This is a genomic window from Pontibacillus salipaludis, from assembly GCF_014642405.1.
Taxonomy (GTDB): Bacteria; Bacillota; Bacilli; order Bacillales; family BH030062; genus Pontibacillus; species Pontibacillus salipaludis.
Genome location: NZ_BMIN01000004.1, coordinates 173,015 through 230,685 on the forward strand (window position 1 = coordinate 173,015; position 57,671 = coordinate 230,685).

58 protein-coding genes and 1 other RNA gene (2 of these 59 running past the window's edge) are annotated in these 57,671 nt (G+C 40.7%); 27 read left to right on the top strand and 32 right to left on the bottom strand.

Annotated elements, in window-relative coordinates; all coding sequences use genetic code 11:
* The 6 genes in view from IEW76_RS06525 to crcB (IEW76_RS06550) are tightly spaced (at most 60 nt apart) and all read left to right on the top strand, a layout consistent with a single transcriptional unit that may run on beyond the window.
* Window positions 1–442: the final stretch of a metal ABC transporter solute-binding protein, Zn/Mn family gene (locus IEW76_RS06525; RefSeq protein WP_229721144.1), read on the top strand. 509 nt of this gene lie to the left of the window's left edge; only the last 442 of its 951 coding nucleotides appear in the window; the start codon falls outside the window, past its left edge; its stop codon occupies window positions 440–442.
* 16 nt (window positions 443–458) lie between these two features.
* Complete coding sequence (locus IEW76_RS06530) at window positions 459–1,214, top strand: metal ABC transporter ATP-binding protein (RefSeq protein WP_188652049.1); 756 nt, start codon at window positions 459–461, stop codon at window positions 1,212–1,214.
* Between the two features lie 13 nt (window positions 1,215–1,227).
* The gene (locus IEW76_RS06535) at window positions 1,228–2,079 is read left to right on the top strand and encodes a metal ABC transporter permease (protein ID WP_188652051.1); all 852 of its coding nucleotides are present in this window, start codon (window positions 1,228–1,230) and stop codon (window positions 2,077–2,079) included.
* Window positions 2,076–2,483: a Fur family transcriptional regulator gene (locus IEW76_RS06540; protein WP_188652053.1), complete on the top strand. Its 408-nt coding sequence runs from the start codon at window positions 2,076–2,078 to the stop codon at window positions 2,481–2,483. Before IEW76_RS06535 ends, IEW76_RS06540 begins: the two co-directional genes overlap by 4 nt.
* A gap of 60 nt (window positions 2,484–2,543) precedes the next feature.
* On the top strand, window positions 2,544–2,927 hold the full coding sequence (gene crcB / locus IEW76_RS06545) for a fluoride efflux transporter CrcB (protein ID WP_188652055.1): 384 nt from the start codon (window positions 2,544–2,546) through the stop codon (window positions 2,925–2,927).
* On the top strand, window positions 2,924–3,280 hold the full coding sequence (gene crcB / locus IEW76_RS06550) for a fluoride efflux transporter CrcB (protein WP_229721145.1): 357 nt from the start codon (window positions 2,924–2,926) through the stop codon (window positions 3,278–3,280). Before crcB (IEW76_RS06545) ends, crcB (IEW76_RS06550) begins: the two co-directional genes overlap by 4 nt.
* 50 nt (window positions 3,281–3,330) lie before the next feature.
* On the opposite strand, the gene IEW76_RS06555 is transcribed toward crcB (IEW76_RS06550), so the two are convergent.
* From IEW76_RS06555 to IEW76_RS06580, 6 genes are all read right to left on the bottom strand, one after another.
* On the bottom strand, window positions 3,331–3,600 hold the full coding sequence (locus IEW76_RS06555) for a glutaredoxin family protein (RefSeq protein WP_188652057.1): 270 nt from the start codon (window positions 3,598–3,600) through the stop codon (window positions 3,331–3,333).
* A 230-nt stretch (window positions 3,601–3,830) separates the two neighbouring features.
* The gene (locus tag IEW76_RS06560; protein WP_188652059.1) at window positions 3,831–4,601 is read right to left on the bottom strand and encodes an STAS domain-containing protein; all 771 of its coding nucleotides are present in this window, start codon (window positions 4,599–4,601) and stop codon (window positions 3,831–3,833) included.
* On the bottom strand, window positions 4,573–5,220 hold the full coding sequence (locus IEW76_RS06565; protein ID WP_188652061.1) for a cobalamin B12-binding domain-containing protein: 648 nt from the start codon (window positions 5,218–5,220) through the stop codon (window positions 4,573–4,575). Before IEW76_RS06565 ends, IEW76_RS06560 begins: the two co-directional genes overlap by 29 nt.
* 11 nt (window positions 5,221–5,231) lie before the next feature.
* Window positions 5,232–5,591 carry a hypothetical protein gene (locus tag IEW76_RS06570; protein WP_188652063.1) on the bottom strand — a complete coding sequence of 120 codons (360 nt, stop codon included), beginning with the start codon at window positions 5,589–5,591 and terminating at the stop codon, window positions 5,232–5,234.
* The gene (locus IEW76_RS06575) at window positions 5,588–5,893 is read right to left on the bottom strand and encodes an antibiotic biosynthesis monooxygenase family protein (RefSeq protein WP_036782451.1); all 306 of its coding nucleotides are present in this window, start codon (window positions 5,891–5,893) and stop codon (window positions 5,588–5,590) included. The genes IEW76_RS06570 and IEW76_RS06575 overlap by 4 nt, the downstream gene beginning before the upstream one ends.
* Window positions 5,894–6,074: 181 nt before the next feature.
* Window positions 6,075–6,878, bottom strand: coding sequence for a VLRF1 family aeRF1-type release factor (locus IEW76_RS06580; protein ID WP_188652065.1), 804 nt, complete (start codon window positions 6,876–6,878; stop codon window positions 6,075–6,077).
* Between the two features lie 177 nt (window positions 6,879–7,055).
* Here IEW76_RS06580 and IEW76_RS06585 point away from each other — a divergent pair, with 177 nt between their 5' ends.
* A complete protein-coding gene (locus IEW76_RS06585) occupies window positions 7,056–7,241 on the top strand; it encodes a YqaE/Pmp3 family membrane protein (protein WP_188652067.1) in 186 nt (61 codons plus the stop codon).
* A 49-nt stretch (window positions 7,242–7,290) separates the two neighbouring features.
* On the opposite strand, the gene IEW76_RS06590 is transcribed toward IEW76_RS06585, so the two are convergent.
* The 3 genes from IEW76_RS06590 to IEW76_RS06600 all read right to left on the bottom strand — a co-directional run bounded on the left by IEW76_RS06590 (window position 7,291) and on the right by IEW76_RS06600 (window position 9,484).
* A complete protein-coding gene (locus tag IEW76_RS06590) occupies window positions 7,291–8,181 on the bottom strand; it encodes a glycine betaine ABC transporter substrate-binding protein (RefSeq protein WP_188652069.1) in 891 nt (296 codons plus the stop codon).
* A gap of 247 nt (window positions 8,182–8,428) precedes the next feature.
* Complete coding sequence (locus IEW76_RS06595; protein ID WP_188652071.1) at window positions 8,429–9,139, bottom strand: GntR family transcriptional regulator; 711 nt, start codon at window positions 9,137–9,139, stop codon at window positions 8,429–8,431.
* A 105-nt stretch (window positions 9,140–9,244) separates the two neighbouring features.
* Window positions 9,245–9,484: a hypothetical protein gene (locus IEW76_RS06600; protein ID WP_188652073.1), complete on the bottom strand. Its 240-nt coding sequence runs from the start codon at window positions 9,482–9,484 to the stop codon at window positions 9,245–9,247.
* A 147-nt stretch (window positions 9,485–9,631) separates the two neighbouring features.
* Between IEW76_RS06600 and IEW76_RS06605 the strand changes: the two genes are divergently transcribed.
* Window positions 9,632–10,177, top strand: coding sequence for a PadR family transcriptional regulator (locus tag IEW76_RS06605; protein ID WP_188652075.1), 546 nt, complete (start codon window positions 9,632–9,634; stop codon window positions 10,175–10,177).
* 92 nt (window positions 10,178–10,269) lie between these two features.
* On the opposite strand, the gene IEW76_RS06610 is transcribed toward IEW76_RS06605, so the two are convergent.
* Window positions 10,270–11,550, bottom strand: a complete 1,281-nt coding sequence (locus tag IEW76_RS06610) for a PucR family transcriptional regulator (protein WP_188652077.1) — start codon at window positions 11,548–11,550, stop codon at window positions 10,270–10,272.
* A 222-nt stretch (window positions 11,551–11,772) separates the two neighbouring features.
* On the opposite strand from IEW76_RS06610, the gene IEW76_RS06615 reads away from it, so the two are divergent.
* Window positions 11,773–12,189 (top strand): VOC family protein, encoded by a 417-nt coding sequence (locus IEW76_RS06615; RefSeq protein WP_188652079.1) that lies wholly within the window; start codon window positions 11,773–11,775, stop codon window positions 12,187–12,189.
* A 42-nt stretch (window positions 12,190–12,231) separates the two neighbouring features.
* Here IEW76_RS06615 and pruA read toward each other — a convergent pair whose 3' ends face one another.
* A complete protein-coding gene (pruA, locus tag IEW76_RS06620; protein ID WP_188652081.1) occupies window positions 12,232–13,779 on the bottom strand; it encodes an L-glutamate gamma-semialdehyde dehydrogenase in 1,548 nt (515 codons plus the stop codon).
* A 43-nt stretch (window positions 13,780–13,822) separates the two neighbouring features.
* A complete protein-coding gene (locus IEW76_RS06625) occupies window positions 13,823–14,740 on the bottom strand; it encodes a proline dehydrogenase family protein (protein WP_308422053.1) in 918 nt (305 codons plus the stop codon).
* A 1,181-nt stretch (window positions 14,741–15,921) separates the two neighbouring features.
* Here IEW76_RS06625 and spxA point away from each other — a divergent pair.
* Window positions 15,922–16,317, top strand: coding sequence for a transcriptional regulator SpxA (spxA, locus tag IEW76_RS06630; protein ID WP_188652083.1), 396 nt, complete (start codon window positions 15,922–15,924; stop codon window positions 16,315–16,317).
* Between the two features lie 79 nt (window positions 16,318–16,396).
* Here spxA and IEW76_RS06635 read toward each other — a convergent pair whose 3' ends face one another.
* From IEW76_RS06635 to IEW76_RS06645, 3 genes are read right to left on the bottom strand one after another with little or no spacing between them, the layout of a single operon-like run.
* Window positions 16,397–17,113 carry an amino acid ABC transporter ATP-binding protein gene (locus IEW76_RS06635; RefSeq protein WP_188652085.1) on the bottom strand — a complete coding sequence of 239 codons (717 nt, stop codon included), beginning with the start codon at window positions 17,111–17,113 and terminating at the stop codon, window positions 16,397–16,399.
* A complete protein-coding gene (locus IEW76_RS06640; protein ID WP_188652087.1) occupies window positions 17,106–17,753 on the bottom strand; it encodes an amino acid ABC transporter permease in 648 nt (215 codons plus the stop codon). The genes IEW76_RS06635 and IEW76_RS06640 overlap by 8 nt, the downstream gene beginning before the upstream one ends.
* A gap of 18 nt (window positions 17,754–17,771) precedes the next feature.
* Window positions 17,772–18,563, bottom strand: a complete 792-nt coding sequence (locus IEW76_RS06645; protein ID WP_188652089.1) for a transporter substrate-binding domain-containing protein — start codon at window positions 18,561–18,563, stop codon at window positions 17,772–17,774.
* A gap of 503 nt (window positions 18,564–19,066) precedes the next feature.
* On the opposite strand from IEW76_RS06645, the gene IEW76_RS06650 reads away from it, so the two are divergent.
* Window positions 19,067–20,770 carry a M3 family oligoendopeptidase gene (locus IEW76_RS06650; RefSeq protein WP_188652091.1) on the top strand — a complete coding sequence of 568 codons (1,704 nt, stop codon included), beginning with the start codon at window positions 19,067–19,069 and terminating at the stop codon, window positions 20,768–20,770.
* Between the two features lie 50 nt (window positions 20,771–20,820).
* On the opposite strand, the gene IEW76_RS06655 is transcribed toward IEW76_RS06650, so the two are convergent.
* Complete coding sequence (locus IEW76_RS06655; protein ID WP_188652093.1) at window positions 20,821–21,171, bottom strand: VOC family protein; 351 nt, start codon at window positions 21,169–21,171, stop codon at window positions 20,821–20,823.
* An 803-nt stretch (window positions 21,172–21,974) separates the two neighbouring features.
* Between IEW76_RS06655 and IEW76_RS06660 the strand changes: the two genes are divergently transcribed.
* Window positions 21,975–22,607 carry a LysE family translocator gene (locus IEW76_RS06660; protein WP_188652094.1) on the top strand — a complete coding sequence of 211 codons (633 nt, stop codon included), beginning with the start codon at window positions 21,975–21,977 and terminating at the stop codon, window positions 22,605–22,607.
* A gap of 70 nt (window positions 22,608–22,677) precedes the next feature.
* Entirely contained in the window at window positions 22,678–23,436 is a 759-nt protein-coding gene (locus IEW76_RS06665) for a YqcI/YcgG family protein (RefSeq protein WP_268235053.1), read from the top strand.
* A gap of 152 nt (window positions 23,437–23,588) precedes the next feature.
* On the opposite strand, the gene IEW76_RS06670 is transcribed toward IEW76_RS06665, so the two are convergent.
* The gene (locus IEW76_RS06670) at window positions 23,589–24,848 is read right to left on the bottom strand and encodes an amino acid permease (protein ID WP_188652299.1); all 1,260 of its coding nucleotides are present in this window, start codon (window positions 24,846–24,848) and stop codon (window positions 23,589–23,591) included.
* 174 nt (window positions 24,849–25,022) lie between these two features.
* Between IEW76_RS06670 and IEW76_RS06675 the strand changes: the two genes are divergently transcribed.
* Entirely contained in the window at window positions 25,023–25,967 is a 945-nt protein-coding gene (locus tag IEW76_RS06675) for an arginine deiminase family protein (RefSeq protein ID WP_188652096.1), read from the top strand.
* A gap of 42 nt (window positions 25,968–26,009) precedes the next feature.
* On the opposite strand, the gene IEW76_RS06680 is transcribed toward IEW76_RS06675, so the two are convergent.
* Together IEW76_RS06680 and IEW76_RS06685 are read right to left on the bottom strand one after the other, a co-directional pair.
* Complete coding sequence (locus tag IEW76_RS06680; RefSeq protein WP_188652098.1) at window positions 26,010–27,242, bottom strand: dicarboxylate/amino acid:cation symporter; 1,233 nt, start codon at window positions 27,240–27,242, stop codon at window positions 26,010–26,012.
* A 357-nt stretch (window positions 27,243–27,599) separates the two neighbouring features.
* Window positions 27,600–29,756 carry an MMPL family transporter gene (locus IEW76_RS06685; protein WP_188652100.1) on the bottom strand — a complete coding sequence of 719 codons (2,157 nt, stop codon included), beginning with the start codon at window positions 29,754–29,756 and terminating at the stop codon, window positions 27,600–27,602.
* Between the two features lie 813 nt (window positions 29,757–30,569).
* Here IEW76_RS06685 and IEW76_RS06690 point away from each other — a divergent pair.
* Window positions 30,570–32,195 carry an FAD-dependent monooxygenase gene (locus IEW76_RS06690; RefSeq protein WP_188652102.1) on the top strand — a complete coding sequence of 542 codons (1,626 nt, stop codon included), beginning with the start codon at window positions 30,570–30,572 and terminating at the stop codon, window positions 32,193–32,195.
* A 50-nt stretch (window positions 32,196–32,245) separates the two neighbouring features.
* Here IEW76_RS06690 and IEW76_RS06695 read toward each other — a convergent pair whose 3' ends face one another.
* The 4 genes from IEW76_RS06695 to smpB all read right to left on the bottom strand — a co-directional run bounded on the left by IEW76_RS06695 (window position 32,246) and on the right by smpB (window position 34,370).
* Window positions 32,246–32,809 (bottom strand): DUF4256 domain-containing protein, encoded by a 564-nt coding sequence (locus IEW76_RS06695; RefSeq protein ID WP_188652104.1) that lies wholly within the window; start codon window positions 32,807–32,809, stop codon window positions 32,246–32,248.
* Between the two features lie 22 nt (window positions 32,810–32,831).
* A complete protein-coding gene (locus IEW76_RS06700) occupies window positions 32,832–33,125 on the bottom strand; it encodes a DUF3817 domain-containing protein (RefSeq protein WP_188652302.1) in 294 nt (97 codons plus the stop codon).
* A 285-nt stretch (window positions 33,126–33,410) separates the two neighbouring features.
* Window positions 33,411–33,769: a transfer-messenger RNA gene (gene ssrA, locus IEW76_RS06705) on the bottom strand.
* 136 nt (window positions 33,770–33,905) lie between these two features.
* Window positions 33,906–34,370: an SsrA-binding protein SmpB gene (gene smpB / locus IEW76_RS06710; RefSeq protein ID WP_036782375.1), complete on the bottom strand. Its 465-nt coding sequence runs from the start codon at window positions 34,368–34,370 to the stop codon at window positions 33,906–33,908.
* 156 nt (window positions 34,371–34,526) lie between these two features.
* On the opposite strand from smpB, the gene IEW76_RS06715 reads away from it, so the two are divergent.
* Window positions 34,527–35,384: a GNAT family N-acetyltransferase gene (locus IEW76_RS06715; protein ID WP_188652106.1), complete on the top strand. Its 858-nt coding sequence runs from the start codon at window positions 34,527–34,529 to the stop codon at window positions 35,382–35,384.
* Window positions 35,385–35,428: 44 nt separating this feature from the next.
* On the opposite strand, the gene rnr is transcribed toward IEW76_RS06715, so the two are convergent.
* The 4 genes from rnr to secG form a co-directional block, all read right to left on the bottom strand.
* Window positions 35,429–37,780 (bottom strand): ribonuclease R, encoded by a 2,352-nt coding sequence (gene rnr / locus IEW76_RS06720; protein ID WP_188652108.1) that lies wholly within the window; start codon window positions 37,778–37,780, stop codon window positions 35,429–35,431.
* 47 nt (window positions 37,781–37,827) lie between these two features.
* A complete protein-coding gene (locus tag IEW76_RS06725; protein ID WP_188652110.1) occupies window positions 37,828–38,577 on the bottom strand; it encodes an alpha/beta hydrolase in 750 nt (249 codons plus the stop codon).
* Between the two features lie 260 nt (window positions 38,578–38,837).
* Window positions 38,838–39,113, bottom strand: coding sequence for a hypothetical protein (locus IEW76_RS06730; RefSeq protein WP_188652112.1), 276 nt, complete (start codon window positions 39,111–39,113; stop codon window positions 38,838–38,840).
* Between the two features lie 200 nt (window positions 39,114–39,313).
* Complete coding sequence (gene secG, locus IEW76_RS06735; protein WP_188652114.1) at window positions 39,314–39,550, bottom strand: preprotein translocase subunit SecG; 237 nt, start codon at window positions 39,548–39,550, stop codon at window positions 39,314–39,316.
* Between the two features lie 288 nt (window positions 39,551–39,838).
* Here secG and IEW76_RS06740 point away from each other — a divergent pair, with 288 nt between their 5' ends.
* The 7 genes from IEW76_RS06740 to IEW76_RS06770 all read left to right on the top strand — a co-directional run bounded on the left by IEW76_RS06740 (window position 39,839) and on the right by IEW76_RS06770 (window position 47,660).
* Complete coding sequence (locus IEW76_RS06740) at window positions 39,839–40,591, top strand: DeoR/GlpR family DNA-binding transcription regulator (RefSeq protein WP_188652116.1); 753 nt, start codon at window positions 39,839–39,841, stop codon at window positions 40,589–40,591.
* Window positions 40,588–41,502, top strand: coding sequence for a 1-phosphofructokinase (gene pfkB, locus IEW76_RS06745; protein WP_188652118.1), 915 nt, complete (start codon window positions 40,588–40,590; stop codon window positions 41,500–41,502). The genes IEW76_RS06740 and pfkB overlap by 4 nt, the downstream gene beginning before the upstream one ends.
* A gap of 15 nt (window positions 41,503–41,517) precedes the next feature.
* Window positions 41,518–43,467, top strand: a complete 1,950-nt coding sequence (locus IEW76_RS06750) for a PTS fructose transporter subunit IIABC (protein WP_188652120.1) — start codon at window positions 41,518–41,520, stop codon at window positions 43,465–43,467.
* A gap of 55 nt (window positions 43,468–43,522) precedes the next feature.
* Window positions 43,523–43,789: a phosphocarrier protein HPr gene (locus IEW76_RS06755; protein ID WP_188652122.1), complete on the top strand. Its 267-nt coding sequence runs from the start codon at window positions 43,523–43,525 to the stop codon at window positions 43,787–43,789.
* A 3-nt stretch (window positions 43,790–43,792) separates the two neighbouring features.
* Window positions 43,793–45,514: a phosphoenolpyruvate--protein phosphotransferase gene (gene ptsP, locus IEW76_RS06760; protein WP_188652124.1), complete on the top strand. Its 1,722-nt coding sequence runs from the start codon at window positions 43,793–43,795 to the stop codon at window positions 45,512–45,514.
* A 228-nt stretch (window positions 45,515–45,742) separates the two neighbouring features.
* Entirely contained in the window at window positions 45,743–46,525 is a 783-nt protein-coding gene (locus IEW76_RS06765) for a LysM peptidoglycan-binding and 3D domain-containing protein (RefSeq protein ID WP_188652126.1), read from the top strand.
* A gap of 361 nt (window positions 46,526–46,886) precedes the next feature.
* Entirely contained in the window at window positions 46,887–47,660 is a 774-nt protein-coding gene (locus IEW76_RS06770; protein WP_188652128.1) for a LysM peptidoglycan-binding and 3D domain-containing protein, read from the top strand.
* A gap of 350 nt (window positions 47,661–48,010) precedes the next feature.
* On the opposite strand, the gene coaA is transcribed toward IEW76_RS06770, so the two are convergent.
* Both coaA and IEW76_RS06780 read right to left on the bottom strand, forming a co-directional pair.
* Complete coding sequence (gene coaA / locus IEW76_RS06775; RefSeq protein WP_188652130.1) at window positions 48,011–48,946, bottom strand: type I pantothenate kinase; 936 nt, start codon at window positions 48,944–48,946, stop codon at window positions 48,011–48,013.
* 162 nt (window positions 48,947–49,108) lie between these two features.
* Complete coding sequence (locus tag IEW76_RS06780; protein WP_188652133.1) at window positions 49,109–50,014, bottom strand: TIGR01777 family oxidoreductase; 906 nt, start codon at window positions 50,012–50,014, stop codon at window positions 49,109–49,111.
* Between the two features lie 63 nt (window positions 50,015–50,077).
* On the opposite strand from IEW76_RS06780, the gene IEW76_RS06785 reads away from it, so the two are divergent.
* Window positions 50,078–51,013 carry a YndJ family protein gene (locus IEW76_RS06785; protein ID WP_188652135.1) on the top strand — a complete coding sequence of 312 codons (936 nt, stop codon included), beginning with the start codon at window positions 50,078–50,080 and terminating at the stop codon, window positions 51,011–51,013.
* A 78-nt stretch (window positions 51,014–51,091) separates the two neighbouring features.
* Here the strand turns inward: IEW76_RS06785 and IEW76_RS06790 are convergent, their stop codons facing one another.
* On the bottom strand, window positions 51,092–52,507 hold the full coding sequence (locus IEW76_RS06790; RefSeq protein WP_373285954.1) for an alanine/glycine:cation symporter family protein: 1,416 nt from the start codon (window positions 52,505–52,507) through the stop codon (window positions 51,092–51,094).
* A gap of 581 nt (window positions 52,508–53,088) precedes the next feature.
* On the opposite strand from IEW76_RS06790, the gene IEW76_RS06795 reads away from it, so the two are divergent.
* The 3 genes from IEW76_RS06795 to alr all read left to right on the top strand — a co-directional run bounded on the left by IEW76_RS06795 (window position 53,089) and on the right by alr (window position 56,878).
* Window positions 53,089–54,327, top strand: a complete 1,239-nt coding sequence (locus IEW76_RS06795) for a PucR family transcriptional regulator (RefSeq protein WP_188652139.1) — start codon at window positions 53,089–53,091, stop codon at window positions 54,325–54,327.
* Between the two features lie 122 nt (window positions 54,328–54,449).
* Window positions 54,450–55,580, top strand: a complete 1,131-nt coding sequence (gene ald, locus IEW76_RS06800; protein ID WP_188652142.1) for an alanine dehydrogenase — start codon at window positions 54,450–54,452, stop codon at window positions 55,578–55,580.
* A gap of 134 nt (window positions 55,581–55,714) precedes the next feature.
* Complete coding sequence (alr, locus tag IEW76_RS06805; RefSeq protein ID WP_308422054.1) at window positions 55,715–56,878, top strand: alanine racemase; 1,164 nt, start codon at window positions 55,715–55,717, stop codon at window positions 56,876–56,878.
* 102 nt (window positions 56,879–56,980) lie between these two features.
* On the opposite strand, the gene IEW76_RS06810 is transcribed toward alr, so the two are convergent.
* A complete protein-coding gene (locus tag IEW76_RS06810) occupies window positions 56,981–57,556 on the bottom strand; it encodes a thioredoxin family protein (protein WP_308422055.1) in 576 nt (191 codons plus the stop codon).
* 10 nt (window positions 57,557–57,566) lie between these two features.
* Window positions 57,567–57,671 carry the end of a (S)-benzoin forming benzil reductase gene (locus IEW76_RS06815; protein WP_188652146.1) on the bottom strand. Its footprint extends 645 nt past the window's final position, so 105 of the gene's 750 nt are visible here — the last part of the coding sequence; the start codon falls outside the window, past its right edge; the stop codon is at window positions 57,567–57,569.

A 57,671-nucleotide genomic window follows, 5' to 3' on the forward strand; every position in this document is an offset into this window, starting at 1 on the left:
CGAAGACAAAGAAGTATATAAAGAGAATTTCAACAAGCTGAACCAAGAGCTTACGACTTTGCATGAAGACTTCCTAAGCGTGGTAGAAAATGCTGATCAGAACAAATTTTTAGTTGCACACGGAGCATATGGGTATTGGGAAGAACGATATGGCGTTGAGCAAATCTCAGTAAATGGCATATCACCAAGTAGCGAGCCATCTCAGAAGGATATTGAACGTTTAATCGAAACTGGAAAGAAAGAAAACATAGACTACATGATTTTTGAAGAAAATGTTTCTAACGAGATCGCAACCATCGTTCAAGAAGAAATTGGCGCAGAAGCACTATCCATCCATAACCTTTCAGTCCGTACGAGAGAGGATATAGATGCGGATAAGGATTACTTTGATTTAATGCGTCAAAACCTAACTGTGCTTAAAAAGGTTTTAAATCATAACTAAAGGAGGTTTAACCACGTTGACTACACCTGTACTAAGTATCGAGAATGTAAGTTATTCCTATGAGCAAAAAGAGGTCCTTGAGCACATCGATTTCACCATTCAACCTGGAAGCTTTGTGGGACTTGTCGGACCAAATGGATCCGGGAAAACGACCCTAATTAAGCTCATACTTGGCTTGTTACACCAAAAAAGAGGAGATATTCGCTTATTCGGAAAGCCTATAGATAAATTCAAAGAGTGGGACAGAATTGGCTTCGTCTCCCAAAAGGCAAACAGCTTTAATAGCGGCTTTCCGGCCACAGTGTATGAGGTTGTCTCAATGGGCCTCACATCAAAAGTCGGCTACTTTCGTTTTTTTAAGAAAAAGCATGAAGAAAAGATTAAAGAAGCTGTTCACTTGGTCGGAATGTCTGATTACATTCACCAAAACATAGGAGACCTATCAGGTGGACAACAACAACGGATTTTTATTGCCAGAGCTCTTGTCAGTGAGCCAGAATTTCTAATTCTTGATGAGCCGACTGTTGGGGTGGACACAGAAAACGTACATCGCTTTTACAAGATGCTCCGAGACTTAAATAAAAATAAAGGCATTACGCTACTGCTTGTTACTCATGACATAGGAACCATGACAGCCTATGCTAGCGATATTGCTTGTTTAAATAAACAAATTCATTTTCACGGTGATCCTGAATCCTTTAATGATTTAAATGATCAAGATCTATCGAATATTTACGGTCACCCTGTTAATGCTGTGACCCACGACCATTAGTGGAGGAATCATTATGTTATCAAGCTTTTTACAATATGAATTTTTAAGAAATGCTCTTTACACTGGTTTACTAATCGGATTTATCGGCCCACTGCTTGGAACATTCGTTGTTGTAAGACGTCTATCTCTAATTGCAGACGCCCTTTCCCATGTCACATTATCTGGGATTGCATTTGGACTTATGCTTGATAAGAAGTTTGGGGTAGGCATTAGTCCTTTTTACGCTGGTATGAGTTTCTCTGTAATTGGATCAGTCTTTATCGAACAACTCCGCCGCGTTTATAAAGCTTACCAGGAATTAGCCATCCCCATTATTTTATCAGGTGGTGTCGGCCTTAGTGTAATCTTCATTTCTTTAGCAGACGGATTTAATACAGACTTATTTAATTATTTATTCGGTTCGGTAACAGCTGTTAGTCGACAGGATTTATGGACGATTCTAATCGTTGCGGTTCTTGTCACATCACTCATTGCCTTATTCTATAAAGAGCTTTTCATGCTCTCATTCGATGAAGAACATGCCGTTGTGTCTGGAATTCATGCTAGACGCATTCACTTCTTGTTTATTGTTTTGACCGCTCTTGTGATTGCTGCTTCTATCCGCATCGTAGGAGTATTGCTTGTATCAGCGCTTATGACTCTACCTGTTGCGGCTAGCATTCGAATTGCTCGCGGGTTCAAGCAAGCTATTCTTCTATCCATTGTCTTTGGTGAAGTTTCGGTGATTAGTGGTCTTATATTTGGCTATTATTTTGAAATCCCACCTGGAGGTACCATTGTAGTAACATCGATCTTGATCTTGTTAGTAACGATTTTTGTGAAGCAAGTTATTCAACGTACGCGCACTAAGAGGGTGAAAACGTGAATTTACATCGAGCACTTAAAGAATTAAAAGAAAAAGGTCATAAGTATACAGACAAGCGCGAAGATCTGTTACGCTTTTTCTATGAGCATAACGGCTATAGAACTGCACGTGATGTGAAAATTATGATGGAAGATAAGTACCCTGGTATTAGCTTCGATACCATTTACCGAAATTTACATTTATTTGTAGACCTGGGCTTGTTAGAAGTAACGGAATTAGAAGGTGAGAAGCACTTTCGTATGAAGTGTGAGTCAAAGCATCATCATCACTTTATCTGTCTTGATTGTGGAAAAACGAAAGAAATTCATACTTGTCCGATGCAGCAAGTCTCCGGAGAACTACAAGACTATTCTGTAGAAAACCATAAATTTGAAATCTACGGAAAATGTCCTGCATGTAAATAATGTACAGAAGGGGCCACTTCCTTCCCCTTCTCTTCCAATAAGGGAGTGACCAGCGAAATAATGTATGTGTACCTTGCTATATTTGTAGGTGGAGCGCTTGGAGCCTCAGGTCGATTTATGATTTCTTTATGGATTGAAGAAAATTCTGTATTTCCATATGAAACGCTCCTTGTCAATCTTATCGGCTGCTTTATACTCACCTATCTAAGTACTCATCCAACGTTAATGAAAGGTATTCCTTCTGCTATCAAAGTAGGAATTAGTACAGGAGTAATAGGAGCTTTCACCACCTTCTCAACGTTTTCAACGGAAACAGTTCAACTTTGGATCGATACCTCACAAACACTTGCACTCCTGTATGTGGTAGCTAGCCTTGCTGGAGGGTTGGTATTAAGCTGGCTCGGTTTTTTCACGGCTAATAACCGAAAGGGGCATGCGAAATGATGGTTGCCTTCGTAGCAATTGGCGGAGGACTTGGAGCTATTGCCCGATTCCTTGTGAGTGAAATAATGAATCCTAAAGGATCTATACCCTATGGAACTTGGATTGCAAATATCGTCGGTTCTTTACTATTAGGCGGATTAGTGGTACTCAGAACGAAGCATGTTCTTCCAGAATTCTTGTGGCAAATAGCAGGTGTGGGATTTTGCGGAGCTTTTACTACCTTTTCTACTTTTGGTAAAGAGACAATTATCCTTATTCAAAAGAACCAATTGAAAGAAGCGCTAATCTATGTAGCTTCTAGCCTTCTTATCAGTATTAGCCTTGTTTGGATCATATTTGCTCTATTCTTGTAATGCTAAAAAGCGCCCTTTCCTAATAAGCTCTGTTAGGAAAGGGCGTTTTTTTATTGAATGACTCGCTTTATATTGGACTTATTTGTTACATATCCTGAAAATACAGCCCGCTTCTTTTTACCAAATATACTTCTTTGGTCGACAACAATTGCTGGAGTAATCGTGGTCCCTGTGAGTCCAAGTAATTCACTCTCAAGATCATGAGAGCGACTTATATCAATCTCATGGTAAGGGATCTGATCTCTAGATAAGTACTTTTTTAAGGATTGGCTATCTTCACAACCTGACCGAGTATAAATGTAAATCGCTTTGTTCCCCATGGAATTCCCTCCTTTTTTGCCAGTATATGAACCTACCAAAAGCTACATGAAGCAAATCGTTTTGAGTATGAGGTATAGTGGAAACTCCATTATTGGGTGTCGGTCGCGTCGATCTAGATTGTTTACCATTCTATTTCCATTCCAATAGAATAGTAAAACCTATTTATTCCATTTTATTCTAGAAAACAATATAAATAAGCCTTTTTTCTTAGATAGAAAAAAGGCTTTGGTTATGCACCAAATCGATTAAGCGCTTCTTGTAATGAAGTAACAAAGGATAAATTAAACCGGATTTTTAAGTGATGCAACCGTTGAGCTTGTATAGGTTTTACACCTACAATCACGATTTCTTTTCCCATGTAAAGCAGACTAGTGAAGATGTCTTTTAAGACGTAGACACCTTCTTGGTGCATTTCACCTACTGCTGTAAAATCAAATAACAAACAATCCGACTCATGTGTATGAGCATTTAGGAGAATTTGATCTTTAATCGTTAAAAGTTTTTCTTCTGATATGTCACCAAATAAAGGGATTAAGGACGTTTCATCAGTGAGTTGGATAAACGGAGCGGATAGTTTATTATTCTGCTGAATGGCATCCTCAAGTTTTTCCTTTTCTTCCAACAATTCAAAATTCGTTTCATTTAATCGAGTTTGTAATCGATCTAACATTTTTGTTACGTGCTGATTCTGTCCTTCTTTAGGGAAAATCATTATTTCTGCTTGTAAATCATTATTCCATTTAACATAAAGGTCAACAAGTACAACTTGTTTAGAAGCTGTAATCATATTAATCTCTACTTTAGACTTAGGCTGAGAAGGAATAACCCACTCTTTTACTTTGGTATGACTGCCTTCCTCTATGATTTCCCATAAAGAAGGAGTCAGATGAAACATCTCACTCGCTTCTTGTGTATATTCAAGAATCGTGTATTTTTTGTTTATGGTTAGACAGGGAGCTGGAAATTGATTGTTAACTTGTCGCATTAATGTCTTCTTCATTCCCCTCTATCCATGCTTCTAACTGGTGTAAGTCCTTCACTATAAGAACTCGATCTGAAGCAAATGAGCGTAAATCGTACTCTTTCGCCATTCTCCCCCCTATTAACACAGTTGGGGACCACTCGAGTCGAGCCAGATGTTCAATAACATCTTTCAAGACAGGAAGGCGGTATGACAAAGCTGCAGATACTCCAATAACATCAGGTTTATATCGGTTCACCTGAGTAAGCGCGTGATCTAATGGCAAGTTAGGGCCAAGGTATCTTACATCCCATCCATATTCTCTGAATGTAGAAGCGACCATCTTTAAGCCTAGATAATGTTGCTCCTCTTCGATTCCGAATAATAGCGCTTTACTCGCGTTTTTTTCCACCTTACGTTTTTCCATACTATCCAATTGTGACAACACAAAATCACATACCGCTGTAGCTAAGTGCTCATCAGCAACTGAAATCTCGTTTCGTTCCCAAAGAGCACCTATATGGTACATAGTTGGAGTAAGGAATTGTTCATACAAATGAAGACGATTAGGAGTTGGCCCCATCTGAGACAAATAATGAATGGCATCATCTTCATTTCCTTCAAGAAACAACTTTGCTAGCTTAGAAAAATCGTCCATCTCCTCACCCTTTACTCATTCGTAGCTTTTAATAATTCAATACCACTTGTTAAATAAGACTGATATGCCTTACTTTCTTCTTGATCCTCAAGTTCATCCAAATGTCGGTACAAACGTTCGTAATTATCTACAATCAACTCTGTACCCACGTTACGGCTCGTTAACACCGTTTGTAGCCACTTGGTATAATCCATAAAAAACTGTGCATCTCCCATATTATATGTTGTGGAAAGATGGTCTAAATGGTGATAATTATCTTCTATTGTACGCTTTCGCCCATTTTCACCAAAGCGTTCCCACAAGAAGGGATACGCAGCATAAATTTCATGAACGATTTGGTCAACGATTTTCTCCTTCTCTGAAGCCTTCATTCTGCCACCACTTTAAATTTCTTAACTTTTGGAGGGATATTCGCAAGTGCTTTGTCAGGATAATTTTTCTCGAGCTCGTGTATCTTTTGAAATTCCTCACTTGTAGCCCACTTCATATAATGAGCCTTCGATTCCCATTCCATATGAACTGTTAATTCACCAGGCTTCTTGTCGTTTTGAAGTAGCTGAAAAGAGCGAAAACCTTCCCATTGATCAACGCTTCTTGAACGGTTTTGATAGATTTCAATTAATTCATCTGCTTTTTCCTCAGGGACAACTACAGTAGAGTCAACGATATACATTTCATTCTCCTTAAAGCTCAATTTTTAATTATTATTTTATCATATTTTCGAGATTTATTTAAGAAACGTGCTGGTTCCTAATATTAGAAAACACGATCTAACAGGATATCTTTTAGGTTTTTCATTATGTATAAAACAAGAAAAAACTCTGCAACTCAATGCTGCAGAGTTCCCTCCTTTTTTATAAAACTACTTCGTTAAGAACTTGTGTTTCTTCATGTTCTAATAGGTTCTTTGGAACATGCTCATCAATTGGTTTATTCATATGAGCTTGAATCTCATCTGTTTCATCTTGGTTCCCGACTAGATAAATACGTTGCCATTGGCCATCTTTAGCTAATTTGTCTAGCGTTGGGGCAAGACTTTTGTACCAACGTTGTTGGTTCGCACGATATCGGTCCTCAAACTTCTCTTTACCTGGGTTCTTACCGCCTGATCCCATAGAGGCTTGAGCCTGGTGTGGACCAGTGTGTAAGCGCCAGTCTTCTGTGTTAAGGTCTAGTTGATAATACTTAACATCATCTACAGCTCCTAATTCTGCTTCAATAACTTTTACATCATTTTGCTGAACTAGCACTACGCCTGTTTTAGGAAATTCATTGTTTAGTTCTTTTAGCTGATCCAATACAGGTGCTTCTTCCCAGAAAAATTCTGTTTTTACTGGCATCTGAATTGGTTGAGCGTGCCAAAGTTGGCCATCCGTTGACGCGAATACAATTAAGCTTTTAGAAAGATTTCGCTCATAATCTGTTACATAAGTCTCCAACTGCTCTTTTAGTTCGCGGAAGTTTTTCAATTCCTCTTTATCTCCGCTCTCTTGAAGATAGTGTTCAAAATTATTCATTCCATTTTTGAAATGGATTTTCCATTCGCCGCCTTGTTGATCTTGGTCGGCTAAGTCTGTATTTAAGTACATTGTTAGTACTCGGTGAGGTTTTTCTGTGTAGAAATTCTCTAGTTTCTTTAAGTCTTTTTGTAATGTCATAATTCAACTTCACTCCTTATCGGGCTACTTAAGTTTCTGCGTACTATTTATGTAACCGTAAAGAAGAATGTTAAAACCTATAAAATTACAAGTTCTAATCTCACTGGTTAGATTAACTTTGTGGATAGCGGGTAATATACATATAAATTGCAAGACATTCCATCAGGAGGGTGAATCATGTTATACCTACTAGCTATTCTATTGCCGCCAGTTGCGGTGCTATTAGTTGGCAAACCTTTTCAAGCAATTATTAACCTATTACTAACAATACTTGGCGTTATACCAGGTGCCATACATGCTGTCCTCGTCGTAAAAGATCACAAGGATGACAAGCGTGCTCAGAAATATGGCACAGTTGTATAAACACAAAAAAGGACTTTCCGTGATGGAAAGTCCTTTTTTTATAAGCTTCTTATTTACCTAACCATTCATTGATAAGGTCTTCATTTTCATCTACCCATTTCTGAGCACCCTCAGCAGGAGCTTCAGCTTCTTTCACCATGTTCATTAAGCTTCCTAATTGTTCGTCATTCATCTTCCACGTATTAATGTACTCTGTCACTTCAGGATAGTCTTCTGAGAAACCTTGACGAGACATCCAGCTGATGTTCTCTTCATCCCCATAAACATTTTTAGGGTCTTCTAAGAATTTCACATCATATTCTGCGAATACCCAATGAGGCTTCCAAAGCGTTACAAGAATCGGTTCTTCTTTACGAATAGACTCTCCAAGTTGAGTCGTCATTGCTGGACCAGAAGAAGCTGCAGTAGAATAATCTAAATCGTACTCTTTAATAACATCTTCAGTTAAGCCCATAAGACTTGAACCTGCATCAATTCCGTAAATTTTTCCATCTTCAAACATTTCTTTGTTCTCATTCAACTCTTCAATACTATTTAGATCTACATAACTAGGCACAGCAAGTCCTAAAATCGTACCATCAAACCAAGTTTCGTCTTTATGGAAATCTACATCGTTTTTGTAATCTTCATAGAATGGCTTATCCGTATTTGGTAACCATACCTCTAAAGAAAGGTCCAAATCATCTGATTTCAAAGCTTGGTATAAAGGACCTTTTTCCGTCATATTTAAATTAACTGTATAACCTTCATCTTCTAAAATGACTTTCCACATGTTTGATACAGCCACGTTTTCTGCCCAGTTGTTTAGACCAAGCTCAATTGTTTTATTCGATTCTTCAGATTCCTCTCCAGAACCAGAACTAGAACTATCTCCACACCCGGCCAGAACAAGTAACATTCCGATAAAAAGCGCCGGTAGGATTCTTTTTAATGCTTTCATGCGTCTATTCCCCCAAGTTTATTTTAATAGATTACTAGATATGCATGCGGATATTATGTAAAAAATCATACATGTTCGTATAACCACAAAACTTATACTAACATGTCGCCAAGATGATCCGCAAGTATTATCCATTCTCTTCCTTTCTACATCCTTATGAATCTTATTTAGACTTAACAGAAAACCAAAAGCACTAGAGGAACTAAAACAACTAATAAAAAAACACTTTAGCTTGATGACTAAAGTGTTATCCTCTGGTTTCTACAGTAAAATCAAAGTAAGATGGCAAGTATTTGGTTCTACAATATTCAAGAGGAGACTGATCGATTCCGAGTGTAATTCTTGTCAAGTCAACTAAAGGATCCCCCGTTACTATACCTAAGAAGTCAGCTTCATATGTATTCGCCAGAGAAGCTGATACATAATCTTTAGAATAACTCGCAATCACCCCTATTTCTTCTAAATGGGAGTGGAAATCAAATACCAATAAATCCTCATCTGTAAGTGTATCAACAATGTGCTCTGGAACGAATAATTGTTGAAAGGCAATGGGGATCCCATCCGCTAAACGGAGTCGCTCGTACATATAGACCGACTGCTCTTCTGTTAAACCTAACATCTTCTTCGCATAGTCCATTTTCTTACCATGGACAGTTCTTATTAAATGAACACTAAACTCGGAGCCTTTTTCTCTTTGAATCACTCCTGGGTTTTTCACATGATCCGTTGGTTTTTTCTTAACAGTAGTGGATTTTCCTCGTTTTGTTTCAAGTATTCCTTCCTGAGCTAACTGACTTATCGCTTGTCGAATAGTAGAGCGACTTACTTGATGCTGTTGCATCAGCTGATTCTCTGATGGAATCTTTTCTCCAGGTTTCCAGCTTTGGCTTTTAATATTTTCAATAATACTGTGCTTTACTTGAAGATAGTAAGGAACTCTATTTTGCCGCTGCGTCATCTTGATCCCTCCCTCACTAATATAATCGGAAGATCTATTATACCTAAAAAAGGACTTAACCTGAATAGATTAAGTCCTTTTTATCATTCGTTTCGATTTGCTTCTTTATACTTTTTCAACAATGTATGCTTTTTTATTACGGAAATACTTCTCCCCATCTTCAGAGGAATGCTCAAAGAATCCTGCGAATTCACCAGTTACCTTATATTCCCGTTCTGGTTCTGTGAATAGTTGATTCTCATTAGTTGATAAGAGTACAGCATCTGTCGTTGTCACAAAGCTATCTAACTCCTGTGCAGAATAGTTTTCACCTTGGACAAGTTCACTTAATCGTTTTTCAGCCATTCTTTTTCCTCCTTTATGTTTATTACTAGTACTCTCATTCCCTCTTATTTGGTAATGATAAACATCTGTAGCACATGCTTCCGTTTCTCCTTTTAGCAATGTAGCGTATAATAAAGCTAGGAAGTTGAGTAAAGGGAGATGTAGACTGTGGCTATACGATATGCCCTTCTCGGATTGTTGACTAAAGGTCCGCATTCAGGCTATGACTTACATAGCATATTTAAGACACAGCACATTTATTTTTGGAATTCCACACACTCTCAGGTGTACCAAGAATTAAATAAGATGCGTGATGAGGAGCTCGTCACCTATGAAACGATCGTCCAAGAAGGAAGTCCGAACAAGAAACTATATACGATTACCCATAAAGGGGAAAAACGCTTAATTGAATGGATGATGGAAGAAGCTATCAAACCTGCCAAGATTAAAGATGAATTTCTTCTTCGCGTTTCTGCTTTTCAAGCGATCTCTGTAGAAGAAGCCATCACACTATTAGAAAGAATACTAGCGAGAGAAAAAGCCATACTCGCCGGCACGTCTCAATGGCAGCTAGAGTATTACGGTGAACATACTCACCCAAGTTACCTTGAAATCGGTAGCTATTTAACTTCAGAATTTGGGAAAAGATATGCAAAAATGTATGTGGAATGGTGCGAATGGGCGTTAGAATTACTAGAATCCTACCGCGTATGATTCATGTCATAACCTAGGTAATTTAACTACTCCTGTCCCCTGACCTGGTTCACTAGACCATAAAAAAGCGGATGCTTATTTGCATCCGCTTTTTATTCTTTCAAATGAACCGAAATGGCTTCCTGATATCGTTTATAATAACCAGGAACATTATTCAAAAGAAGCAATTCGCTGTATAAATAGCTTTTCATATTGAAATCTTGGAGATCAATATTTGTCAAATCGAGTATTTGTTTCAATCGATAGTTTAACGTATTCGGGTGAATAAACAGTTCTGCTGCTGTTTGCTTCGCTTTCCCATTATTGGCTAAGTATACTTCGAGGGTCTGTAAGAGATTTGTCTGTCCTTCGGTATCTTTTTTCATTAATACCAGAAGGTCTTCACTGAAATAATCTTCAGAACTATTTTTCTCATAAAGAGTAGCCAAGTACCGGTATACTCCTAACTTAGCAAATTCTCTTGGCATGGTTTCTGGCCTAGGTTCGATAAAGTTAGCCGTTTCAATGACCTCTAGTGCTTCTAAGAAACTCTTCCTGACGTCAATTAACTTCGTATACTCTTTTCCAAGTCCGATCATGAAGTAATAGAAAGAGTCCCCATCCAAAGACTGTTTCACTTCTTCAATAAACGCTCTTCCAGTATCAGTGGCACTCAGTGGATCACTCGCCCTCCCATGGACAAACATTACAATTTGAAACTCCGTTTTTAAGAACTGGATATCTTGTCGCAAAGGAGAGTGAATAACTAAATCTTTCAACGTTCCTAATAAATGATTGTGTTGGGGATCAGTGATGGAGAAGATTAATACCGCACACCTCTCAGGTAAACGTAGCTTCACTTGTTTCGAATCATGTCTGAATTGCGTTTCGCTACCATACTCGTGATGGATAAGTTTCCACAACAATTCGTCTTTACGCCCTTCCTTTACATTCACGCGTGAATAAGCATCGTAAATCAGTTTTCCGATATGTGAGGTAATTTCCTCTAAAAACACGAGGTCTTCTTCTTTTAATAAAGACGTCGATTCTTGTACCCAAATGTATCCCATCGTGTGACCTAAATGTTTTGCTGCAATTACAATTCGCTGGTAAAAGCCAAGCTCCTCAATCGGTTCTATGCGAATAGGCTCTGGTTTACTTTCTACTTTTTGTACGATTCCCTCTTTCTTCAAACGATCAATAATAAAAACAGGACATTTCTTAGACAAAATCGTCTTCTGTTGAGTTTGATCAAATTCTTCAAATGAAGAACTATATGCGATTAATTCAAAGTTTTTACTTTCAACAATGACTGGTTTATCAAGCTTTGAGCTAATAAACTCCGTCGCTTTATGTATATCCTCTGTTTGGAAAATGAGCTCCTTTTGATCCATAGTTCATCCCTTACCTTTCAAAGCGGTGTCGAACAAGAAAACCTAATGTTCATTATAGCGACTTTTCTTGTAAAAGGGAAAGGCAATGTTGCAGAGTATTATTAGTCTTTTTAATATTCAGTTTACATTCTCTGATACATTAGTTAAATAAAGACACTCTATAAACTGTAGTTAACGACAATATGATACAATGAGTCCACTAATGAGACGAGGAGAATAAATATGGAGAAACATTTGGATCATATCGGCGTAGCCGTTCGAAACATAGAAGAAAGTATTCATTTTTACGAAAATGTGTTAGGTGCAACGATGATTGACCGTTACCGTAGTGAGGCAACCGGAGTTGAAAGTGAGATCGCCATAATGGATGTAAATGGATTTCGTACTGAGCTGTTAATGCCAACGAATAATACAACTTCACCTATTGCTCGGTTCATCAAACAAAAAGGAAAAGGCGTCCACCATGTGGCTTATCAAGTAGATGACCTGGACGAAGCGATGAAAGAATTAGAAGAAAAAGGCATACGTATATTAGAAGGAAGCTTGCGTACGAACAAGCATGGAAGAAGATTAATTTACGTAAATCCGGCGGATACAGAAGGAACAATTGTGGAGTATTGCGACTATCCAAACCAATAAAGACAAAAAAGCTTCTCACCTAGGTGAGAAGCTTTTGCTTTATTAATACATTTCGGAAATTGTTTTAGCTTGCATGTGGAGAGCGATATAATCTGGTCCGCCCGCTTTAGAGTCAGTACCAGACATTTTGAATCCACCGAATGGCTGATAACCAACAATGGCACCAGTACAGTTACGGTTAAAGTACAGGTTACCCACATGGAAGTCGCGAGCTGCGATTTCTAAGTGCTGACGGTTATCAGAGATTACCGCACCTGTTAAGCCATATTCTGTATTGTTCGCAATCTCAATAGCTTCATCGAAATCTTTCGCTTTTGTAAAGCAAACAACTGGTCCAAAGATCTCCTCTTGTTGCATGCGAGAATTAGGCGCAAGGTCTGCGAATATCGTTGGTTCAATAAAGTAACCTTTGGAATCATCGCCTTTACCACCAGTCATCAGACGACCTTCTTCTTTTCCTACTTCCATATAGGACATAATCTTGTCATATGCAGATTGGTCTACAACTGGCCCCATGTATACGTTCGATTCAGCTGCATTCCCTACAGAAAGTTCCTTCGTCCGAGCTACAACACGCTCTAGCACTTCATCGTATACATCTTGATGCACAACAGCACGGGAACCAGAAGAACATTTCTGTCCTGAGAACCCAAATGCTGAAACAACGATCGCTTCTACAGCTGTGTCAATATTTGCTTCTTTATCGACAACAACAGTGTCTTTACCGCCCATTTCAGCAATAACCTGCTTCAGATGGTTTTGACCATTTTGACGTACAGATGCCTTCTCCATAATACGAAGACCAACGTCACGAGAACCTGTGAAGGAAATTAGAGCAGTCTTTGGATGTTCAATAAGATAATCGCCAACTTCGCCACCGCTTCCTGGTACAAAGTTAAGAACACCTTTAGGAAGTCCTGCTTCTTCTAAAATTTCAACAAATTTCGCCGCGATTACCGGGCTATTACTAGCTGGTTTCATAACCACTGTGTTACCTGCTACAAGAGGCGCTACAGTCGTACCAGCCATAATGGCTAGCGCTAAGTTCCACGGCGGGATGACTACGGTTACACCAATAGGTTGGTACACATAGCGATTACGTTCGCCTGGACGGCTTTCAACGTGCTTACCTTTATCGATTTCTAGCATTTGTCGTGCATAATATTCAAGAAAGTCAATCGCTTCTGCTGTATCTGCGTCCGCTTCTTTCCAAGGCTTACCTACTTCATAAACGAGATAAGCGGAAAGCTCATGCTTACGTCGGCGCATGATCGCAGAGGCACGAAGTAAAAGCCCCGCACGTGCTTCAGCAGACCATTTTCTCCAAGATTCAAAGGAGTTAGAAGCAGCTTGCATCGCCTTTTCAGCAAGCTCCTGAGTGGCCTTTGATACACGTCCAACAACTTGGTCTGTATTAGCAGGGTTTGTGGAAACGATGTGATCGTCCGTTAAGATGCGTTCTCCGTCCACAAGTAAATGGTGGTCCTGGCCAAGCTGACCTTTTACCTGCTGCAAAGCATCCTCAAAAGCCTTCTTATTTTCTTTAACTGTGAAATCTGTGAATGGTTCGTGTTTGTACGGTTGTACCATCAATCATTTCCCCTTCCTCTTCATTATTTAAGCAGTAGCTAATTTATTTACTAAAGAGCCCTTTCACCGCAAAAGCGATGTTCGCCGGGCGCTCTGCTAACCTTCTCATGAAATACCCATACCAGTCTTCTCCATAAGGGAGATAGACCCGAACTTTGTATCCTTCCTGCAAAAGATCGAGTTGCATTTGATTTCTCATGCCATAAAGCATCTGAAATTCAAATTGATCTTTTGGAATATTGTTCTTCTCAACAAAATCCTTTGTAAAGTCAATCATAGCCTCATCATGTGAGGCAATCGCTGTGTAATTTCCATTTAACAAATGCTTGGCAATTAACTTTTTCAAGTTATCATCTACCATCGATTTTTCCGTGAAGGCTACTTTTCCAGATTCCTTGTAAGCACCTTTCACAAGACGCAAGTATGCGTTATAGTCGCTTAATTCCTCAACGTCCTGGTTCGAACGGAATAGATACGATTGAATGACAGTACCAAGATTGTCGTAGTCTTTCTTGAAGTGTTTATACAACTCAAGCGTCTTCTCTGTACGAGATGAATCCTCCATATCGATTGTTACAACCACATCATATTGTTTCGCTGCCTCTAATATGCGTGTCATATTTTCATGGACAAGTTCATGGCTGATATCAAGACCAAGGGAGGTCAATTTTAAACTTAGCTGCGTATTCAACTGATGATTATGAATAGCCTGGATCGTACTTATGCATTCTTCGGCACGCTCTCTTGCTTCTGACTCTGAGTTAACGTATTCACCGAGATGATCCACCGTTACGTGCAGCCCCTGACTATTCAACTGTTGGATTAATGGAATGGCCTGGTCAAACGACTCTCCCCCCACAATCTTATCCGCTCCCAAACGAGGCCCCCATTTCTTGGCCATTTTGTCGAGTACTGAACTATTGGATAATAATAAGAAGAAATTCTTACTTAACGCTTCCACGACCACCACACCCCTTCATCGTTGATGTAACGATTTCTTTAGATTAAAGAGATACATTTATTGTGCTAAATGTTTTTCTATTAAGAAAATTATAACTTTTATAGTAGCTATACCACAACGTGCCCATGCCACAAACTTCAGCCAAAAATTTTGTGGTTTATACACAACCGCCACTGAAAGCGCTTCATCACCTATGATGTGTACCCCGATTCACCATAGATAAACATAAGTTTCCAAATTATCCAGACAAACCTCAAACCGGCTCTTTCTCAGATATGAGCAGTAATCATGAAGACTCGAAGCTGAGACACTTTAATATGTTTGGGGTCGTTATGATAATGAGTGCTAGGGGCTTCTGGGGAACGACTCGCTTTCCGCGGGGGGCCCACACGATGTGGGGTCGTTCGACGTTGTCACAGGTCGTGACGGTTTTAGTCGAACTTCTCCTTTCTTTCAGAGCCTCCTCCCTCACTTCGTTCGCTCCGGGGTCTCGTCTCCCTCTTTCTCCCGCAGGAGTCTCCCCGTTCCCCAGAACCCCCTTGCCAGAAGTAGTAGAACGCCCCAGCTGCTTGAACATTGCTGATGCCTAATTGAAACTACTTTTAGCTTGTTTCCGTTTCTCCCAATATTGAAAAGGTGGGCCTGGAAACTGCGAGACTCCCGTGGGCAGAAGAGCCTAGGTGAGACCCCGGAGACCGGCTTTGCCGGTTGAGGAGGCTCACCAGCTCCCCACAGGAAAGCGAGTGGTTTCTAGGCCCACCTTACGCTCAATAAAAGTTAACGGAAACATTCTCTCAACTTCTACTTTTCCATATAAGGGGGCTTATCAGGAAAAGTAGAATATTGGATCATGATTAATAAATTAACTATCTCAAATTAAAGATATTTATGTTACAATCAAATCATGGCGAAAACAGCCGGGTGTGCCATTGATGCATACATTTATCAAATAACGGGTATTGGACAAGCATATGCAAGGAAAATAACCTATGACTTTATCATACTTTCACATCAATAGGTGAGGAATGAATTCCCTCATATTTGGGAGAATTATCATTTTGCCCAGTTCCATACCAAGTGGTATACTAGGGAATGTAAGTTAGCTTACATCGTCCCTAATTCATACGATGTAAAGTGAAAAAGTAAGGTAACATTCAAATGACCATTAGGAGGTTCATTGCATGATTACACTTTATTTATCTCCAAGTTGTACATCTTGCCGTAAAGCGAAAGCGTGGTTTGAGGAACATAACTTAGAGTACACAGAACGCAACATTTTCTCTGAACCTTTATCTGCAGACGAAGTTAAAGAAATCGTTCGTATGACAGAAGACGGGACGAAAGAAATTATTTCTGAACGTTCAAAGGTCTTTAAAGAGTTAGATGTAGATTTAGATGATCTAACAATGCGTGAACTATATGAGCTAATCGAGCAGAACCCAAGCATTTTGAAGCGTCCGATTATGCTTGATGAGAAGCGTCTGCAAGTTGGCTTTAACGAAGATGAAATTCGTAGTTTCCTTCCACGAAAAGTTCGCACATATCAGCTTGAAGAAGCATTACAAAGCGCTAACTAATCCCTCGGATTGTTTCCGACTTTGTATTGGATAACATGAAAAAGCCCTCTATATTTAATATAGAGGGCTTTACTTATGATTATAAGACTTTCTGTAAGAAAGACTGCGCTCTTTCAGTTGAAGGAGTGTTAAAGAATTGAAGAGGCGTTGTTTCTTCGACTACCGCCCCCTGGTCAAGGAAGATAATTCGATCAGCTACTTCACGCGCAAAAGCCATTTCGTGTGTCACAATAACCATTGTCATACCTGTGCTCGCAAGTTGCTTCATAACATCCAAGACTTCTTTTACCATCTCTGGGTCGAGCGCTGAAGTAGGCTCATCAAAGAGCATGATCTCAGGATGCATAGCAAGTGCCCTTGCAATAGCGACTCTTTGTTTTTGGCCACCCGACAATTGATTTGGGTAACTAGTTGCTTTATCTGATAATCCGACTGTTTCAAGCAGCTTCATAGCATTCTCTTCAGCCTCTTCCTTACTCGTCCCATGTGTTTCCATAGGAGCAAATGTGATATTCTGAAGCACGGTCATATGAGGAAATAGATGAAAATGCTGAAAGACCATTCCCGTTTTCTCACGAATTTGAGTCACGTTTTGTTCATTGAGTTGTGTCCCATCGATATAGACTTGACCTTCTGATGGTTGTTCTAATCCATTTAAACAACGAAGAAACGTTGATTTACCTGAACCAGATGGTCCAATTACTGCAACTACTTCCTTCTTATTAATCTCTGTCGTTATATTATTTAGAACAGGCGTCTTCTTGAATGTTTTAGATAATTGATTCACTTTAATCACTGTAACTCAACCTTCTTTCTACTCTGGATCCGTACATTTCTAGCACCCGTACCATAAGGAAATATAAGATTAACGGAATTGTTAAGGCTCCAATATAGTTGTATGTGTCCGCTGCAACAATTTGCCCTCTGCGCATGATATCTGATACACCAATAACTGAAATAACAGCCGACTCTTTCAGTAACATAATCCCTTCATTCATTAAAGCAGGTAAAATGTGTTTTATGGCCTGTGGCAAAATGATCTTCCTCATTGCCTTGAAATATGGGATGTTGAGAGCTTTAGCCGCTTCAAATTGACCCTTATCCACGGATTGAATACCAGCTCTGATGATTTCAGAAATATAGGCAGCAGAGTTTAATGAAAATGCGATTACTCCTGCCACGAACGGCTCAATGTTCCAAGGTGTTACTTGGGGAATGACGTAATAAATATAGACAAGTTGCAGGATAAGAGGTGTCCCTCTGAAGAAAGCTGTATAAGCACCTGCGATTTTTCCTAATGCTTTACTTTTTCCAAGTTTCGCAAGAGCCACTCCGATTCCTAGTATGAATCCTATAACTCCAGATAATAATACGAATTTTAATGTTATGAGAATCCCCTCTAAAATAAAGGGGATTGACGGGATGATCTCTTCCATATCGGTCCACTCCTTGCCTTATTCGGACTTTCCTCCGTTTTCAAACCATTTCTTAATTAGTTCATCCATCTTACCGCTTTCTTTCATGTTCTCTATTTCTTTATTAAATTCTTCAACTAGCTCACTATCTTCAGGGAAGGCTGCCGCAGAACCTTTTGAAGTGTTTGGATCAAGAATGAATTGAGTTAGCTTTTCATTTTTTTCTAAATACCCACTTGTGACGCTATCTTCAATAATGGCTGCGTCTATACGCCCTGTCTTTAACTCTTCTACAAGTTGAGGAATTAAGTCGCGTTGAATGACCTCAATACCTTCGTATTCTTCTTGAAGCTCTTTGGCCTTACCTTCTTGGATTGATCCAAGTTGTACACCAATTTTCTTTCCTTCTAGATCACTTATTTCTTCTATTGATGTATCTTCCATCGAAACTACCGCATTATGCGCTTCGTAATAAATATCTGAGAAATCCACTTGCTTTTCACGTTTTTCATTTGGAGACATTCCAGCAAATACAAAATCTACTTTGTTACTATTTAGAGCTGCAATCAATCCGCTAAAATCCATATTCTCAATCTTCAATTCATAACCTAGTTCCTCTGTGATGTGTTTGGCTATATCAATATCAAACCCTACAATTTCATCACTGTTTGCTGTATCAATAAATTCAAATGGTTTATAGTCAGCCGACGTTCCCATAACTAATGTTTTCTTCCCATCTTCTCCTTCACCATTTGCTGATTCAGAACTGCCACACGCTGCAAGTACAACCATCGTTGCCATAATTGATAATATAAGTGCAAATTTCTTCATTTTTGGCTTCCCCCTGTTAATGTATCTTTATTAGCTATAATGTATAATAACACACAAAACCATGAAGTAAATACCCTTTTTATAAATTTTTATACAAAAAGATGCATCCTTCATACATGAGAATTTGTGTATGGCAACATTCAACTACTTAACAGAAAGCGCTTAACATGCTGTTATAGAGGCAAATATGCGGTCAACTTCTACCAAAGAAAGGCTAGCTTCTATATTGACTCTATTAATATTAGAATCAATTTTTTATTCACTCCATATAAGCCCCCTTATATGGCATGTTTCCGTTACACCATATATGTCAGAGGTGGTTCGGGAAATTGCGAGATTCTTGCGGCAGTAGAAGCCTATCTAGTTCCGGCGCGGAAAGCGAGTGATTTTCCCAACCACCTCACGCTTAATTAAAGCATATGGAAACATTCTCTAGTCTATATTTTTGGAATTTTCTGTTTCATGATAAAATGCAGTAGGAGCTACTAAAGGAGGAACCGAGAATGTCGACTTTTTATCAAGAACGCTATGATTTTTCAAAACCAGAAACGATCGAGTCTGAATTAAATAGACTCGTCCAACAACCCATCGATTCAGTAGAGAAATTAGAATCGTGGATACTCACTCAAGCCCAAGTCTTTGATGCGATTGATGAGGGACTTAGAGGTCACTACATTGATTTTCAATGTCACAGTGATAGCCCTGAAGCGAAACGGGCTATTGAACGGGACCAGGAGAAGATTGAACCCCTCATTAAAAAATACCGAGCCTTACTAGACCAAAAATTCGTTGATTCTCCTCACAAAGAGGAACTAGATCCTGCTACATACGGTAGATTTATAAAGATGAAGGAAAATGCATTGGAATTATTCCGAGAAGAAAACATTGCTATTGAAGTCGAAGAAGACCGATTAACGAATCAATACTTTGAAATTACCGGAAGCATTACAGTGAAATGGCACGGGGAAGAAAAGACACTTAGTCAAATGAGCCCATATTTACAAGATCCGAATAGAGACATCAGGAAAAAAGCTTTCACGCTTATGAACGAAGCAAGACTACAGCATAAGGATCAATTGCAATCCATTATGGATCAGCTTATTTCACTACGAGAGAAAAAAGCAAAAAACGCGGATTTAAACACGTTCACTGAGTATATGTTTAAAGAATATGAGCGATTCGATTACACTCCTGAAGATTGTAAAGAATTAGCGAGATCAATTCAGGAGCATGTTGTTCCTTTAAAGAATGAATTAATGAATAAGGAAAAAGAACGCCTCAAAGTCGATACGTTGAAACCTTGGGATTTAAACGCATCACCTTCAGGCCAGAACCCTCTTAAACCTTTTCATACGACTGACGAGCTCATAAACAAATCTTCATCGATCTTCACGAAGCTCGATGCATCATTTGCCCATTTACTAACCGACATGCACCAAAAAGGAACGCTTGACCTTGATACACGTAAGGGGAAAGCACCAGGTGGATTTTGTGACTTCCTTCCATTATCCGGAGTATCATTTATCTTTATGAATGCTGATACGTCCCATGACGATATGATTACCCTTCTCCATGAAATGGGACATTGCATTCACAATAGCCGAAGTCAGGAGATCCAACTCCCTTCTTATCGTGAAGCTCCAATGGAAAGTGCTGAGCTTGCAAGTATGACGATGGAACTTCTAACAATGGATTATTGGGATCACTTCTATGATGATAAAGAAGAACTATTACGTGCAAAGCGCGAACAGTTAGAAGGGATTATCCACTTCCTTCCTGGGGGCATCGTTATCGATCAATTCCAACATTGGTTGTACGAGAATCCTAACCACACCGCAAAAGAGCGTAACGAAAAGTTTAAAGAATTGAAACAATCGTTTGGTGGGCAGCAAGTAGACTGGTCAGAGAACGAAGAGATACTTGAGAATACTTGGCAGAAAGTCCTTCATATATTTGAAGTTCCGTTCTACTATGTGGAATATGTTATTGCTCAACTTGGCGCTGTTCAAATGTATAAACAGTACAAAGAGAATCCAAAACAAACACTTGAAAACTACAAGTACGCTTTATCACTCGGGAATACGAAATCATTAAACGAAGTATATAAAGCAGCTGGCATCTCATTTGATTTCTCAGCAGAGATGATTCAAGAGTTAATGGCATTTGTGAGTGATGAACTAAAAGCGTTAGAGACTTCATACTCATAAGACAAGCAAAGACCAAAGCCCATTCTTCTTACAGAATGGGCTTTCTAACTTTACGATGAAATAGCTGAAATGATTGTTACCGACATCCCGTTCGGAGCTTGTAATGAATAAATCTTCTCCCCATGCTCCTCAATAGGCCCGTGAACCTCTACCCCTTGTTCTTTTGCGAAAGATGCAAATTCATCCGCTTCATCCACAACAATTTGGAGCATTGTTAAAGCATTCATACACTCATTTTTATGCCAAAACTCAAGCCAGCTCTCCCCTGCCTTAAAAATTCCCCCGCGGTAGTCCTCAGTATCACTCCACGAATTCTCCATGCCTAATTTATGTTGAAAAAAACCCACCATCTCATCACTTTTTTCCGATACATCCACATACCGAAACCCTAGTACCTTCATGCAGGACCCACCCCTTCAGTTATAATAATTCCGCTCATTAAAGGTTATACTCCCCATTTATGCTGAATTGTAAAATAGGGATATTAACATATCTCTTCTAAGTAAAAGGCTTAGTTAATGTTTATTGTTTATTTTCATTTAATCCATATAAACCTCCATATATGGAAGGCTCGAGGTTGCTCAGCTAAAAGGGGCCGTTACGTTTATGAGTGCTTGGGCTTTCTCGGGGACAATTCGCTTTCCTGCGGGGAGCTAGGAAGCCCTACCTTTAAAGAGGTGAACGGCCCCGCAGATAGCAGCAGGTGGTCTGATCTCACCCTGCATGGCATGTTTTCGCTCATCCAAATATGGTAAAGGTGGGACTGGAAACTGCGAGACTCCCGTGGGCAGAAGAGCCAAGTCTAGTTCTGGCGTGGAGGACCTAGCGAGACAAGTCATCTTTTTTACAAAGGCTTAACGCCTTTTACAAAAAGCTGTCTTGTCCGTACGGTCCTAGGCACCACGCCTGCACTTTTCAATCTAGGTGAGACCCCGGAGGCCGGCGTGCCGGCTGAGGAGGCTCACCAGCTCCCCACAGGAAAGCGAGTAGTTTCCAGTCCCACCTTACACTCAATTAAAGCAAACGGAAACATTCTCTCAAATTCTAGTCTCCAAGATTACTACCCACATCTTAAACAAGCTTGATATAAAAATTAACAACATTACACTTTAACAGAGCTAAGTAAAAAAGAACCCCTTCAAAGGTATATCAGCGTCGCTCTGTCGAATATACTAGTACGAATAAGTGGACAAGGTGGGACATTATGAATATCTTCTTTAGTTACATATTACTCGGACTTTCTTTATCTGCACCTATGGGGCCGATCAATGCCGCTCAGTTAGATAAAGGAATTCGATTTGGTTTTTGGCATGCCTGGCTTGTGGGAGTTGGGGGCATGTTCGCAGATGGGATATTTATGTTGCTTATTTATTTTGGGGTGGCTCAATTCATTGATACGCCTCTTTTAAGAGCCTTTTTGTGGTCATTTGGTTTTTTTGTTCTTTGTTACACCGGAATTGAGAGTATTGTAAAATCAAAATCTCCTTCAGTAGAACGTCAGGAAACACGAGGGGAAACGCTTGGGAAGTCGTTTCGGACAGGCTTCTTAATGGCTATCTCTAACCCATTAAGCATTTTGTTCTGGCTTGGGATTTACGGTTCTATACTAGCTCAAACCACGGATCAATATGGTCCTTATCAACTGCTCCTTTACAGCCTTGGCATCTTTCTCGGCATTACGATCTGGGATATCACGATGGCGGGACTCGCGACAGGCACACGCCGGCTTGTGAGCTCAGGGGTTCAACGTGTTATATCTATACTATCTGGTGTTGTATTAATCGGATTCGGTCTTTACTTCGGAGTACAGGCGTTTCGTCTTATGTTTGGAGTATAGACAGACACCCATTCTCCCTCTCCTTAATAGGATAACCGTGTAAATCCTTAAGGAGAGGTTGTTTATAGAAGTGAATTTATATACAAAGAGCTGGATAGAGAGAAATAATCATGAGCTAGAAAGTTGGCAACAAGACGCCTATCTTGACTTCTCTTCAATGCTTTTGAACGAGAAAAAACCTTACCCCTGCGTCCCAGGAAAACAAGGGTTTGTGGGTGACATGTTACGCTTTGGTTTTGTTAAAGACATCACTTGTAAAGAAAGCGCTATTCATATTGCTAACCTGCTGAAAGAATACGGCCCCATTTCAAGAGAAACAGGAATGTATGCCTCACTCGTAATTCTATCTGATTCGAGAGATCTAGAACGTAACCGCACTTCCGTTGAAGAGTATGAAGAGATATTCTGGACACTTCTTAGCGATATACACAAAGTCGACGAAGCGCCTTGGCCCGAGGGCATTCCAAAAGACCCTCATCACACGGCTTGGGAATTTTGTTTTAACGGAGAACCCTATTTCGCGTTTTGCGCAACGCCTGCTCATACTTCTAGAAAAAGCAGACATTCCCCCTACTTTTTACTAGCTTTTCAACCGAGATGGGTTTTCGATCAAATTAATGCCTCTACGACTCTTGGGCAAAAGTTAAAGAAAGTGATTCGTAAACGTCTTGTAGATTACGATGAAATGGAAGCGCACCCGAGCCTGATGTGGTACGGCCAAGAAGAGAATTACGAATGGAAACAATACTTCCTCCGTGATGATGATACAACCCCATCACAATGCCCGTTTATGAGGATGAAGAACAAGCTAAAAAGCATACGCCATTAGCTACCTTTAAACCTGTCATGCTTGGTGGAAAGGGGGCTTTTACAGGACTACTGTCCTTTGTGTTGAGAACCAAGGATTTTTGTTCAGTTGTTCTCCCCCCTTTCCACCACTTATAGGTTCTTCTTGCGCTATTTCCTCATGAAACGCCTTCACTACCCTCGTCTTCTTTCCTTTAACCAAGTAGCACTTGCGATTAAAAATAAAAAGAGAAGGCTGACAAAGAAACCTTTTCTGCTAATAGGATCCCATAATGTGCCTGTAATAGCTCCTACTATAAGCACGTAAGAAAATATAAATAAAATCGTATCCTTTAACCCTTTGGCCATTAACTTTCTATACGAAAAAAGGATGAAAATCCACGTATACAAAAGCATAAGTCCAGCAGCGGTAGTCACATACTCAAATAACTTCCCTGGCAACAGTAATGCGATGATAATGGAGACAATCACCACGAGCGTTATCAACGTAAAAGCCGGAAGTGGCACATTCCACTTCCCCTCTTTTGCAAACAACTTGGGCGCATCTCCCTCTTCCGCTAGCGTAACGAGCATGGTTGTTACAGCATACAAAGATGCGACCATCGTTGAGAAGCCGGCTATAATAAGAACCCCATTAAACGCATGAGAAACAAACGGCAAATCGTAACGTGCAAGTGACGTTAAAAATGGACTTTCATCAGCATTAACAGATGATAATGGAGTGAGCTTTACGACTAAGAATATGGATAAGACATAGAGTCCCGTTAACGCGGCCAACATAATCTTCCCCGATTTTGGAGCATCTCCTGGATCTTTCATTTCCTTTGCCATCAACCCCATCACTTCAATCCCACCAAAAGCATAAAAGGCATAGACCAGCGCTCCCCATAAACCTATTGCACCGTTTGCAAAAAGAGACGTTTTCCCGGACCGATCCATCGGCTTCCCCATTTCAATCAGCCCAAACAAAGCAGCACCTGCTATAATGACAAACATTAAAATTGCGGCTACTTTCATGACTCCAAATATGTTTTCCATCTTTTCAACCTTCTCTACCCCAAGCAAAATGACGAAAAGGCCAAGTCCTGAAAAAACAGCTGAAAAAACCCATAATGGAATAGAAGGAAACCAGAACTGAGCAAAAATTCCAAGAGCCGTAAGCTGGCTCCCCATAATAAGCATTTCTGAAGACCAGTATACCCAGCCGTTACTAAATCCCGCCCAGTTCCCGTATGCTTGCTTTGCATATGTACGGAAAGAGCCCTTTTCAGGGTGATGAGCTGTCAACTTGGCCAAGGATTGAAATACAATATAGGTGGCCATACCAGCTAGAAGATAAGCCAATAAAACAGACCAACCTGCTTTCTGTATGCTAATACTTGCACCTAAAAAATACCCCGTACCTATGATACACCCAACCCCAATCAGTGACATTTGCCACCAGGTTAAATGCCCTTCCTTAGCTTCTTTACTCACATTTTCACCCCTTCCTCATACGGATTGTTTTAGTTTTAGATAAACAACTAAGAATATGTGTCTTAGGAATGAAATTAACTTTTAAGGCAATAGTAAAGAGCAGAAGAAACCACGTAATGGGAGGGACATCATATGGATATTACGACTAACTGCTGGAATGAGTACGACGAATTAAAGACCGTACTCGTTTGTTCACCTTCAGCATTGGACGTTCCAGACGCCCAAACAGCTACAGATGTGCAATGGGAAAAGCCTGTTGACCAAACGAAAGCACACGAGCACTTTCATAACCTTGTTCATGCTATGGAGAATCACGGCATTAACGTTTTGGACTATTCAAAGTATTTATCCCGCCAAGACGCATTACTTAGTCAGCAATTAATTAATCGATTCTTTGTTCGTGATCTAGCGTGTGTATTTGGTAACACCATCCTACCTGGTGAAGCTGGCACATCTATGAGAAGACCAGAGTACGTGCAGTCTCATTTCCTCTTCCTTGACTGGTTTGGTCCTGATCGCTTTAAAGTACAAGCTAATAACAAAGGAAATGCTTTAGAATATGGGGATGTCTTTATCTTGAATAAAGACGCCATACTCATTAATACTGGACTTCGCACTAGCTATGAAGCGATTCAAGCCTTAAAAGACCACATATTTAATGCTGGATTCTCTGAAATTGGAATCATTGATCTTCCGAGAAGACCAGATACTCTTCATCTAGACATGAATAGTAATGTAGCTGCTCAGGACGTATTCATTGCAAAAAGCTACATGAGGTATTTGCCGATCCAAGTGTTAACCGATAAACATTCTAGTTATCAAATGATGCAGGAATTCCTGAACCGGCACGGATATGATGTAGAGTGGACTAATGACGTTAAACATACGGTTGCTGATATTAATTTCCTTAACCTTGATCCGGAAACGATCCTGATTAGCACGAAAGCGAACAAAAAGATTCTCAAAAACCATCCAAAGTTAAAGAAGAAGAAGCTCGTTGAAATTGAGGTTGATGAATTAGAAAAAGGTGGCGGAGGAATAAGGTGTATGACGCTACCATTTGAAAGAAAGTCATAAAAAAGCCAGGCTCTCCTATAAAGAGAACCTGGCTTTAATTTCTTAAGCAGAGGCTTTACTTTCATGCTTCTTCTCCGTTTGATTAATAATAGATGTTCCTACTAGGTCGCCTGTTACGTTAAGTGCAGTCGCACCCATACCCACAAGAACATCAATGGAGGCTAGAACGGCTACAGCTTCCATCGGTAATCCAACTTGAGTGAACACAGTGGCAATCATCACTATACCAGCGCCTGGGACGCCTGCTGTACCAATTGATGCAAGAGTACCAATAATGACGATCATGAGCATGCTAGTGAATCCAAGCGTAGTATCCGTATAGTTTGCTGCAAAGACTGCTGATACAGCAATACGAATCGCAGCACCATCCATGTTAATGGTTGCTCCTAGAGGGAGACTGAAACCATAAAGGCTCTTTGATAATCCTAAACGGCTAGCCGCATTTAAGGTAACAGGTAACGTACCTGAACTACTTTGCGTAACAAACGCGGTAATCATTGGTGTTCGAGCCTGAGAGAAGAACTCTTTTGGACTCATCTTGAATACAACCATTAAGATCGTATAAAGGACAATTTGTACGAGAATAGCTACATACAATACAAGTACCATATTTCCAAGCGAGAGGATTGTATCGATCCCTTGGCTTCCGACTGTCTGAGCAATAATCGCAAAGATTCCAATTGGGATATACTGAAGAATCACATTCATAACCTTAAATGTTGCTTCATTCAATCCATTGAATAGCTTATACACATGCTCTCCAAGTTCACCATATTCATCTGAGTTACGAAGTGTTGAAATGGCAATACCAAAGACAAGTGAAGTAAATATGATACCCAGTAAGTTCATTTCAGAGAATGCTGTTACAATATTCGTTGGGACAATATTCAGTAACACACTAGCTATACCTGGGTGTTCATTAGCCTCGATGGTCTCATTTGTATCAACAGAAACCCCTGAACCAGGATCAAATAAACTTGCTACAAGCAGCCCGACTGTAATCGCTAACGCAGACGTCGCCACATAGTAAAGGAACATTTTCCCTCCCATGCGTCCTAAGTTGCTTGCACGCGTTTGGTTTACTCCTACAATTAATGTAAAGAATATGAGCGGAATGATGATAAATTGTAATAAACGCATTAATAAGTCACCGAGTGGTGACAATACAGATGTTTGTTCACCAAAGATCAAACCTACGATAATACCTATTATAAGTGCTACTGTTATCTTTAGAATTAGAGATGCGTTTACGTACCCTTTAAATAATCGACCCATAAGCTCCCTCCTCTTTCTATTTATTATTATTCCTATCATTTTAATCGGCTTTAACGGTTATTAAACTTACTAGATTTCTTCCGAATTGTCAAAGGTTTGTTTTTCCATGCCCTCGCATTTATTCACAGCAACCACAGTCGCTTCCGAACCACTCTTAGTGTAGCAATTCACTGATTAAAGTTAAATGTAAATGCTTAGAATGCATACATCTCGAATTCTAAATTGATTCATACCTGAAAAGGGCAGCTATTAGAAAAGGCACAAGTTCTCCTATTAGAGACTTGCGCCTTTCCTACAAACATTCATACTCGTATTCATAATAGTAGTTCGGAACGATCTTGCATCCCTCTTACTACTTTAATTAGATTGTCTTTCTTTTTTCAATTTGTTTGCACGTTCTTTCTTAAACGGGAACCACCAGTTTAATTCACCAAGTAGCTTCATAAGACTTGGAACCAGCAACAGTCGAATAATGGTAGCATCAATAAATATAGCGATGGCAATGCCGATTCCGATCTGTTTGACTGGCATTACATTTGTAAAGGCAAATGCTCCTGTAATAACAATCATAATCAGGGCAGCAGAGGTGATGATTTTACTCGTATTCGCAAGGCCTTCTACTGTAGAATAATGATTATCCTTTGTTTCCTGGTAGAATTCATGGATTCTTGAAATGAGAAACACTTCATAGTCCATACTCAAACCGAAAACCAGGCTAAAGACTAATACAGGAAGAACCAATGCAATATCCGCTTCCTCAAGACCAAACAAGCCATTTTGGAATAAGAGCACAAGTACCCCGAATGTTGAGGTCAGTCCGATTACATTCATGAAAATGGCCTTCAGTGGAATCAGGATGGACTTGAAAGCGAGCATCAGAATAGTGAACGTAGACCCTAGAATAATCGCAACGCTAATGCCAACCTTGTCGTAAATTTCATCATAAATTTCCTGATTGAACTTTGGCTGTCCTCCGATACGGACGTCTGCACTCCAATCTTTCTCATTCCATTCCCGCATTAAGTCTTGAGCTTCATCCGTATCCGCTTCTGTATCAAGTGTGACCGGAATCAACAATTGTTCATCTTGAACAAATCGATTAATAGCAGGTTCTAATTGACTCTTCATTTGTTCCTGCTTGAGTGCTTGGAACAATTCTCCACTAGACTCAATATCACTCACACTAAACAAGGTAGAGACAGAGGTGACCAGATCTTCAGAAGCTACTTCTTCTTTCAATTGTTCCCAAGTATCTAATCCTTCCTTACTTAACCAGTCTCCGTTTCGGTTCGCAATAAGGTAAACTTGACTCTGCTCCGGAGATAAAAATTCTTCCTCGATGCTTTCATAAGCCACCCTTGAATCGTAACTTTCAGGCAAGGACTCAATCGTTGGAATAGAAAGGTTCATATTCTGAATAGGTAGAATCCCTACAATTAACACTCCAAACGCCACTATGGAAACAATGATTGGACGTTTCATCACCCATTTTGCAAACGTACGCCATCGTCCTACAGAGGATTGGTCCACTTTAATAACCTTCCACTTATTTATACGATGACCAAGCAAGAATAAGATAGACGGTAGAAGCGTCAAGGCTGTTAATACAGCAATAAATACAACAACCATTCCCCCAAGGGCAATCGTTTGAAAGATATCAATTTGAATCACCATCATAGCTCCAAGACCAATGAACACACACATAGCTGAAAAGATGATGGAACGACCAGCTGTTAGAATGGTTGTGCGGATCGCATCAGCCGGATCTTTCGATAGAAGTTCCTCACGATAACGATTGATAAATAACAAAGCGAAATCAATACTTAAAGCGAGACCGACCATCGGTACAACATTTAGAAGAAATACAGACAAGTTAACGCTATCCCCAATAAGCGTAAGTACACCAAAAGCTAACACAACCGTTACCCCACCAACGATAACGGGCACAATAGAGGCCACTACGCTACCGAATGCGAACAATAATACAAGCAAGGCAACCGGAAGACCTATAAGTTCTGCCGTCTTTAAATCATCTTGACTCGCCTTATTAATATCCTCAGAGATCACAGGAGCACCAGTAACCGATACACCTGAATAACGATTAGCAATTGAACGTACTTCTTTGATAACTGCCTTCATATCTTCAGGCTCTTCTTCCATATTCAAAGACGCATAAGCCACATCTTCCTTCAACATGGATTCATCATCTAAAGGTGAAGATACCGATGTAACTTCAGAAACATCTTTGGCTTCATCTAATACGTCTGTAATCGTTCCCTGTATCTCTCCTTCCCCCTCATCCTCAAATAACAAAAGAATAGAAGACTTCGGAAAACCAAATTGTTCATTAAGCGTCTCTTCTACTTCCTCGTACTCACCTGAAGTACGAAACCCATCCCCTTCAAGTTTTGAAGCCAAGTCCAACGCAAAATAACCAAACACAATAACAATAGCTAACCAAAAGAAAAGCAGCCCTTTATTTGCTTTAACAATGGCAGAGGCAATCGAATTCATAACACCTGCTCCTTTATACTCGTATGTAAAATAGTACTTCTTACCTTATTGTATACTGTTTGCACGTGATTGAGAATTTTAAAGGGTTATTCATTATACATTCACTCGCACTACCTCCTAAGTCCTTAATGGACAAAATGAGACACTTTAGTGTGAATGGGGCCATTACAATGTGGGGCTTGGGCATTCTAGGGGACAACTCGCTTTCCTGCGGGGAGCTGGCAAGCCTCCTCGTTCGCTAGCGCTCTCTTCGGGGTCTCCCCTAGATTTAAAGCGCAGGAGTGGTGCCTAGGACCGTACGGATAAGGCAGCTTTTTGGAAAAGGCGATTAGCCTTTGGAAAAAAGATGGCTTATCTCGCTAGGTCCTCCACTCCGGAACTGGATAGGCTCCTTATCCCGCGGGAGTTTCGTGGTCCCCTAGCATGCCCTGACGATAAGTGGATGAACGGCCCCTACTACTGATTTTGGCACGTTTCCTTAAAGTCTAATATGAAAAGGTGGTTTGGGAAACTGCGAGACTCCTGCGGGAAGAAGAGTTAGACGAGACCCCGGAGGGCACGCTTTTTTGCCCGAGGAGGCTCGACAGCTCGCCCGCGGAAAGGGAGCTGTTTCCCAGACCACCTTACACCTCACCAAAGCTAAAGGAAACGTCTCTCCATCTATCGCAAACTAAACCATTTCGAATGTTTAGTCACCATAATCATTACACTTTTCAACAAGAGCCCATCATAAGTAACTTTATGGTGCACAAACGGGTAGACTATATAATATAAGACTCATTATATCGCCATTTTAAGAAAGGAGCTTATTGCATGACTTCCGTTACTCATACAGACGTCCTTATCATCGGGGCTGGACCAGCCGGACTAATGGCTGCTAATGCGTTAGAAAATCAAGGCGTAGACTGGATCTGCTTGGAAAAAAGATCTGAACCCTCTACGCTGTCGAAAGCCCTAGGGATTCAAGCACGTACACTCGAAATGTTTGAGCTACTAAATGTTCATAGACCCTTCTTAGAACGAGGTTACCCAGGACCTGGGACGAAGCTGCACCTTGGAGATACCACTCCATCAACGGAGGAGTTGTATCATATACAAAGCCGCTACCCTTACATTCTAATTATTCCACAAAGTGAGACAGAAGAAATTTTAGAAGAGCAATTGAATCAATCCGGAAAGTCCATAAATAGAGAGCACCATGTCATCGAGGTCTCCCAAACCTCAGAGGGCGTTTATGTTAAAGCGGATTATAATGGAGAAATTCACGAATACCGTGCAAAATATCTTTTGGCCTGCGATGGGTCACACAGTAAAGTTCGGGAAGCATTAGATGTTGATTTTGAAGGAAAAGACGATGGGTTTACATTTTTCCTGGGGGATGTAGATGTTCCTGAATTTAATGACATCTATATCAATGTATTTTTAAACGATCGCGGAGCAGCCGCTTTCTTTCCCTATAAAGACGGTAGTTATCGCGTTGTCGGCTTAGACCGCTCCAAACAAGGAAAGCCAAGGCAAGATGAGCTAGCTTTAGAAGACCTGCAAGAAAGTCTCGATACCATTCTGCCTGAACCACTTCAAGTCGAAAATCCGAAATGGCTCACCTATTTTGGAACCGCACACCGACAAGTAGATACGTACCGTAAAGACCGCACCTTTTTCGTAGGAGATGCCGCTCACATCCACAATCCTATCGGCGGTCAAGGGATGAACCTAGGTCTTCAAGATGCCGTAAATCTGGCTTGGAAAATCGATGCAGTCCTAAAAGGCCATGCCACTGACTCGTTCCTAAACAGTTACCATCACGAACGATATCCTATAGGAAAAGATGTCCTCCGGGAAACGTCAGCTATGCTTAGAATTGTTTTATTAGATGGGACAGTAGGAAAAATTCGAAACTGGGCTGGCAAATGGGCATTAACCCAAAACTGGGTTCAACAAAGAGTAGCGAATCATATGTCACATGTATACAATGACTATGATAAAACAGAACAAAACCGTTCGTTACGAGATCCTTCCCTTCCTAAAAAGGCCCTTCAAGCTGGCGACCGAGTGCCAGATTATCTACTCTTCTTTGACGGAACAACAGACGAACGGTTGTATCCTTTCATTCGAAGACACGGTCATCTATGCCTGATCTACATTGACGATGCTCAGGATGAAGCAGTCATTGATTACGCATATGATTTTGCTAGAAAGGTTAAAGAAAAATACTCTGGCCTTATAACCGTTTACCTTGTAGCCAGAGGAGGAACGGTTTCCTCAGACCCTGACCATGAGCTGCCGATTATTTATGATGTCCATCATGATTTGCAAAGGCATGTTGGTATGCGGAATGGTCATACTCTCCTAATACGGCCAGATGGTCATGTTGCTTTTCATGAAACAACATCGAATTCTGAAAATACATTGGCGAAGATCAAACGGTTTTTTAGTTAGATCGTAAAAAACCCTCTCCAATCACAGGAGAGGTTTTTTTATAATCTAATTCAGACCCTAACTACACCACGAAAGCCCCTCGCAGCATAATAAGACTCTGCTCCGTTATGATAAACAAAGACATGTCCATACCGAAAATCACAGAATAGCGCACCACCCTGGTCTCTTATATCTTCAGGCGTTTGCACCCAACTTGATGTTTTCTTATCAAAATCACCAAGCTTCTGCAATGTCCGATATTGATCTTCATTTAGTAATTCTACTCCCATAGAAGCTGCCATATCGACTGCGCTTGTTTCAGGCTTATGTTTCTTCCTCGATTCTAGTGCTTTACGGTCATAACACACACTCCTGCGGCCTTTAGGACTTTCAGCTGAACAATCAAAGAAAACATACTTCCCTTGTTCCTTTTCGTAGTCAACAACATCCGGTTCACCGCCCGTTTTCTCCATCTCATGGAGCGACCATACCTTTTCATCGTAAGCCTCAAGTCTTGCTTGCACTTCAGTCCAGCTCATTCCATTATGGCGGCTCATATTGTTCTCGAAACGTTCTTTCAACACCTTGAGCAGTTCTTCTTTTTGTTCTAGAGATAATCCTCTAGCCTCAGCCATGTAGCAACCCCCTTTAACTATCTTAGATATGATGCTTGCGTACTTTAGTATCAAACACCAAATTACCGAAAGGAATAAACGCAACAGCAATAGCTGAACTTACCCATATAAATGACCATCTAATTTTAAACGTCACATAGGCAATCGTAGCCAAATACATAATAAAGAGCACACCATGAAGAGAACCCACGTAGGTTACTGCCTCCGGATAGCCGATCACGTACTTAAGCGGCATCGCGATAAATAACAAAACAAGAAGGGATAAACCTTCTAAAAAGCCCATTAACCTAAACTGATTAATTGGGGAGCTAAACATAATCTTCACTCCAATTTTCTCTCTTAATCAACATACACATTAGTAAGTTTAACACGGATTCATTTAACCTGCTTTTCAACAAATGTCCCAATGGAATGTACGTGAAAAGTTGAGTCTTTCACTTGTTGTCTTATAAATACTTATAAAAAAAGCACAAGCTCACTAAAAGGGCAGCTTGTGCTTTTACATTAGATTCAATCTATAAGTCTAGAAGCACACCAATGGTATCCCAGAGAAAAGTTAGAAATAAGGCTTTAAGACATAAAAAAACCACCAATTATGTATTGGTGGAGACGGTGGGAGTCGAACCCACGTCCAGAGATATCGTTACAATAGCTTCTACGAGCGTAGTCAGCATATTATATTTCGCATACAATTCGACCTACTGACAGGCTTCCTTGCAGCTAACCTTATTGGTCTCTTCGTTCATCCTAAGGTGGCGAATGAACGCGTAGCCCACTTAAGTTTGAGACCCTTCAATCTACCACATGGGCGATGGCAGGAAGGATCCTCTAGGTCAGCTTATGCAGCTGCTAGAGAGAAATTGTTTTCTTTGCCAGTTATTATTGGCATGGCGCTTTACGAGTCGCCAATCGGCCCGCTACTAGAGCACGACCTATCCCTGTCGAATCCGTAACGTCCCCATGTAAATGGTTCCTTTAACGGAAGATGAGCTCAAAATGGCTTCATCATTTATATGTCGTATCGTTTCAACGACAATACTTAGTATAACATAAAATGAGGTTTTAGCAATGGATACGAACTGGTATCTTTTGTAAGTTAATAACCACTGTTTTTGATAGCACGATCAATGTCACGCTTTGCTTGCTTGCGTTTCAAGTCTTCACGCTTATCATATTTCTTTTTACCCTTACCTAGACCAATTAAAACCTTGGCTACACCATTTTTAATGTACATCTTTAAAGGCACAAGCGAGTAACCTTGCTGCTGTGTTTCACCAATTAAACGGTTGATTTCTTTACGATGAAGAAGTAACTTCCGCATTCTCGTTGGTTCATGGTTGAACTGGTTCCCTTGTTCATAAGGAGAGATATGCATGTTATGAAGGAACACTTCTCCTTTACTCACACGTGCGAAGCTGTCTTTCATATTCACTCTGCCGGCACGGATTGATTTAATCTCCGTCCCCTTCAGAACAATGCCCGCTTCAAATGTATCTTCTATAAAGAAATCATGACTGGCTTTTCTATTTTGTGCGATTGCATTTCCTTTACCTTTAGGCATAAGCGTATATCCTCCTCAACTTGCGTAAACAATATTGTATCAAAAAAAGACCAGAATTCCAATTATAAAGGGCGCATCAGGCTTTCTAATAGACAAAGAATATGTCCTTGTGAGAATATTACAATTGGAAAATTGAACATCGGAAGTGGGTGACCTATGGAAACAGAACTCGTAACACTTCGAAAGCTAACAGAAAATGATTATGACGCTTTAAGAAACATGAAGACCGGTTTAGAAGATGACTATGTTGTACGGATCTTTCACAACCTTCTCGAACGAGAGAACAATGTCATGTATGGACTTTTTGATAAAGAACGAATGATCGCTGTTTCAGGGTATACATTATTCTCAAATAAATTCGCCATGCTAGGACGCCTGCGAACGGATATCCGGTATAGAGGCAAAGGATTCGGTACCGAAATCCTTCGCGCCATAATAGAGGAACTGAGAACGATTCCTTCCATTGAATTCGTCAGCGCAAACACACAACTTCACAACTACTCGGCTCGTAAAGCCTTGACGAAATTAGACTTACCACATGTAACTACCTTGCATCCTTTCATTCTAAAAGATCCACATCTTGTGAAGAGCACACCAGGTGAAGTATGGGATACGATCAATACAATAGAAGAAAAACGAAACTTCCTTCAATCGCTAAAGGAAAATGCACTTGGGGCTTTCCCTTATGAAGCCTATTATCCTCTTCCGTTTGATGAGTCTTTATTTACAGATGAGTACCTGAAAGATGGAACGTTTTACGTCAATTCAGATCGAACCCGTTTCTTATTCTGTAAGGTGGATCAAAAGGGGAATCTTTATCTCAACTCTAAGTATTTCTGGAATGACCATTTTGAGCAATCGGGACTATTTGAGACGATTCAACATGAATGGTCTAAGCACGAGGATATATATGGTGCTTGGATGGACGTTTCATCTGAAGCGGCCCATACATTTTCATCCGATGCTTTTGAAACACAAGATCCATGGCTCTTATACGGATTCCGATTATCTTAACGTAAAACAGGTAACTGCTCTATAGCAGTTACCTGTTTTTTTATTTATTTTCCGCGCTTCTTACTCTTTTTCTTACCGTTTGGGACTCCTTTGTTTTGGTAAAAAGGCTTATTCCCTTTTTTTCCTTTGGATCCCTTCTTATCACTTTGACCACGGCCTTCGCCTTGACGCTTTTGCTTCTTAGGACCGTTTGGCTTATCCGTTCGTTTCGCATGAATCACTTTCGGGCGATCTGGGCGAGAAGAACGATTCTTTTCAGGAGGTTTCATCCCTACAAGTTCAAAGTCAACCACACGTTCATCAAGATCCACTTTCTCGACTCGAACGGTCACTTCATCACCAATGCGGAATACCTTACCAGTACGCTCTCCGATCATCGCATAAGAGCGCTCATCAAAGTGGTAATAATCATCCGTTAGATAGCTGACGTGTACAAGTCCTTCTACTGTGTTTGGCAACTCAACGAACAATCCAAATCCAGTTACAGAACTTACGACACCTTCAAACTCTTCACCGATCTTATCCTGCATGAACTCTGCTTTCTTAAGATCATCTGTCTCACGTTCCGCATCAACGGAGCGACGCTCGCGATCAGAAGAGTGACGAGCAATCTCTGGAATTTCTTCTTTCCAGTGTTTACGTGTCTGTTGATCCAGCTTACCTTCGATAATATACGTACGAATTAAGCGGTGAACAATTAAGTCCGGATAACGACGGATTGGAGATGTGAAGTGGGTATAGAATGGTGTCGATAACCCAAAGTGGCCTAAATTGTTCTCATCGTAACGAGCTTGCTGCATAGAGCGAAGCATTAGTTTTGAAATTACCATGTCTTCTTGGGTGCCTTTTACCGATTCAAGAAGATTCTGTAGCGCTTTTGGATGAACATCATTCGAAACACCTTTAACGTTGTAACCAAAGTTAGTGATAAACTCAAAGAAGTGCTGTAGCTTAGACTCATCCGGCTCTTCGTGTACACGGTGAATGAACGGTACATCCATCCAGTGAAAGTGCTCGTCAACGGTTTCGTTTGCTGCTAGCATAAACTCTTCAATTAATCGTTCAGCTACAGAACGCTCACGCAGAACAACATCTTCTGCTTTTCCTTCATCGTCCACTAGAACTTTCGCTTCTTTAAAGTCAAAGTCAATCGCACCGCGCTCTAAACGTTTGCTACGTAAGATTGATGCTAAGTTTTCCATATCTTTAAACATCGGAACGAGTGGCTCATAGCGTTCTTTCAGTTCTTCATCATCATCAACCAAAATGCTTTTCACGTCAGCATATGTCATACGCTCATCCGTTTTAATCACACTTTGGAAGATCTCATGGTTTACAACTTCACCATTAGAGTCAATCTCCATCTCACATGAAAGAGTTAAGCGATCTACCTGCGGATTTAAAGAACAAATGCCATTTGATAAGCGATGAGGTATCATCGGAATTACTCGGTCAACAAGGTACGTACTTGTGCCTCGATCACGAGCTTCTTTATCAATTGGAGAACCTTCTTCAACGTAGTAACTTACATCCGCAATGTGAACTCCCAGATGATAGTTCCCATTATCAAGCTTGCGACAAGAAATAGCATCATCTAAGTCTTTTGCATCTGCCCCATCAATGGTAACAATTTGTTCATCACGAAGATCACGACGATTCTTAATTTCTGAGGGATCAATCTCATCCGGCGTATTTGTAGCTTGTTCAATCACTTCTTCCGGGAAGTCTGACTGAATGCCGTGTTTATGAATGATCGCTAAAATATCAATTCCCGGATCATTTTTATGCCCAAGAATCTGGATAACTTCTCCTTCTGCACTCATTCGACCTTCAGGATACTTTGTTAAGCGTACAATAACTTTATGCCCATCAACCGCTCCATTGTTAGCAGTCTTTGGAACAAAGATATCATTAGGAATTCGCTTGTCATCTGCAATAACGAATCCAAAGTAGCCATTATCATCGTAAGTACCAACGATTTCCTGTGTACTTCTTTCTAAAATACGAATGACAATTCCTTCTGGACGCTTGCCTTCTTCGCCTCTTGAATCCACTCGTACTAAAACACGGTCATTATTCATTGCAGATTGAAGATCAGAATGGTGAATGTATACATCATCCTTGTCATCTTCATCAGGAATTAAAAAGGCAAACCCTTTCGCATGCATCTGAATCTTACCGCGAATCAAATTCATTTTTTCAGGAAGCCCGTAACGATTTTTGCGTGTTCGTACGAGTTCGCCTTCTTCTTCTAATTGGTTTAAAGCTTTCATTAATGTTGTAAAATCTTCTGCACTTCCATGCTCGATTAACTCTTCAATCTCCTCTACGGATAAAGGCTTTGAGTCATGTTCATGGAAGTATTCGAGTACCTGTTTCTTTAACTGGTCACTCATTATATCCACCGTCCTTCTCGAATCCTTATTCTTATTCGTGTTATCTATTATTCCACTGTCCAATCAAGTGATTCTAAGAAGTTGTAAATATCTTCGTGAAGTTGGTCACGCTCTTGCCCTAACGTGATTGCGTGTCCAGACTCTTTATACCATTTAATATCCTTATGATCAGCTTCTACCTGCTCATAAATATAATTGGCACTCTCCGTGTTAATGACCTCGTCTTGTTCAGCCTGAATCACTAATGTCGGTGCATAAATCGTATCCACTTCATCGTGTACTTCTTTAATTAACTTGCCTAGTTCATTGAATGTTTGCGTGGAATCTTCTAGTAACTCGTTCATTTCTTGTTCAATTGTTTCTTCTGATTTTTTCTCTAACTGTTTAAACTCTTTTACGAATTGCTTAAAGCTCTTCGTCAGTTGTTCTTCATTATCAAAGAACATTGGTGTACACATCGTGGTAATACCTTTTACTTGATTCGTGTACGTCAATTTAAGACCAAGCACACCTCCAAGAGATAGTCCAGCGATTGCAATCTCCTCGTAGCCAAGGTCTTTAAGGTGTTGGAAACCTTCTTTTGCACTCTTCCACCAGTCTTCCGGAGTCGTTTTGACTAACTCTTCCGGTGGCTGACCATGCCCTTTGTAGATCGGTGCATGGGTGGTGTACCCTTTCTTTTCTAAAAAACGACCAAGCATGCGTACATCCGCAGAGTGGCCTGTAAATCCATGTAGTAACAATACCGCACGATTTCCCGCTTCAAACGTAAATGGTTCTGGTAGTTTGATTTGCATCTTTCAAGACAGCTCCTTCTAGCTCATGTTGTAGTATGATTAGTTTTACCCGTTGCACTAATTCAACAGAGGAAATAGTTAGTGGGAATGAGAATGATTTCATGGTATCACGAAATCAATCATTTAGCATAAACAAAGTCCATATGCCGGGGAAGCCTAAAAGTCAATTCCCTTAAAATTTTCCTAAAAAACCAACTCTCGTAATCAAAATTATGTAAGACTTAGACTCTTTTGATACATCATTATGTTTGGGACTTTCGTTATTTGTGATCCTCTTTAGTTAATTCGGGAGCTGGTTTCGTTAATTTGAGAGCCTCTTTCGTCAATTCGAGAGCTTCTTTCGTCAATTCGAGAGCCCCTTTCGTCAGTTCGGGAGCTGCTTTAGTCAGTTCGAGAGCCTCTTTCGTCAGTTCGGGAGCCTCTTTCGTCAATTCGAGAGCCTCTTTCGTCAGTTCGAGCGCTTCTTTCGTCAATTCGAGAGCCACTTTCGTCAATTCGAAAGACTCTTTCGTCAGTTCGAGAGCCTCTTTCGTCACTCCGACAGCTCTTTAGTCAATTCGAGAGCCTCTTTCGTCACTCCGAGAGCTCTTTAGTCAATTCGAGCACCACTTTCATAACTCCAACAGCTGCTTTCGTCACTCCGCACACGCCTTTAGTCATCCCCAGAGCTCTTTAATCAATCCAACCATCTCCCCCCTATCAAGCAAAAAAAATAAGCAACGGGAGATCCCGTTGCTTATTGATTAAGAATATACCCAAGTAAAAATGTAAGAACAAAGAAAAGAACAGCCGTTACAATTGTTGCTTTATGCATAAAAGCATCGACACCGCGTGCTTTTTGCTTACCAAATAATTGTTCAGCCCCTCCAGAAATCGCTCCTGAAAGACCAGCGCTTTTACCTGATTGAAGAAGAACTAATACGATCATGGCTATAGCATCAATCGCAAGTAATACCAATGTTACCGTGTACATCTGATCCACCTCCTAAAACGCTCTAATACCTAAGGATAATGTAGCACAAAACCCCTTCAACGGCAACCTTTTATTAACAGCTTTACTTTAGCGAGGTAAAGGGTGTCAGACACCCTTTATCTCACTAAAGTCGACGATCTATTGTGTGTGGGAATTTTTTTCATTGAAGGTTATGATCGTTTTTGATATATTTTGATTGGTTTTGAATGTTTTTGATTGCATTTATGAAAGGGCTTCCTTTATATTAATAGTAGGAATTCATTTTACATTAGCTCGGAGGTCTACATTATGCTTACACCAACACGACATGAAATCATATTAGAACAACTTGAGCGTTACCAGACGGTTAAAATTCAAGATCTTGTTAATGAAACAGGAGCTTCAGAATCAACCATCCGTCGTGATTTAAGTCAACTTGAAAAGGCCAACAAGCTAAAACGAGTTCACGGTGGTGCCTCTTGTTTACATCAGACGAGTGAAGAGTTAAGCATACGAGAGAAAGCAGCTCAAAATCTAAATGAAAAGGTGGCAATCGCTAAGGAAGCCGCTTCCCTCATACGAGATGGAGATTGCATATTTTTAGACGCCGGAACAACGACATACCAAATGATACCCTATTTAAAGGGACGTAATCTTACCGTTGTAACAAATGGAGTTACCTTGCTTGAAGATCTAACTGAAAATCAGGTACCCACGTATTTAACTGGCGGTTTTGTAAAACATAAAACGAGAGCATTGATCGGACGAGGCGCTACTCATAGCCTACAACAATACAGGTTTGATAAGTGCTTTCTCGGAGTAAACGGGGTTCATCCTTCTCACGGGTATACCACGCCTGACCCAGAAGAGGCACTTGTTAAGCAAACGGTTTTAACTCTTTCGCAAGAAGCTTTTGTTCTCGGGGATGCATCTAAATTAAACGAGCTATCTTTTTCAAGCATTGCTCCCCTACAGGATGCAACTCTAATCACAAATGAGAATGATCCAGACCGATTATCACCTTATCTAGAGAAAACAAACGTAAAGGTTGTGTCATCATGATTTATACAGTCACTTTAAACCCTTCCATTGACTACATCATGCATGTAGATGAGTTCAATGAAGGAGATTTAAACCGTGCCAATACGACTTACTACTACCCAGGCGGGAAAGGCATCAATGTATCACGGGTATTAAAACGATTGGATGTTTCTAACACCGCATTAGGATTTATTGGTGGCTTTACTGGCCAATTCATTCAAAATTTCCTTGAGTCAGAAAAAGTCCAACATCAATTTATTGATACAGATCAATATACACGCATTAATGTGAAATTAAAGTCAAGCCAAGAATCTGAAATTAATGGACCCGGGCCTTCTATTACTGAGGAACAGCAGCAACAACTATTAGACCAAGTCAACAAATTAGAACAAGACGACTATTTAGTTGTAGCAGGAAGTATCCCTAAAACGATACCTGCGAACTTCTATAATGAAATGGCTAAGCGTTGCGCAGAGCGAGGAGCTCACTTTATAGCTGATACTTCTGGAAAGGCGTTAGAAGAGCTGGTTGGGACACCTACTTTCTTACTTAAGCCTAACCATCATGAATTAGGAGAATTATTTGATACTACAATTGACTCTCCATTCAAAGCGATCACCTTTGCCAAGCAGTTAGTTACTAAGGGCGCTACCAATGTCATTGTTTCAATGGGCGGAGATGGCGCAATTCTAGTTAATAAAGACCACGCCTATTACGCAAACGTTCCAAAAGGTGAAGTGAAGAATTCCGTCGGAGCAGGTGATTCCGTTGTATCAGGATTTATAGCTGGTTACGTAAAAACAAATAACTTAACAGAAGCATTCGCAAATGGTGTGGCTTGCGGAAGTGCAACGGCATTTAGTGACGACTTAGCTACTCGTGATTTTGTAGAAGAACTTAGAAAAGAGATTACGATTGAGGATTTAAACTAAGGGGAGGGCATCAACGTGAAAATTACAGACTTGTTAAAACAAGACACAATGATTTTAGAGCTTGAATCAAGTTCGAAAGCTGATGTCATTGATGAGCTAGTTTCTAAACTAGATGAAGCTGGCCGATTAAATGACAAGGAAGAATTTAAACAAGCCATATTAGCTCGTGAAGAACAGAGTACAACAGGCATAGGCGAAGGTGTAGCGATACCTCACGCCAAAACAGCGGCAGTTAAAGAACCTGCAATCGCATTTGCTCGTTCACAAGAAGGCGCTGACTACGAGTCACTTGACGGGCAGCCAACACACTTATTCTTTATGATTGCTGCTTCTGAAGGAGCAAACCAGGCTCACCTCGAAACACTTTCTAGTCTTTCATCCTTATTAATGGATACTGAATTTCGTCAAAAGCTTTTAAACGCTGAAACAAGAGATGAGATCGTAGAACTAATCGACGCTAAAGAAAAAGCAAATAGTGACGAAGAAGAAGCTGAACAAGCAGCAAACGAAAACGAGAATAACGATGATTCTTCAGATGAAGAGCCTTATGTTATCGCTGTAACTGCCTGCCCAACAGGAATTGCACATACGTACATGGCTGCGGATAAGCTTAAAGAAACAGCTAAAGAAATGGGCGTTAAAATTAAGGTCGAAACAAACGGTTCAAGTGGTGTGAAGAACGCCTTAACGAAAGAGGATATCGAACGCGCTAGCGGCATCATTGTTGCTGCTGATATCGAAGTTGAAACAAATCGCTTTAAAGGGAAACCAGTTGTGATGGTCCCAGTAGCAAAAGGGATTCACGAACCAAAAGAACTAATCACGAAAGCTAAAGAAGGAGACGCCCCTGAGTATCAAGGAAGCGGACAATCCTCAAGCGAAGATGGCGAAGGAAGCGGAGAGAAAACAGGTATTTATAAGCACTTAATGAACGGTGTTTCCAACATGCTTCCATTCGTAGTCGGTGGCGGTATATTAATTGCTTTATCCTTCTTATTCGGAATTAACGCTGCTAACCCAGACAGTGATCAGTACAACCGTTTTGCTGAAATGCTAAGCATTATTGGTGGCGGCAAAGCCTTTTACCTACTAGTACCAGTACTTGCTGGTTTCATTGCTCAAAGTATTGCCGGTCGTCCCGGACTTGCTCCTGGTATGGTTGGTGGTTTGATTGCAACAACGACAGGGGCTGCTGATGGCGGTTCTGGCTTCTTAGGTGGTCTACTTGCTGGTTTCTTAGCTGGTTATTTAATGTTATTGATTCAAAAAGGTTTGAAGGTATTACCAGACGTATTAGACGGATTAAAGCCTGTCCTTCTTTATCCGGTACTTGGCCTGTTCTCTACAGGTATCATTATGTTACTTGTGAACCCGTTCCTTGTATCCATTTACACTGCATTACGAGATGGATTAGATAGCCTTGGTTCATTCGGTATTGTTGTAGGTTTAATTATTGGTGGTATGATGGCAGTCGATATGGGCGGCCCTGTAAACAAAGCAGCTTATACATTCGGTATTGCTATGCTTGATGCCGGAAACACAATGCCAATTGCAGCGGCAATGGCAGGCGGTATGGTTCCACCATTAGGTCTTGCTTTAGCAACAACATTCTTTAGAAACAAATTTACAGCGCAAGAACGTGAAACAGGTAAAACAGCATATGCAATGGGCGCGACGTTCATTACAGAGGGAGTTATTCCTTTCGCGGCAGCTGACCCTGGACGTGTCATTCCAGCTTCTGTAATTGGTTCTACCATTACTGGTGGACTTGTTTACCTATTTAACTTGAATCTTCTTGCCCCTCACGGCGGAATTATTGTGATCCTAACCGGAGCTGTTAAAACAGGTGGAGAAACCGGAAATGCCCTTCTGGGTGCTGTTTTATACATCGCCGCCGTATTAATTGGTGCAATTGTTACAGCAATTATCGCTGGTGTCTTGAAAAAACCTGTGCAAAAAGGGTAAAGTAGAGTAATGTGTTCATATAAAAATTTTTAGAAAAAGATCAGGAGGTAACTGTATGGTTGAACAAACTATGACGATTACATCAGAAGATGGCGTCCACGCACGCCCTGCCACTGTTCTAGTCCAGACGGCTGGTCAATATAAAGCTGACGTTAACTTAGAGTACAATGGTAAATCCGTTAACCTTAAATCCATCATGGGCATTATGTCTTTAGGCATCCCATCTGGAGCTGAAGTTAAAATAACAGCAGAAGGAACGGACGAAGAAGAAGCTTTAAATGGCGTTGTTGACTCAATGAAAAAAGAAAACCTGGGGGAATAATTCATGACGAGCATTAAAGGTATTGCCGCTTCTAACGGTATTGCAATTGCAAAAGCTTACCGCATGGAAGCACCAGATCTTTCTTTTGAGAAGAAAGAGATTGAAAGCCCTGAACAAGAAGTGGAACGTTTCCAATCCGCTCTTGCGACATCTAAAAATGAACTTGAGAAAATTAAGGATCATGCCCTTAAAACATTAGGCGAAGAAAAAGCTGAGATCTTCTCTGCTCACCTTCTTGTTCTTAGTGACCCTGAACTGATCCAACCAATCGAAGATAAGATTAAAACAGAAAACGTGAACGCAGAAGCGGCTCTTAATGAGACAGCTAACATGTTCATTGACCTGTTTAAAAATATGGACAACGAATACATGCGCGAACGTGCAGCGGATATTCAGGACGTAACGAAGCGTGTTATGGCACACTTATTAAACGTAACGTTCCCAGACCCTGCTCTTATTGATGAAGAAGTTGTTATTATCGCTGAAGATTTAACACCTTCTGATACAGCTCAGTTAAATAAGCAGTTCGTTAAAGGTTTCACGACTGACATCGGTGGTCGTACGTCTCACTCTGCCATCATGGCTCGTTCTCTTGAGATTCCTGCTGTTGTAGGAACGAAAGAAGTAACAGCAACAATTAATAAAGACGATATGGTCATCGTTGATGGTATTTCTGGTGAAGTAATCGTTCACCCTACGGATGAGCAGATTGAAGAGTACAAAGGAAAGCAAGCTCAGTACGAAGAAAAGAAACAAGAATGGGCGAAGCTTAAAGATGAGCCTACTGTAACAGCTGACGATAAGCACGTTGAGCTTGTAGCAAACATCGGTACTCCAGACGATGTGGATGGCATTATAAACAACGGTGGTGAAGGAGTTGGACTTTACCGTACTGAGTTCTTATACATGGGTAAAAACCAGCTACCAACAGAAGAAGAACAGTTTGAAGCCTACAAAGCAGTACTTGAAGGCGTAGGTTCTGATAAACCGGTTGTTGTTCGTACACTTGATATCGGTGGAGACAAAGAGTTAGACTACTTGGATCTTCCTGATGAAATGAACCCATTCCTTGGATTCCGTGCAATCCGTTTATGCCTAGAGCGTGACGATATCTTCCGTACTCAGCTACGCGCCCTTCTTCGCGCGAGCGTCTACGGCAACTTAAAAATCATGTTCCCAATGATTGCAACGCTAGGAGAATTCCGCCAAGCGAAAGCGATCCTTCTTGAAGAGAAAGAAAAGCTTCAAAACGAAGGTACAGAAGTATCTGAAGCAATCGAAGTTGGTATGATGGTAGAAATTCCAGCAACGGCTGTTATCGCTAAACAGTTCGCTAAAGAAGTGGACTTCTTCAGTATTGGTACAAACGACCTGATCCAATACACAATGGCAGCGGATCGTATGAACGAACGCGTTTCATACCTTTACCAACCATACAATCCTGCGATCCTTAACCTAATTAATAACGTTATTGAAGCAGCTCACGCTGAAGGTAAATGGGCTGGCATGTGTGGCGAAATGGCAGGAGATGAGATTGCAATCCCTATCCTTCTAGGACTAGGATTAGATGAGTTCTCCATGAGCGCAACATCTATCCTTCCAGCTCGTACACAGATCTTAAGCTTGTCCCAGGAAGAAATGACTTCTTACAAAGAAGAAATTCTTTCTATGGATACAGCTGAAGACGTTGTTGAGTTCGTAAAAGCAAAAACAGGACAAAAATAATTCGTTAGATACTAAAAAGGACCCTTTTAAAAGGGTCCTTTTCTCTATTTTTCCGTCATTGTAAAATGTATGTAACATGCTTGTTAGAATTGCAATCAATTTGTTGCCGTTCTGTTGTTGGGCTTTTGCGATTAGCTTGGTATAGTAGTCCATAGAGTTAAGTCGTTACTCAATAAAATGCGAATTTCAACAGCTCATGGCTATTGTAATTCCTAGGAGGTCAACAAAATGAAAAAACTATTTCTATCCCTGGCGGCTGTAGCAACGATTTCGACAACAACGGCAATCACAGCAAGCGCAGAAGAAGTAGTCGTGAAGCGCGGCGACACGCTATGGGGAATCTCTCAGGATTACGATGTGTCCGTTGAACAAATCAAACAACTGAATAACTTAACATCCAACCTAATTTTCCCGAACCAAAACCTAACAGTGACCCGCAACACAGACAGTCAAGTTGCTCAAAAAACAACGGCACCATCGAACAGCAGCGTTTACACGATTAAACCTGGCGATACACTTTGGGGCATTGGTCAGCAATATAATGTAAGTGTTAATGAATTAATGCAATGGAATAATTTAAGCTCAAGTATGATCTATTCTGGTAATACCCTAAATGTGAATGGCGGAAACGTAGCAACGAAGAAAAAAGCAACTGTTGCGAGCACACAGCCATCACAACCTAAAACACAAGAAAAACAAGTTCAGACACAACAAAAAGAACAGAAGACTATCACAATGGAATCAACAGCCTATACAGCATACTGCACAGGTTGCTCTGGCATCACAAGAACAGGGATTAACCTTATTCAAAACCCAGATATGAAAGTCATCGCAGTTGACCCTAACGTAATTCCACTAGGCACTGAAGTCTATGTAGAAGGATACGGAAGAGCTATTGCTGGTGATACAGGCGGAGCCATCAAAGGAAACAAAATTGACGTCTTCATCCCATCTCGCTCAGAAGCTCTAAACTGGGGCCGTAAAACAGTAGACGTAACAATCTTAAATTAATTCCATATAAAGAAATGATACAAGCCCAAAGCTAAATGTAGTTTTGGGCTTTTTTATATGCGATCGCACCCATATTTCCCGAACCACCTTATCCTCTATTAGCAACAAAGGAAACATTCCCTGAGCTCCAAATGCAGAAAAATAAAAAAAAAGATCCTCTAATAGGGTCCTTTTCTCTATTTTCCCGCCATTGTAAAATCTATGTAATCTCCTTGTTAGAATTGCAATCACATTGTTGTCATTCTGTTGTTGGGGTTTTCCACTGAGCTTGTTATAGTAGTCCATAGAGTTAATTCGTTACTCAATAACATTGTGAATTTCAACAGCTCATGGCTATTGTAATTCCTAGGAGGTCAACAAAATGAAAAAACTATTTCTATCCCTAGCTGCTGTAGCAACGATTTCTACAACAACAGTGATCACAGCAAGCGCAGAAGAAGTAGACGTCAAGAGCGGCGACACATTATGGGGAATCTCTCAGGATTACGATGTGTCCGTTGAACAAATAAAACAACAAAATAACCTAACATCTAACTTAATCTTCCCGAACCAAAAGCTAACAGTGAACCGCAACGGAGACACTAAAGTTGCTCAAGCAACAACAGACAGTAATGTGTATACAATCCAACCTGGCGATACACTTTTCGCCATCGGTCAACAATATAATGTAAGTGTGTATGAGCTAAAACAATGGAATAACTTAAGCTCAACTATGATTTATTCAGGCGATACCCTGAACGTAAATGGATCAAACGTAGCAACAAAAGAAAAATCAACAGTTGCAAGCACACAACCTACTGAACCTAAAACAGAAGAAAAACAAGTTCAAACACAGCAACAAGAACAAAAAACGATTACAATGGAATCAACAGCATATACAGCAAACTGCACGGGCTGCTCTGGTATCACAAGAACAGGCATCAATCTTCTTGAAAACCCAGATCGCAAAGTAATCGCAGTTGACCCTAACGTAATTCCACTAGGCACTGAAGTTTATGTAGAAGGATACGGAAAAGCAGTAGCAGGAGACATCGGTGGCGACATCCAAGGAAACAGAATCGACGTCTTCATCCCATCCCAATCAGAAGCCCTAAACTGGGGCCGCAAATCAGTAGACGTAACAATCTTAGACTAACCCCCTTCCTATAAAGAAGCACAAGCCCAAAGTTGATATCAGCTTTGGGCTTTTTTATTTGTCGGGATTAGATTTCTAGATAATGTATATACTCAGTCCGTTCTCCTACATAACACAAGGGCTGGCTGGGGGACTGCGAGACTCCCGCGGGATAAAGAGCCTCGGCAAGACCCCACAGAGAGCGATAGCGATCGAGGAGGCTTGCCAGCTCTCCGCAGGAAAGCGAGTTGTCCCCCAGCCAGCCCTAGCCCACATACGGTAACGGACCCTCACCGCTCTCATCAACACAACGCCCCCACCACAAAAAAAAGCGCAAAATCGCCCAAACGATTTTGCACCTTCTTATAAAATCATGCCTTCCTAAGCATAATCGAATCAATTAAATGATCACGATCTTTATGCAGAATAAGGTCCGCTCTATTACGTGTCGGCTGAATATTTTCATGAAGATTCCTTAAGTTAATCCTTCGCCAAATATCTTCTGCCATGGCAATCGCTTCATCATTAGATAAACCAGAGTAATTATGGAAATAAGAACGCTCATCTTGAAAGGCAGTATCTCTGAGCTTCATAAAACGCTCTGTATACCATTTCAATAAATCATCTTCATTTGCATCAACGTAGATACTAAAGTCAAAGAAATCAGAAACGTATGTACCAGGATCTGCACCTCGCGTTTTAGGAGTTTGCAATACATTTACTCCTTCCACTATGACAATATCCGGCTGGTCTAGTACTTGAACTTCATCTGGTAAGATATTATACGTTAAATGGGAATAAACAGGTGCTTCTATGTCAGGTCGACCTGATTTCAAATCTGCCAAAACGTCTATCAATTTCTTTATATCATAACTCTCAGGGAACCCTTTCCGATTCATGATCCCCTTTTCTTCTAATACTTCATTCGGGTATAAGAAGCCATCTGTAGTTAAGATCTCTACACTAGGATGTTCATCCCACTCAGAGAGCAGTTCACGCATAATCCTTGAGATCGTACTTTTTCCGACAGCGACACTCCCCGCGACTCCAATAATAAACGGAACCTGTTTCGTCTTTTGCCCCATGAAACGGTCTGTTACCGAATGAAGCTCATGAGAAGCTTTCGTATATAAATTGAGCAATCTACTTAATGGAAGATAGACATTTGAGACTTCTTCTATATCAAGCTTTTCATTAATTCCTTTTACATTTTCAATTTGTATGGGAGACAGGGTCATCGGTACATTAGCACGAAGCTTCGCCCATTCGTTTTTTTGGAACATCCAATACGGTGAATAACTACTCATACTGTTTCACATACCTTTGTCTACATTTTAAGAATTACATTATTCATAATTTACCACAGCGTTTCTAATTGTACCACCACATCGAATTATGTCGAGCTCCCTGCCTTCTCCTCCAGTAAGCCTTGAACCCTTGATACCAAAGCTTTCTAGCAGGATCAAAAATTATTCCAGAAGATTTGATAGCGCTTTCCTTGCTGTGGGGTATTTAAAGGAAAAAGTAGATTGTAGGAGGCGTTCTGGAAGGACCTTGCTTCCCTCCATTAAAATAATGCTTTTTTCTCCTAAAGCAACCTTTAACATCCATTCTGTTAAAGGAAACCAGTAGGGTCTACTGATCACAGAAGCGATTGTGCGCCCCAACTCATCCATAGTAACAGGATTGGGAGAAGTTAAATTTATAGGTCCTGAGATTGTGTGATCATCAATTAAATAATCAATAGTACGAACAAGGTCCTCAAAATGAATCCAGGAAACATACTGACTTCCAGAAGCAACCTTCCCCCCAGCCCATAAGCGGTAAGGAATGAGAAGCTTTGACAACGCCCCCTCACGCGGGTGAAGAACGATCCCAATACGTGCAATAACCTTTCGAATATCAGGGTGATTTAAGTGATGAAGAGTGTTTTCCCAAACATCACACACTTCACTCGGAAAACTATTAATTAATGATAGACTTCGGTCTGTGAACTTTTCGTTCTCTGAGTAGCCATAATAGCCGATCGCTGAGCCTTGAATGAAGACCTCAGGCTTCTCATCAAGGTGGTTCACAATTTCTATCATTCGCTTTGTTGCGTTTATACGACTGTATAGAATTCTCTCTTTCTTCTCGCTTGACCATCGACCTTGTTCGATCGGATCCCCTGCTAAGTTAATAACGACGTCTACTTTTTGATTAGACAAATAGTTGATTTCGTTTTTTTGGTCACTAAGCCATTGTATGTATTCTCTTTCTCCCACTTTCCTTGTACTTCCACGTGTAAGGATAAACAGTTTGTGTCCCTTCCGTTCGAAATGATCGACAACATGACTACCAATGAATCCTGTGCCTCCACTAATTAATATGTTCAACCTCTCTCCCTCTCTTCTTTTCCCATAGTGACTTTTCGTTTAAGATTTACATGAGGTGATCCTATGATAGAGAAAAAACGGTCTCTATTTGGCTTTATAATTTTTATTGTTTTCATAGTCTTACAGATGTCTCTTACCAGTATCCATACGGAACAATATGTACAACTATTACTTGTCTTTGCTTACGGAACGCTTATCCCTTTGATGCTTGCGCTTGCTAAAACGGAGCATACAAACCTTTACCGCACCTTGCTAAATATTCATCCGATTAGCTTTGTATTGGCGTGTATTAGTTTTTTGCTAGAAAGGGGCTATTTATCTTTTATCCTATCACTTCCTTGGTTTGGATTCACGGCATTCATTACAATTTACGGACTTGTTTCCCTTTTTAAAACAAAGGCATGGAAATCGATGCAAGAACTTCTTATCCATGCTGGTATGATCTATATCGTCATCGGGGGAGGTTGGCTTTCGTTACATAGGTTAAATATAGACATTCTACATTTTCAAGATATTCTCATCTTATTGACGTCTATCCACTTTCACTATGCAGCATTTATTACAATTATATCGTTTGGTTTAATCGGAAGGTTGATTCGTTCTAAGCAACCCTTGGTGAGAAGAGTTTATAACGCCCTGGGAGGCTTTTTACTCGTGGGTCCAATCTTTGTAGCCATAGGGATTACATTGTCTCCTGTGTCTCCTCTTATTGAATTTTTGTCGGTGATTGAATTTGTGGTACCCATAGCTCTGTTTGCACTCTTAAGTCTGGTTTTCATCGTACCAAACGTAAAGATTCCTAAGGCCAAAGTTTTTTTCATAATCGCTTTCTTTTCCCTTTTTATATCCATGAGCTTTGCTTTCCTGTATGGATATGGTCACATAAGTGATAGATCAATACTCGATATTCCTCTTATGGTATTTGTACACGGATTCGTTAATAGTTTTGGTTTCTCATTATTTATGATTCTTGGTTTATGGCACGAAAAAATGACATAAAAAATAACCTGCCAAAGCGGCAGGTTATTTTTTATCAAACTGTTTTAAAGGAACTTTAATGGACCCTATTCCGCATGACTAGCTTGCTTTTCGGTAAGCGTTGCGATTCTTATGCAAATAGTCATTAAAGTATGAATTCGTTTCCCTCACGATTACTTTATATAGAAGCAATAAAGCGATTAAGTTTGGAATCATCATAAGCGCATTGGCCATATTGGCAAATGCCCACACAAGATCAAGTTTCATCACAGCGCCCATAAAGGTAGCTGTAATATAAATGAAACGGTACGGAATAATGTAACGTAAGCCTAGTAAGTATTCGAAACATTTCTCTCCGTACATGTACCAGCCAACAATTGTAGAGAAGCCAAAGAAGATAACTGAGAAAGCTACAATGTACTCTCCTATCGCTCCTAAGGCATGCCCAAAGGCTGCACTTGTTAACGCACCGCCATCTAGATTTGCAGCATGCTCTACGCCCGAAATAGCGCCACCAGAAGGGTCCCAAAATCCTGTCATAATAAGCACAAGACCCGTCATTGTACAAACAATAATCGTTACGATAAAGGTTCCCGTCATAGCTACTAACGCCTGTTTAACCGGATGATCTGTCTTTGCGTTTCCGGCAATCAAAGCAGCAGTACCAAGACCCGCTTCATTAGAGAAGATCCCGCGTGAAACCCCGCTTCGGACCGCTTCCATAACAACAACTCCAGCAAAACCTCCAGCTGCTGATACAGGGCTAAATGCGTAGTTGAAGATCATCTCAAACGCAGGCACGATCGCTTCATAATTCATGATAATAATTAGTAAGGACCCACCTATGTAAAGAAAGGCCATAACCGGAACAAAGAACCCAGCAACCGTACTAATTCTCTGAATACCACCAAAAATAATCAGACCTGTTAATACGGCCAGAACAGCTCCTGTTACCCAACCATTTATATGAAAACTCTCATCCATTACATCTGATATGGTATTGGATTGAACACTATTCCCAATTCCTAAGGCTGCGAAAGCACCAAAGAAAGCAAATGCAATCGCAAGTCCTTTCCATTTCTTCCCGAGACCCCGTTCTACATAATACATAGGACCTCCGGAATATTCTCCGTTCTCATTCTTCACCCGGTACTTCATAGCAAGCAGGGCCTCTGCATATTTTGTTGCCATCCCTAGTAGTCCTACAATCCACATCCAAAAAATAGCCCCAGGGCCTCCAAGCGTTAAAGCGGTAGCTACACCGGCAATATTCCCGTTCCCAATTGTAGCCGACAAAGCCGTCATGAGCGTCTTGAAGTTGCTGATGTCCCCTTCAGCATCAGATGAAGATTCTGACTTTTCTTCTTTCGTAAAAGCCAGTTTAAATGCATACATTAGCTTCCTAAACTGTAACCCTCTTAACATAATCGTCAGGAATAAACCTGTCCCAAATAAGAGAATTAAGCTAGGCGTTCCCCATAGTACATCGTTGATTTGATTTAATACGTCTAACATCATTTACCCCCTGCTCTCGATGTATCCTTTTGTGAGTTTTGGGTGTTAACATTCTCCCATTATATACTCTATCATTCAATTTTGAAGAGGTATTTGTGAAATCATAAAATTTTAAGCGCTTTCAATTGTTGAAAACAACAATCGGATTGAGTAAGCTTTAGGAAATACCACAAATTCTTATAGATTTTCCATAAGGATGTACCTTAAAATGTACCAGGGAGACTTTCTTATTTACTAAATCATTATCGTATGTAGACCAGAGTTGTGTATTCTCTGCTATGCTCAAGCAGCTGGGCCGTTATACAAATATAGCCAGGGGTGTCTGGGGAATGGGGAGACTCCTGCGGGAGAAAGAGGTCGACGAGACCCCGCAGGGCGGTTTCCCCGAGGAGGCTGTTAAAAGATTGAGGAAGTTCGACTAAGACCGTCACATCCTGTGACTACGTCGAACGACCCCACGTCGTGTGGGGCCGCGGAAAGCGAGCCATTCCCCAGACACCCCAAGCATTCATCAAACGTAACGGCCTTATTTTAACTAAATATTAGATACAGAGCTTAAACAGAAAGAAGGTGAGGTTGCCTTGGGAACACATTACGGGAGCCAAGATCCATTTAAAGGACCATTTCGCTCATTAGAAGAACTGGCCGATCGTATTAGCGATCTGTTGCATTGTCCAGTTACAATAGAAGATTCTAACCACCGCATATTGGCGTATAGTACTCACGATGAGAACGTTGACCCAGCCAGGATTGCAACGATTATGAGAAGAAAAGTTCCAGAGAACGTTATTAAAACGTTATGGAAAAACGGAGTCATACCTCAATTATTTGAAAGCGAAGAGCCTGTTATCATTCCAGCTATTGAAGAAGTTGGGTTAGGGAAACGCGTAGCCATATCCGTACGAAAAAACAACGAAATTCTTGGGTTTATCTGGGCTCAGGTGCACTGGGATGTAACCGAAGAAGATCTCGACCTCTTTAAAAAAGCTGCCAAAGTAGTTAAAAACCAAATGCTACAACTTCAAATTAAAAAGCGAAAATCAGAAGAAGATCATAAAGAATTCTTCTGGCAACTACTGACGGAGCACTTGACTGACCTTGAAACGATACAAAGCCAGGCACGCAAATATCATATCCAATTAGACGGTTCTTTAGCGATTGTCGTTTTTGAGTTTGAAGAAGATATCCATCAGTCACTCGAACGACACATCCACTACTATATTGAGGCTTCGAGACAAGTCGGAATCGTATGCAGCGCGATTGACTCGAATCAACTGATCCTTCTCGTTCGCCCACATTCGAATGAGGCACCTGGGAAAGAAATTCATGATTTTGTTCGTGCCTTTGTAGAGAAAATACAAGACAGAGTGAATGTAGAGTTCCTAAAAGGAGCTGCGGGTACGTTGTACAAAAACCCTGTCCATATCCAAGACAGCTATAAAGAAGCGCTACACGTCCTATCCATAAAGGACCGCTTCCCTAATGAAGTTGAAGGCATTTACAGCTATCAGGAGCTCGGGATCTATCAATTTATAGATTTCTTATACGAAAAGCGCATCCGTGATCATTACACCAATCAATACATTGAAACCCTTCGCGACTATGATCAGAAGCATCGCACAGACTTACTTGAAACCGTTAGCGAATTCTTGCGGTGCGATAGTAACGTGAATGAAGCAGCTAAGCACTTGCACGTTCACGCCAACACACTGAACTATCGATTGAAGCGAGTTACGAATCTGACAGGATTTAATTTTAAAGATCCGAACCAAAAAATTACGCTTTACCTGGATTTAATGATTGAACGCTTGAAACAATAAGGGTCTTGTTGATTTCTACAAAAGATGATTCTGACTTTTTCTGTTTTACACAATGCATTTCGTTCATCCCCCCTCTATAATCGGAAGTACAAAATCGATTACAAACAAAGGGGATGAGGGAATTGTTCATCGGGATTCCAAAAGAGATAAAAAATAACGAAAATCGGGTTGCGATTACACCGGCCGGGGTTTTAAATCTTGTAAATGCAGGTCATCATGTATTTGTTGAAACGACTGCCGGAATTGGAAGCGGTTTCGAAGACCAGGACTACAAAGATGCCGGAGCGACCATTGTAAGTGCAGCAGCTGAAGCATGGGAGAAAGAAATGGTGATGAAGGTAAAAGAACCACTCCCTTCTGAATATGGCTACTTCCGCGAAGGCTTGATCTTATTTACGTATCTGCACCTTGCAGCCGAGCCAGAGTTAGCACAAGCATTAACTGAAAAAGGAGTCATTTCTCTTGCATATGAAACGGTTGAAACAAACCGCACACTACCACTCCTAACCCCAATGAGTGAAGTAGCTGGACGCATGTCAGCTCAAATCGGTGCTCAGTTCCTTGAAAAACCAAAAGGTGGCCTTGGCGTTCTTCTTGGAGGCGTACCAGGAGTAAAGCGCGGGAAAGTTACCATCATAGGCGGTGGTGTTGTAGGTACAAACGCAGCTAAGATTGCGGTTGGACTTGGTGCTGACGTCACGATGATCGACCTTAGCCCTGAGCGTCTGCGCCAGCTTGATGATATCTTTGGAAATGAAATTAACACAATGATGTCAAATCCTCTAAACATCGCTGAAGCTGTGAAAGAATCAGATCTAGTTATCGGAGCTGTTCTAATTCCAGGAGCGAAAGCACCGAAACTTGTTACAGAGGATATGGTAAAAGAAATGAAACAAGGTGCTGTCCTAGTTGACGTAGCCATTGACCAGGGTGGTATTATTGAAACAGTAGATCATATTACAACGCACGATGATCCTACGTACGTGAAGCACGGCGTTGTACATTATGCAGTTGCGAATATGCCAGGAGCTGTTCCGCGTACTTCTACAATCGCCTTAACGAACGTAACAATTCCATATGCTCTTCAGATTGCTAACAAAGGTGTTACGAAAGCGATTGAAGACAACCAGGCTTTACAGAAAGGCTTAAATACAGCAAATGGACACGTCACTTATGAAGCTGTTGCCAAGGACCTTGGATATGCGTATACACCAGCTCATGAAGCATTAAATGCTGTCTTTTTTACAAACTAATAAAGTCTAGTAACCGGTGCCTTTCTATGAAGGGCACCGGTTCCATGCATAAAGCTGTGGATGCCACAAGTAGGCATCCTCTTTTTATGGCCTAAACAACATAATTACTTCAACTAAGAAAGATTGGTGATCCTATGATTAATCCACACAGTTACAGAGACACTTGGGCAGATATTTCACTGGATGCCCTTTCTCACAACGTACACGCATTTAAAAACCACACAAATCCAGCTTGCCGCTTAATGGCTGTTGTAAAAGCGGATGGTTATGGACACGGAGCTGTAGAAATTGCTCAGAACGCTATCGATGCCGGAGCAGACTGGCTTGGGGTTGCTTTCGTTGACGAAGGGATTGAGCTTAGAAAAGCTGGCATCCATAAACCGATCCTACTATTAGGCTATACTCCGCCCCGGTCCATTGAAGCGGCTGTCATACACGATTTAACGATCACAATCTTTACTCAAGACATACTCACCCAAGTCGAATCAGCGGCAAAACGAATGAACAAGACACCTAAAGTTCATATAAAAATAAACTCTGGTATGAACCGCATAGGGGTTTCTACATCAACAGAAGCTCTTCAACTTGCAAAGGCTATTGATCAATCTCCTTTAGTAGAACTTGAAGGAATCTTTACTCATTTTGCAGATGCCGATAATGAGGACCCAACTTATACATACATGCAATTTGAACATTTTCAAACCATTGTCGACCACATTGAAGAAAATGAGATCTATATTCCGATTAAACATTGCGCAAATAGCGCTACAACGATTGCCCATAGAAAGATGCATTTAAATATGGTTCGGGTTGGAGTTAGCTTATACGGATTCTATCCCTCCCCCCATCTAAAAGAATGGATCGATCTTACACCGGTTATGACACTGAAGACAAAAGTAGCAGCTGTGAACAAACTAGAAGCCGGTACACCCATTAGTTATGGGCTCACGTTCAAAACAGAGAGGCCCTCGTCTGTTGCCACGCTGCCTATTGGATATGCAGATGGACTTCCAAGACTTCTTTCCAATCAAGGAACGATGTCTGTTCATCGCCATCTAGTTCCAATTGTGGGGAGTATATGCATGGATCAAACGATGATCGATGTGACTGGCACCGGAAAAGTGTTACCTGATGATGAAGTAACTGTATTCGGAGATGGAAACAAAGGCCTTCCAACAGCAGATGAAATAGCTGAATTAACAGGAACCATTCACTATGAAATTACGTGTTCAATTGGTAAAAGAGTGCCTCGTATTTATCAAGCTGCTCAGACGAAAACCCGCTACAATATGTTATAGAGAACGATTCATTATCACCTCTTTAAAGAGGTTTTCGAAAAGTCTTCAAGCAAAAAAAGCCCTGAGTATAATAAACTCAGGGCTTTTAGTCTATATGAATCATCATTTTGTCTTTATTTCTAATGAGGATAAAGTTTCCTTTAAGCTTGCGTATACTTCCTGCCAGAACTCTTCATTCTCCCGATACGCTTTTGTGAGGAAAAGAATCATTTCCTTCTGCTTCTCTTCAAAACTCGGGTGATCCTTGTCAGGCATATTCTCGCGGGCCTCATCCACAACCTCTTGGATTTTTGGAGCACGGGGTCCCCATACCGCTTCTTCTTCCCCATCTTCATTCATAAAGATGAAGATAGGAATAGAACGAGAGGAACCGTTTGTTAGGTATTGATCCATAAGCTCTGGATTCTCATCCCTCTTTAAGAAACGAACATCCATGCGGGATGCTTCTGAGAGTTTTAATAGAATTGGGATGTTCATCATCGCATCTCCACACCAGTCTTCTGTCAGCACGATAACGCGGAGCTGTTTAACTTTAAGATCATCAAAAAATTGTTGATCATCTGGTAATTGGTAGGATTGATACACATTCATAAAGTTTTCTTGATGTTTCTCCATTGCGGTTACATATTCTTGGGGACGCATCCCCTTCTCAAACCATCCTTCTAACTGCACGATCATTTCACCTCATTTAGTCTAATAACTGGTCTACACGATAAACTTCTCCACTTTCAAAGCCTTCATCAAGTAATTTCATAAGGCCACCTGCAACAACAGAAGTTGATCGAAGTTTACC

Coding starts and splice junctions, on each gene's coding strand:
- IEW76_RS06535 (WP_188652051.1), top strand. CDS start 1,228: ATGTTATCAAGCTTTTTACAATATGAATTTTTAAGAAATGCTCTTTAC.
- crcB (WP_188652055.1), top strand. CDS start 2,544: ATGTATGTGTACCTTGCTATATTTGTAGGTGGAGCGCTTGGAGCCTCA.
- crcB (WP_229721145.1), top strand. CDS start 2,924: ATGATGGTTGCCTTCGTAGCAATTGGCGGAGGACTTGGAGCTATTGCC.
- IEW76_RS06555 (WP_188652057.1), bottom strand. CDS start 3,600: ATGGGGAACAAAGCGATTTACATTTATACTCGGTCAGGTTGTGAAGAT.
- IEW76_RS06560 (WP_188652059.1), bottom strand. CDS start 4,601: ATGAAGAAGACATTAATGCGACAAGTTAACAATCAATTTCCAGCTCCC.
- IEW76_RS06565 (WP_188652061.1), bottom strand. CDS start 5,220: ATGGACGATTTTTCTAAGCTAGCAAAGTTGTTTCTTGAAGGAAATGAA.
- IEW76_RS06570 (WP_188652063.1), bottom strand. CDS start 5,591: ATGAAGGCTTCAGAGAAGGAGAAAATCGTTGACCAAATCGTTCATGAA.
- IEW76_RS06575 (WP_036782451.1), bottom strand. CDS start 5,893: ATGTATATCGTTGACTCTACTGTAGTTGTCCCTGAGGAAAAAGCAGAT.
- IEW76_RS06580 (WP_188652065.1), bottom strand. CDS start 6,878: ATGACATTACAAAAAGACTTAAAGAAACTAGAGAATTTCTACACAGAA.
- IEW76_RS06585 (WP_188652067.1), top strand. CDS start 7,056: ATGTTATACCTACTAGCTATTCTATTGCCGCCAGTTGCGGTGCTATTA.
- IEW76_RS06590 (WP_188652069.1), bottom strand. CDS start 8,181: ATGAAAGCATTAAAAAGAATCCTACCGGCGCTTTTTATCGGAATGTTA.
- IEW76_RS06595 (WP_188652071.1), bottom strand. CDS start 9,139: ATGACGCAGCGGCAAAATAGAGTTCCTTACTATCTTCAAGTAAAGCAC.
- IEW76_RS06600 (WP_188652073.1), bottom strand. CDS start 9,484: ATGGCTGAAAAACGATTAAGTGAACTTGTCCAAGGTGAAAACTATTCT.
- IEW76_RS06610 (WP_188652077.1), bottom strand. CDS start 11,550: ATGGATCAAAAGGAGCTCATTTTCCAAACAGAGGATATACATAAAGCG.
- IEW76_RS06615 (WP_188652079.1), top strand. CDS start 11,773: ATGGAGAAACATTTGGATCATATCGGCGTAGCCGTTCGAAACATAGAA.
- pruA (WP_188652081.1), bottom strand. CDS start 13,779: ATGGTACAACCGTACAAACACGAACCATTCACAGATTTCACAGTTAAA.
- spxA (WP_188652083.1), top strand. CDS start 15,922: ATGATTACACTTTATTTATCTCCAAGTTGTACATCTTGCCGTAAAGCG.
- IEW76_RS06640 (WP_188652087.1), bottom strand. CDS start 17,753: ATGGAAGAGATCATCCCGTCAATCCCCTTTATTTTAGAGGGGATTCTC.
- IEW76_RS06645 (WP_188652089.1), bottom strand. CDS start 18,563: ATGAAGAAATTTGCACTTATATTATCAATTATGGCAACGATGGTTGTA.
- IEW76_RS06650 (WP_188652091.1), top strand. CDS start 19,067: ATGTCGACTTTTTATCAAGAACGCTATGATTTTTCAAAACCAGAAACG.
- IEW76_RS06655 (WP_188652093.1), bottom strand. CDS start 21,171: ATGAAGGTACTAGGGTTTCGGTATGTGGATGTATCGGAAAAAAGTGAT.
- IEW76_RS06660 (WP_188652094.1), top strand. CDS start 21,975: ATGAATATCTTCTTTAGTTACATATTACTCGGACTTTCTTTATCTGCA.
- IEW76_RS06670 (WP_188652299.1), bottom strand. CDS start 24,848: ATGTCACTGATTGGGGTTGGGTGTATCATAGGTACGGGGTATTTTTTA.
- IEW76_RS06675 (WP_188652096.1), top strand. CDS start 25,023: ATGGATATTACGACTAACTGCTGGAATGAGTACGACGAATTAAAGACC.
- IEW76_RS06680 (WP_188652098.1), bottom strand. CDS start 27,242: ATGGGTCGATTATTTAAAGGGTACGTAAACGCATCTCTAATTCTAAAG.
- IEW76_RS06685 (WP_188652100.1), bottom strand. CDS start 29,756: ATGAATTCGATTGCCTCTGCCATTGTTAAAGCAAATAAAGGGCTGCTT.
- IEW76_RS06690 (WP_188652102.1), top strand. CDS start 30,570: ATGACTTCCGTTACTCATACAGACGTCCTTATCATCGGGGCTGGACCA.
- IEW76_RS06695 (WP_188652104.1), bottom strand. CDS start 32,809: ATGGCTGAGGCTAGAGGATTATCTCTAGAACAAAAAGAAGAACTGCTC.
- IEW76_RS06700 (WP_188652302.1), bottom strand. CDS start 33,125: ATGTTTAGCTCCCCAATTAATCAGTTTAGGTTAATGGGCTTTTTAGAA.
- smpB (WP_036782375.1), bottom strand. CDS start 34,370: ATGCCTAAAGGTAAAGGAAATGCAATCGCACAAAATAGAAAAGCCAGT.
- IEW76_RS06715 (WP_188652106.1), top strand. CDS start 34,527: ATGGAAACAGAACTCGTAACACTTCGAAAGCTAACAGAAAATGATTAT.
- rnr (WP_188652108.1), bottom strand. CDS start 37,780: ATGAGTGACCAGTTAAAGAAACAGGTACTCGAATACTTCCATGAACAT.
- IEW76_RS06725 (WP_188652110.1), bottom strand. CDS start 38,577: ATGCAAATCAAACTACCAGAACCATTTACGTTTGAAGCGGGAAATCGT.
- secG (WP_188652114.1), bottom strand. CDS start 39,550: ATGTACACGGTAACATTGGTATTACTTGCGATTGATGCTATAGCCATG.
- IEW76_RS06740 (WP_188652116.1), top strand. CDS start 39,839: ATGCTTACACCAACACGACATGAAATCATATTAGAACAACTTGAGCGT.
- pfkB (WP_188652118.1), top strand. CDS start 40,588: ATGATTTATACAGTCACTTTAAACCCTTCCATTGACTACATCATGCAT.
- IEW76_RS06755 (WP_188652122.1), top strand. CDS start 43,523: ATGGTTGAACAAACTATGACGATTACATCAGAAGATGGCGTCCACGCA.
- ptsP (WP_188652124.1), top strand. CDS start 43,793: ATGACGAGCATTAAAGGTATTGCCGCTTCTAACGGTATTGCAATTGCA.
- IEW76_RS06765 (WP_188652126.1), top strand. CDS start 45,743: ATGAAAAAACTATTTCTATCCCTGGCGGCTGTAGCAACGATTTCGACA.
- IEW76_RS06770 (WP_188652128.1), top strand. CDS start 46,887: ATGAAAAAACTATTTCTATCCCTAGCTGCTGTAGCAACGATTTCTACA.
- coaA (WP_188652130.1), bottom strand. CDS start 48,946: ATGAGTAGTTATTCACCGTATTGGATGTTCCAAAAAAACGAATGGGCG.
- IEW76_RS06785 (WP_188652135.1), top strand. CDS start 50,078: ATGATAGAGAAAAAACGGTCTCTATTTGGCTTTATAATTTTTATTGTT.
- IEW76_RS06790 (WP_373285954.1), bottom strand. CDS start 52,507: ATGTTAGACGTATTAAATCAAATCAACGATGTACTATGGGGAACGCCT.
- alr (WP_308422054.1), top strand. CDS start 55,715: ATGATTAATCCACACAGTTACAGAGACACTTGGGCAGATATTTCACTG.
- IEW76_RS06810 (WP_308422055.1), bottom strand. CDS start 57,556: ATGATCGTGCAGTTAGAAGGATGGTTTGAGAAGGGGATGCGTCCCCAA.